Annotated in this window: 55 protein-coding genes, 3 tRNA genes and 1 pseudogene (2 of these 59 running past the window's edge); 34 read left to right on the top strand and 25 right to left on the bottom strand. The window is 56.0% G+C overall.

Features of this window, described 5'->3' with window-relative positions; translation table 11 throughout:
* Both J8G15_RS10445 and mutY read left to right on the top strand, forming a co-directional pair.
* Positions 1-1,089: the 3' portion of a dynamin family protein gene (locus J8G15_RS10445; RefSeq protein WP_210547397.1), read on the top strand. Its footprint begins 873 nt before the window's first position; the window shows 1,089 of its 1,962 coding nt (coding positions 874-1,962); its start codon lies beyond the left edge, outside the window; the stop codon is at positions 1,087-1,089.
* Entirely contained in the window at positions 1,086-2,135 is a 1,050-nt protein-coding gene (gene mutY / locus J8G15_RS10440) for an A/G-specific adenine glycosylase (protein ID WP_210547396.1), read from the top strand. The genes J8G15_RS10445 and mutY overlap by 4 nt, the downstream gene beginning before the upstream one ends.
* Here the strand turns inward: mutY and rapZ are convergent.
* From rapZ to J8G15_RS10425, 3 genes are read right to left on the bottom strand one after another with little or no spacing between them, the layout of a single operon-like run.
* Positions 2,122-3,036, bottom strand: a complete 915-nt coding sequence (rapZ, locus tag J8G15_RS10435; RefSeq protein ID WP_210547395.1) for an RNase adapter RapZ — start codon at positions 3,034-3,036, stop codon at positions 2,122-2,124. The two genes, mutY and rapZ, sit on opposite strands and share 14 nt — an antisense overlap.
* A gap of 4 nt (positions 3,037-3,040) precedes the next feature.
* The gene (gene recN, locus J8G15_RS10430; protein ID WP_210547394.1) at positions 3,041-4,690 is read right to left on the bottom strand and encodes a DNA repair protein RecN; all 1,650 of its coding nucleotides are present in this window, start codon (positions 4,688-4,690) and stop codon (positions 3,041-3,043) included.
* Positions 4,687-5,589 carry an NAD kinase gene (locus tag J8G15_RS10425; RefSeq protein WP_210547542.1) on the bottom strand — a complete coding sequence of 301 codons (903 nt, stop codon included), beginning with the start codon at positions 5,587-5,589 and terminating at the stop codon, positions 4,687-4,689. The genes recN and J8G15_RS10425 overlap by 4 nt, the downstream gene beginning before the upstream one ends.
* Before the next feature lie 28 nt (positions 5,590-5,617).
* Here J8G15_RS10425 and hrcA point away from each other — a divergent pair, with 28 nt between their 5' ends.
* The 4 genes from hrcA to greB all read left to right on the top strand — a co-directional run bounded on the left by hrcA (position 5,618) and on the right by greB (position 7,528).
* The gene (gene hrcA / locus J8G15_RS10420; RefSeq protein WP_210547393.1) at positions 5,618-6,622 is read left to right on the top strand and encodes a heat-inducible transcriptional repressor HrcA; all 1,005 of its coding nucleotides are present in this window, start codon (positions 5,618-5,620) and stop codon (positions 6,620-6,622) included.
* Between the two features lie 23 nt (positions 6,623-6,645).
* Positions 6,646-6,722 (top strand) — tRNA-Ile (locus tag J8G15_RS10415).
* 26 nt (positions 6,723-6,748) lie between these two features.
* Positions 6,749-6,825: transfer RNA gene (locus J8G15_RS10410), tRNA-Arg, on the top strand.
* A gap of 151 nt (positions 6,826-6,976) precedes the next feature.
* Entirely contained in the window at positions 6,977-7,528 is a 552-nt protein-coding gene (gene greB / locus J8G15_RS10405; RefSeq protein WP_210547392.1) for a transcription elongation factor GreB, read from the top strand.
* A gap of 14 nt (positions 7,529-7,542) precedes the next feature.
* Here the strand turns inward: greB and J8G15_RS10400 are convergent, their stop codons facing one another.
* From J8G15_RS10400 to J8G15_RS10385, 4 genes are all read right to left on the bottom strand, one after another.
* A complete protein-coding gene (locus J8G15_RS10400) occupies positions 7,543-9,819 on the bottom strand; it encodes a bifunctional (p)ppGpp synthetase/guanosine-3',5'-bis(diphosphate) 3'-pyrophosphohydrolase (protein ID WP_210547391.1) in 2,277 nt (758 codons plus the stop codon).
* Positions 9,820-9,905: 86 nt separating this feature from the next.
* The gene (rpoZ, locus tag J8G15_RS10395) at positions 9,906-10,109 is read right to left on the bottom strand and encodes a DNA-directed RNA polymerase subunit omega (protein WP_210547390.1); all 204 of its coding nucleotides are present in this window, start codon (positions 10,107-10,109) and stop codon (positions 9,906-9,908) included.
* A 29-nt stretch (positions 10,110-10,138) separates the two neighbouring features.
* Positions 10,139-10,759, bottom strand: a complete 621-nt coding sequence (gene gmk / locus J8G15_RS10390) for a guanylate kinase (RefSeq protein WP_210547389.1) — start codon at positions 10,757-10,759, stop codon at positions 10,139-10,141.
* A gap of 33 nt (positions 10,760-10,792) precedes the next feature.
* Positions 10,793-11,710 carry a YicC/YloC family endoribonuclease gene (locus tag J8G15_RS10385; protein ID WP_210547388.1) on the bottom strand — a complete coding sequence of 306 codons (918 nt, stop codon included), beginning with the start codon at positions 11,708-11,710 and terminating at the stop codon, positions 10,793-10,795.
* A 77-nt stretch (positions 11,711-11,787) separates the two neighbouring features.
* On the opposite strand from J8G15_RS10385, the gene J8G15_RS10380 reads away from it, so the two are divergent.
* The 6 genes from J8G15_RS10380 to J8G15_RS10355 all read left to right on the top strand — a co-directional run bounded on the left by J8G15_RS10380 (position 11,788) and on the right by J8G15_RS10355 (position 17,122).
* Entirely contained in the window at positions 11,788-12,795 is a 1,008-nt protein-coding gene (locus J8G15_RS10380) for a serine/threonine-protein kinase (RefSeq protein ID WP_210547387.1), read from the top strand.
* Positions 12,792-13,706: a PP2C family serine/threonine-protein phosphatase gene (locus J8G15_RS10375; RefSeq protein WP_210547386.1), complete on the top strand. Its 915-nt coding sequence runs from the start codon at positions 12,792-12,794 to the stop codon at positions 13,704-13,706. The genes J8G15_RS10380 and J8G15_RS10375 overlap by 4 nt, the downstream gene beginning before the upstream one ends.
* A 38-nt stretch (positions 13,707-13,744) precedes the next feature.
* The gene (gene rph, locus J8G15_RS10370; protein WP_304621861.1) at positions 13,745-14,476 is read left to right on the top strand and encodes a ribonuclease PH; all 732 of its coding nucleotides are present in this window, start codon (positions 13,745-13,747) and stop codon (positions 14,474-14,476) included.
* A 39-nt stretch (positions 14,477-14,515) separates the two neighbouring features.
* Entirely contained in the window at positions 14,516-15,121 is a 606-nt protein-coding gene (gene rdgB / locus J8G15_RS10365) for an RdgB/HAM1 family non-canonical purine NTP pyrophosphatase (RefSeq protein WP_210547385.1), read from the top strand.
* A gap of 11 nt (positions 15,122-15,132) precedes the next feature.
* A complete protein-coding gene (gene hemW, locus J8G15_RS10360) occupies positions 15,133-16,377 on the top strand; it encodes a radical SAM family heme chaperone HemW (RefSeq protein ID WP_210547384.1) in 1,245 nt (414 codons plus the stop codon).
* 61 nt (positions 16,378-16,438) lie between these two features.
* Positions 16,439-17,122 carry an HPP family protein gene (locus J8G15_RS10355; protein WP_210547383.1) on the top strand — a complete coding sequence of 228 codons (684 nt, stop codon included), beginning with the start codon at positions 16,439-16,441 and terminating at the stop codon, positions 17,120-17,122.
* Here J8G15_RS10355 and J8G15_RS10350 read toward each other — a convergent pair.
* Positions 17,119-17,364 (bottom strand): hypothetical protein, encoded by a 246-nt coding sequence (locus J8G15_RS10350; RefSeq protein ID WP_210547382.1) that lies wholly within the window; start codon positions 17,362-17,364, stop codon positions 17,119-17,121. The two genes, J8G15_RS10355 and J8G15_RS10350, sit on opposite strands and share 4 nt — an antisense overlap.
* Before the next feature lie 406 nt (positions 17,365-17,770).
* Between J8G15_RS10350 and J8G15_RS10345 the strand changes: the two genes are divergently transcribed.
* Positions 17,771-19,069, top strand: coding sequence for an integrase arm-type DNA-binding domain-containing protein (locus J8G15_RS10345; RefSeq protein ID WP_240538520.1), 1,299 nt, complete (start codon positions 17,771-17,773; stop codon positions 19,067-19,069).
* 286 nt (positions 19,070-19,355) lie between these two features.
* Positions 19,356-21,791 carry a tetratricopeptide repeat protein gene (locus tag J8G15_RS10340; protein WP_210547380.1) on the top strand — a complete coding sequence of 812 codons (2,436 nt, stop codon included), beginning with the start codon at positions 19,356-19,358 and terminating at the stop codon, positions 21,789-21,791.
* 172 nt (positions 21,792-21,963) lie between these two features.
* Here J8G15_RS10340 and J8G15_RS10335 read toward each other — a convergent pair whose 3' ends face one another.
* The 3 genes from J8G15_RS10335 to J8G15_RS10325 all read right to left on the bottom strand — a co-directional run bounded on the left by J8G15_RS10335 (position 21,964) and on the right by J8G15_RS10325 (position 25,268).
* Positions 21,964-22,581, bottom strand: coding sequence for a recombinase family protein (locus tag J8G15_RS10335; RefSeq protein ID WP_210547379.1), 618 nt, complete (start codon positions 22,579-22,581; stop codon positions 21,964-21,966).
* A gap of 550 nt (positions 22,582-23,131) precedes the next feature.
* Entirely contained in the window at positions 23,132-24,169 is a 1,038-nt protein-coding gene (locus J8G15_RS10330; protein ID WP_210547378.1) for a hypothetical protein, read from the bottom strand.
* Positions 24,170-24,266: 97 nt separating this feature from the next.
* Positions 24,267-25,268, bottom strand: coding sequence for a DNA cytosine methyltransferase (locus J8G15_RS10325; protein WP_210547377.1), 1,002 nt, complete (start codon positions 25,266-25,268; stop codon positions 24,267-24,269).
* A gap of 616 nt (positions 25,269-25,884) precedes the next feature.
* Between J8G15_RS10325 and J8G15_RS10320 the strand changes: the two genes are divergently transcribed.
* From J8G15_RS10320 to J8G15_RS10310, 3 genes are all read left to right on the top strand, one after another.
* Complete coding sequence (locus tag J8G15_RS10320) at positions 25,885-26,619, top strand: hypothetical protein (RefSeq protein ID WP_210547376.1); 735 nt, start codon at positions 25,885-25,887, stop codon at positions 26,617-26,619.
* A gap of 171 nt (positions 26,620-26,790) precedes the next feature.
* Entirely contained in the window at positions 26,791-27,189 is a 399-nt protein-coding gene (locus J8G15_RS10315; protein WP_210547375.1) for a type I restriction endonuclease subunit M, read from the top strand.
* The gene (locus J8G15_RS10310; protein ID WP_240538519.1) at positions 27,190-27,933 is read left to right on the top strand and encodes a hypothetical protein; all 744 of its coding nucleotides are present in this window, start codon (positions 27,190-27,192) and stop codon (positions 27,931-27,933) included.
* 234 nt (positions 27,934-28,167) lie between these two features.
* Here the strand turns inward: J8G15_RS10310 and J8G15_RS10305 are convergent, their stop codons facing one another.
* From J8G15_RS10305 to J8G15_RS10295, 3 genes are all read right to left on the bottom strand, one after another.
* Positions 28,168-28,896 (bottom strand): hypothetical protein, encoded by a 729-nt coding sequence (locus J8G15_RS10305; RefSeq protein ID WP_210547374.1) that lies wholly within the window; start codon positions 28,894-28,896, stop codon positions 28,168-28,170.
* A 459-nt stretch (positions 28,897-29,355) separates the two neighbouring features.
* Positions 29,356-30,708, bottom strand: a complete 1,353-nt coding sequence (locus tag J8G15_RS10300; RefSeq protein ID WP_210547373.1) for a hypothetical protein — start codon at positions 30,706-30,708, stop codon at positions 29,356-29,358.
* A complete protein-coding gene (locus J8G15_RS10295; protein ID WP_210547372.1) occupies positions 30,665-30,991 on the bottom strand; it encodes a hypothetical protein in 327 nt (108 codons plus the stop codon). The genes J8G15_RS10300 and J8G15_RS10295 overlap by 44 nt, the downstream gene beginning before the upstream one ends.
* Positions 30,992-31,186: 195 nt before the next feature.
* On the opposite strand from J8G15_RS10295, the gene J8G15_RS10290 reads away from it, so the two are divergent.
* Complete coding sequence (locus J8G15_RS10290) at positions 31,187-32,113, top strand: hypothetical protein (RefSeq protein WP_210547371.1); 927 nt, start codon at positions 31,187-31,189, stop codon at positions 32,111-32,113.
* 36 nt (positions 32,114-32,149) lie between these two features.
* On the opposite strand, the gene J8G15_RS10285 is transcribed toward J8G15_RS10290, so the two are convergent.
* From J8G15_RS10285 to J8G15_RS10275, 3 genes are all read right to left on the bottom strand, one after another.
* A complete protein-coding gene (locus J8G15_RS10285; protein WP_210547370.1) occupies positions 32,150-32,860 on the bottom strand; it encodes an AlpA family transcriptional regulator in 711 nt (236 codons plus the stop codon).
* Positions 32,861-33,055: 195 nt separating this feature from the next.
* Positions 33,056-33,145, bottom strand: a tRNA-Ser gene (locus J8G15_RS10280).
* Positions 33,146-33,220: 75 nt separating this feature from the next.
* Entirely contained in the window at positions 33,221-34,825 is a 1,605-nt protein-coding gene (locus J8G15_RS10275; RefSeq protein ID WP_210547369.1) for a Na/Pi cotransporter family protein, read from the bottom strand.
* A 153-nt stretch (positions 34,826-34,978) separates the two neighbouring features.
* On the opposite strand from J8G15_RS10275, the gene J8G15_RS10270 reads away from it, so the two are divergent.
* The 5 genes from J8G15_RS10270 to J8G15_RS21555 all read left to right on the top strand — a co-directional run bounded on the left by J8G15_RS10270 (position 34,979) and on the right by J8G15_RS21555 (position 37,343).
* The gene (locus J8G15_RS10270) at positions 34,979-35,764 is read left to right on the top strand and encodes an NYN domain-containing protein (protein ID WP_240538518.1); all 786 of its coding nucleotides are present in this window, start codon (positions 34,979-34,981) and stop codon (positions 35,762-35,764) included.
* Between the two features lie 31 nt (positions 35,765-35,795).
* Positions 35,796-36,077, top strand: a complete 282-nt coding sequence (locus J8G15_RS10265) for a VF530 family DNA-binding protein (RefSeq protein WP_210547367.1) — start codon at positions 35,796-35,798, stop codon at positions 36,075-36,077.
* Between the two features lie 183 nt (positions 36,078-36,260).
* Positions 36,261-36,431: a hypothetical protein gene (locus J8G15_RS21565; RefSeq protein WP_240538517.1), complete on the top strand. Its 171-nt coding sequence runs from the start codon at positions 36,261-36,263 to the stop codon at positions 36,429-36,431.
* A gap of 261 nt (positions 36,432-36,692) precedes the next feature.
* Positions 36,693-36,875, top strand: a complete 183-nt coding sequence (locus tag J8G15_RS21560) for a hypothetical protein (RefSeq protein ID WP_240538516.1) — start codon at positions 36,693-36,695, stop codon at positions 36,873-36,875.
* Positions 36,876-36,932: 57 nt separating this feature from the next.
* Positions 36,933-37,343: a hypothetical protein gene (locus J8G15_RS21555; RefSeq protein ID WP_240538515.1), complete on the top strand. Its 411-nt coding sequence runs from the start codon at positions 36,933-36,935 to the stop codon at positions 37,341-37,343.
* A 16-nt stretch (positions 37,344-37,359) separates the two neighbouring features.
* Here the strand turns inward: J8G15_RS21555 and J8G15_RS10255 are convergent, their stop codons facing one another.
* Positions 37,360-38,325 (bottom strand): SGNH/GDSL hydrolase family protein, encoded by a 966-nt coding sequence (locus tag J8G15_RS10255; RefSeq protein ID WP_210547539.1) that lies wholly within the window; start codon positions 38,323-38,325, stop codon positions 37,360-37,362.
* 317 nt (positions 38,326-38,642) lie between these two features.
* Here J8G15_RS10255 and J8G15_RS10250 point away from each other — a divergent pair.
* Positions 38,643-39,224: pseudogene (locus tag J8G15_RS10250) on the top strand (LemA family protein).
* A gap of 29 nt (positions 39,225-39,253) precedes the next feature.
* Positions 39,254-40,333 (top strand): M48 family metalloprotease, encoded by a 1,080-nt coding sequence (locus J8G15_RS10245; RefSeq protein WP_210547366.1) that lies wholly within the window; start codon positions 39,254-39,256, stop codon positions 40,331-40,333.
* On the opposite strand, the gene J8G15_RS10240 is transcribed toward J8G15_RS10245, so the two are convergent.
* Both J8G15_RS10240 and J8G15_RS10235 read right to left on the bottom strand, forming a co-directional pair.
* A complete protein-coding gene (locus J8G15_RS10240; protein ID WP_210547365.1) occupies positions 40,264-41,229 on the bottom strand; it encodes a sulfurtransferase in 966 nt (321 codons plus the stop codon). The two genes, J8G15_RS10245 and J8G15_RS10240, sit on opposite strands and share 70 nt — an antisense overlap.
* A gap of 193 nt (positions 41,230-41,422) precedes the next feature.
* Entirely contained in the window at positions 41,423-42,433 is a 1,011-nt protein-coding gene (locus J8G15_RS10235) for a metal-dependent hydrolase (protein ID WP_210547364.1), read from the bottom strand.
* A gap of 223 nt (positions 42,434-42,656) precedes the next feature.
* Here J8G15_RS10235 and J8G15_RS21870 point away from each other — a divergent pair, with 223 nt between their 5' ends.
* The gene (locus tag J8G15_RS21870) at positions 42,657-43,466 is read left to right on the top strand and encodes a TRAP transporter large permease subunit (RefSeq protein WP_210547363.1); all 810 of its coding nucleotides are present in this window, start codon (positions 42,657-42,659) and stop codon (positions 43,464-43,466) included.
* Positions 43,463-45,238 carry a TRAP transporter permease gene (locus J8G15_RS10225; RefSeq protein ID WP_370627546.1) on the top strand — a complete coding sequence of 592 codons (1,776 nt, stop codon included), beginning with the start codon at positions 43,463-43,465 and terminating at the stop codon, positions 45,236-45,238. The genes J8G15_RS21870 and J8G15_RS10225 overlap by 4 nt, the downstream gene beginning before the upstream one ends.
* 167 nt (positions 45,239-45,405) lie before the next feature.
* On the opposite strand, the gene hppD is transcribed toward J8G15_RS10225, so the two are convergent.
* Positions 45,406-46,482: a 4-hydroxyphenylpyruvate dioxygenase gene (gene hppD, locus J8G15_RS10220; RefSeq protein WP_210547361.1), complete on the bottom strand. Its 1,077-nt coding sequence runs from the start codon at positions 46,480-46,482 to the stop codon at positions 45,406-45,408.
* 270 nt (positions 46,483-46,752) lie between these two features.
* Between hppD and J8G15_RS10215 the strand changes: the two genes are divergently transcribed.
* Both J8G15_RS10215 and J8G15_RS10210 read left to right on the top strand, forming a co-directional pair.
* A complete protein-coding gene (locus J8G15_RS10215) occupies positions 46,753-48,225 on the top strand; it encodes an RNB domain-containing ribonuclease (RefSeq protein ID WP_210547360.1) in 1,473 nt (490 codons plus the stop codon).
* A 151-nt stretch (positions 48,226-48,376) separates the two neighbouring features.
* Complete coding sequence (locus J8G15_RS10210) at positions 48,377-49,180, top strand: class I SAM-dependent methyltransferase (protein WP_210547359.1); 804 nt, start codon at positions 48,377-48,379, stop codon at positions 49,178-49,180.
* Between the two features lie 33 nt (positions 49,181-49,213).
* Here the strand turns inward: J8G15_RS10210 and J8G15_RS10205 are convergent, their stop codons facing one another.
* On the bottom strand, positions 49,214-49,435 hold the full coding sequence (locus J8G15_RS10205) for a hypothetical protein (RefSeq protein ID WP_210547358.1): 222 nt from the start codon (positions 49,433-49,435) through the stop codon (positions 49,214-49,216).
* Positions 49,436-49,447: 12 nt separating this feature from the next.
* Positions 49,448-49,597, bottom strand: coding sequence for a lmo0937 family membrane protein (locus J8G15_RS10200; RefSeq protein ID WP_210547357.1), 150 nt, complete (start codon positions 49,595-49,597; stop codon positions 49,448-49,450).
* Positions 49,598-49,774: 177 nt separating this feature from the next.
* On the opposite strand from J8G15_RS10200, the gene J8G15_RS10195 reads away from it, so the two are divergent.
* The gene (locus tag J8G15_RS10195) at positions 49,775-49,981 is read left to right on the top strand and encodes a CsbD family protein (RefSeq protein ID WP_210547356.1); all 207 of its coding nucleotides are present in this window, start codon (positions 49,775-49,777) and stop codon (positions 49,979-49,981) included.
* 70 nt (positions 49,982-50,051) lie between these two features.
* Here J8G15_RS10195 and J8G15_RS10190 read toward each other — a convergent pair whose 3' ends face one another.
* Positions 50,052-50,273 carry a glycine zipper 2TM domain-containing protein gene (locus tag J8G15_RS10190; protein WP_210547355.1) on the bottom strand — a complete coding sequence of 74 codons (222 nt, stop codon included), beginning with the start codon at positions 50,271-50,273 and terminating at the stop codon, positions 50,052-50,054.
* Positions 50,274-50,633: 360 nt separating this feature from the next.
* On the opposite strand from J8G15_RS10190, the gene J8G15_RS22115 reads away from it, so the two are divergent.
* The 3 genes from J8G15_RS22115 to J8G15_RS10175 all read left to right on the top strand — a co-directional run bounded on the left by J8G15_RS22115 (position 50,634) and on the right by J8G15_RS10175 (position 55,415).
* Positions 50,634-53,768, top strand: coding sequence for a PAS domain S-box protein (locus tag J8G15_RS22115; protein ID WP_210547354.1), 3,135 nt, complete (start codon positions 50,634-50,636; stop codon positions 53,766-53,768).
* Positions 53,769-53,857: 89 nt separating this feature from the next.
* Positions 53,858-54,664: a response regulator gene (locus tag J8G15_RS10180; RefSeq protein ID WP_210547353.1), complete on the top strand. Its 807-nt coding sequence runs from the start codon at positions 53,858-53,860 to the stop codon at positions 54,662-54,664.
* Between the two features lie 16 nt (positions 54,665-54,680).
* Entirely contained in the window at positions 54,681-55,415 is a 735-nt protein-coding gene (locus tag J8G15_RS10175; protein ID WP_210547352.1) for a Crp/Fnr family transcriptional regulator, read from the top strand.
* Between the two features lie 130 nt (positions 55,416-55,545).
* On the opposite strand, the gene J8G15_RS10170 is transcribed toward J8G15_RS10175, so the two are convergent.
* Complete coding sequence (locus J8G15_RS10170) at positions 55,546-55,860, bottom strand: BON domain-containing protein (protein WP_210547351.1); 315 nt, start codon at positions 55,858-55,860, stop codon at positions 55,546-55,548.
* 270 nt (positions 55,861-56,130) lie between these two features.
* Here J8G15_RS10170 and J8G15_RS10165 point away from each other — a divergent pair, with 270 nt between their 5' ends.
* A protein-coding gene (locus J8G15_RS10165; RefSeq protein ID WP_210547350.1) for a PilZ domain-containing protein crosses the window boundary here: on the top strand, positions 56,131-56,262 show its start. The gene runs 255 nt beyond the window's last position; the window shows 132 of its 387 coding nt (coding positions 1-132); its start codon is at positions 56,131-56,133; its stop codon lies beyond the right edge, outside the window.

The raw sequence follows: 56,262 nt of genomic DNA, 5'->3' as shown, positions 1-56,262 counted from the left end.
ATTGACCGACAGCAAAGTGCAACTGCTGAGATTCTTGGCATTCACAAAGCGCAAGTTATTCCAGTTTCGGCGCACAAAGGGTTGTTGGCAAAAGTAACCAACGACACTGACTTGCTCAAACGAAGTGCACTTTCCGAACTGGAAGAGGCCTTGAGCCAAGGGGTATTAGGTCAGCGGCGAAAGATTTTGGGTGCCGCCGTGTCCACGGCCTTGGTGGAACTTCGGTCCGAGGCCGCACGAATGGTTCATATCCGACGGCGTGACCTGTCCGAGCAAACGGCGGAACTAAGAGAGCTTCAAAGCAAAAACTCGCCGGTCATCAAAAACATGCGCTCGCGTATCTCCCAAGAACAAACAGAGTTTGATTTGGGCGGGGTGAAAATTCATGCCGTGCGTTCGGTTCATTTGAAGCTGTTGCGCGAAGTTTTCAAGCTGATGGGACCCGTTTCTCTCAAAGTTGAAATGAGCCAACTCACGGCAACCCTGCAGAAAAAAGGTATCAAGTTTGGGGTGAAGCGAGCCTATGGCGAGACATTTGATCAGCTGCGAGGGAGTTTGACGCGCGTGCAGGCTGTAAGTGCCGAAATCCAAACGATGTTGGCCGCCACATTTCGTCAGTTGAATTCAGAGTACGGGTTTTCTTTGCTGGCTCCGGCGATGCCGGAGATGAAGCGCTACCTTCATGCACTGGATCAGGTCGAACAAAGTCATTTGAAGTTTCTCAGTGTCACCAACGCGTTTCGATTGGCACAGCCTGAGTTTTCCGCTCGTTTGGTACGCGCGCTGTCGACGAGAATTCGAGTGGTTCACGAAGCGATTCTGGGGGATATCGAGTTGTGGAGCAAATCCGCTACCGCGCAACTCGACGCGCAACTGCGAGAGCGCCGCCGCAACTTCAGTCGGCGCCTCGAGGCAATTGATCGCATTCAGCAAGCTTCAGGTGGGCTCAATGAACGGATTGCGGAAATTGAGGCGCAGGGTACAGCGTTGCATCAGTTGGAGTCCAAACTCGGGGAGTTGACCGGATACGTCGTCAATGCCCTTGATTTGGCTGAGGCAGACAGTTCACGAGTGTCGGTGCCTGTTTGACCCAGCAGCACAGTCAGTTGGGCTTCGCCATACGGGTTGTGGCATGGCAAAAAGAGTTCGGGCGCAACGATCTGCCTTGGCAAAATACGCGGGACCCCTATCGGGTCTGGCTGTCAGAAATCATGCTTCAGCAAACCCAAGTAGTCACTGTTCTGGGTTATTTCTCGCGTTTCTTGGCCCGATTTCCGAATGTATCTGCTCTGGCGGCAGCGTCACAGGACGATGTTTTGGCCTTATGGAGCGGGCTTGGCTATTACAGCCGCGCTCGAAACTTGCACCAATGTGCAATTGATGTTGAAACGATTCATGGCGGGACCTTTCCCCTGTCAACGGATGAGTTGGAATCGCTGCCCGGGATTGGCCGCTCAACCGCCGCGGCAATTGCCTCGCTGTGCTACGGGCATCGCGTGGCGATTTTGGATGGAAACGTTAAACGGGTTCTAACCCGGATGCTTGGCTTTTCTCATGACTTGGCGCGTTCCGCCAACGAGAAATTGCTTTGGAGCGAGGCAACGTCGCTGCTGCCAAAGACTGATCTTTTTGCTGCGATGCCGCGCTACACCCAAGGCGTGATGGATTTGGGTGCGACTGTTTGCACAACAAAGAACCCGAAGTGCAGCGAGTGCCCCGTCGCTCCTCTGTGTGCGGCCGAGAAAACAGGAGAGCCCGAAAGGTATCCCGTCAAGACGCGCAAAATTAAACGCAGCGCTCAATCAATATGGATTTTGCTTGCCATGAAAAGTGATGGCGCTGTGCTTTTGAGTAAACGCCCAACACCAGGTGTATGGGCGGGACTGTACTGTGCACCTCTGTACGCGGATCGGGCTTCACTGGAAGCGGCTGTGCCCCAAGAGGTGCGTGCCGAGTTGATCGATGGCCCTGTATTTACCCACGTTTTGACCCACAAAGATCTCTATTTGCACCCTGTGTCGCTGGTCACTTCAACTGACTTGGTAGAGATTGCCGAAGGAGGGTGGTTTGGGCCTGATGAATGGCCTCGCCTAGGCTTGCCAGCTCCCATTCGTCGACTCCTCACAACCGTTTGATCGGCTCCCCTGTGAGGGCGTCGAGTTCACGGTGGCGTTTGAGAGTTGCCCATTTGCCTTCGTACAAGACGACGAGGCGCTCAACCAAAAAAACAGAGCGATGCTGGCCACCTGTGCAGCCAATGGCCACGGTGACATAACTTCGATGGTCGTTGGCGAGTGCGTCCAGCCAGTGATTCAGGAAGGTTTGAATGTGATCCAGCATTTGCAGCACCGGCGGCTGAGCATTCAAATACTCTGCGACTGGCGCATCAATCCCTGTGAGATGACGAAGTTCCGGCTCGTAATGGGGATTGGGAAGCATGCGGACGTCAAAGAGGTAGTCAGCATCGCCAGGGGCGCCGTGCTTGAACGCAAATGACTTGAAGATCAGCGTCAATTGACCCGCTGGGGAATTGACAAAGGACTTGATGTCTCGTTGAAGTTGCGCAGGTCGACTGAAGCTGGTGTCAATCAAGTGGGAGTTTTCTCGAATTTCAGAGAGAAGTTCACGCTCTAGTTCGATGGCATCCACAAGGACACGACGCATATCTGGTGAAGATGGGTCCTGCGCCATATGAGACAGAGGATGTTTTCGACGGGTCTCTGAATACCGTCTGACCAACGTCCCCGTCGTTGCATCCAAGAATACAAGTTTGACTGATATACCCTGTTTTCTCAGTGCTGCCAGTTGTTCGGGCAGGATGGGCAGGGACGTGGCGGTCCGGACATCCATCGCAATGGCGACGCGGCTGGTTTTTTGCTCTCTCTCCAGTTCAATCAGCGAAAGAAGCAATTCAGGCGGGAGATTGTCAACACAGAAGTAACCTGCGTCCTCCAGGGCGTTGAGAGCGACTGACTTTCCGGACCCAGACATGCCGGTGATCAATACAATTTCTAGCTGCTGTTCGATTTGGGGCATGGCGTTACGGTCTCAATTGCAGCATTTCTCTTGCATGGGCTTGAGAGGTGCCAGACAGTCGCTCACCTCCCAGCATGCGTGCAACCTCGGCAACACGAACTTCACCTGTGACCTCAGAGACAAAACTCAGGGTCGACTCGCCCTGCAGGCGTTTGGATACCAGCCAATGGTGATCTGCGCATGCTGCAACCTGCGGAAGATGCGTAACGGCCAATACTTGTCGATCAACTCCCAACTGCTTCATCAGGCGACCTACAGTCTCTGCGACGGCGCCGCCAATGCCGGCATCAACTTCATCAAAAATAAGAGTTTGGGCGGTGCCGAGTTGGCTGGTTGTCACGGCAATTGCTAGCGCGATTCGCGACAACTCTCCCCCTGACGCGACCTTGTTCACGGGTTTTGGCGTACTACCGGCGTGACCTGCGACAAGAAAACTGACTTCATCAAGCCCACTTGCCATCGGTTGTGCAGTGTTTTGCAATTTGACCTCAAACTGCCCGCCTTGCATGCCTAAGTCTTGCATGGCATTGCTCACGGCGCGAGCGAGTCGTGGCGCCGCTTTGTGGCGGGCCTTGGAAACCCGGTTAGCCTCAGTGACAAAAGCGGAGCTTGCAGTCGATTCAGCCTTTTGAAGAACAGAAAGATTGGTGGCTTCATCCAGATCTTGAAGGGCTTTTGACCAAGACAATTGAAGGTCTGGAAGTTCTGCTGGCGCCCGCTTATAGCGCCTTGCCAATGAAACCCAGAGCGCAATTCGTTCGTCCAGGGCGCTCAGTCGATCCGGGTCCAAGTCAACATTTCGCAAATAACCACGCAGTGAGTGAACGGTGTCCTCAACCTGTGCCAGTGCTGACTCCAAGAGGGATGCAAGATCTTTGTAAATTGGCTCCAGATGTTCTTGCTGCTGAAGTTGTTGGTGGGCGAGGTGCAGGCGTTGAAGTGCGCTGCTGTCGTCGTCGTCCAGCGCTTGGCTGGCTGATTGAGCCGCGTCAATCAGCGTTTGCGCATTGGAAAGTCGAGCGTGCTCAGTGTTCAGGGATTCCCACTCCTGTGGCTGAGGTGCCAGCTTGCTGAGCTCGCCAATCTGCCACATCAGCCGCTCTCGCTCAATTTGCATAGAGTCCTGAGCCGCAGTAGCTTGTGAAAGCTGTCCTTGGGCGAGGCGCCATTTGTGCCACAAATTAACAAGATCCGATGTGGTTATCTGCCCGTATGCGTCCAAGAGCGCGCGAATTGACTCCGGCTCAGTCAGGCTTTGCCAGGCGTGTTGACCATGAATGTCCAGCAACTGTTGGCCAATTTCACGTAACTGGGTCGCTGTCGCTGGGCTGCCATTAATCCATGCCCGACTTTTGCCTTGACTGTCGACGGTGCGGCGCAGCAGCAATACGCCGGCGGACTCAAAGCCAAATTGTGCAAGCCATGTCACCGTGGTCGAATTGACGTCGAACTCAGCGCTTACATCGGCTCGGTTAGTGCCCTCGCGAATGACGCCGATATCCGCCCTGCCACCGGTGACCAGTTGCAGTGCATCGATGAGGATCGATTTTCCAGCGCCCGTTTCCCCGGTCAGCACCGTGAATCCGGTATCCAGGTCCAGATCAAGTTCGTTAACAATGACGAAATCACGCAGAACAATACGTCGCAAGCTCACGGTGCAGTCACTCCTTCATTCCAATGCAGTTTTTGACGCAAGGTGTCAAAGTACGACCAACCCTTCGGGTGAAGAAAGCGAACAGAATGCTCCGACCGCTTGATCACAATACGGTCACCTTGCATCAATGATGCGATGGACTGCATGTCAAAGCTTGCGCCAGCATCACGACCAGCTACCATTTCTATCGCAATTTCTGTGGCATTTGAAATAACGATAGGGCGATTCGACAGCGTGTGCGGCGCTATGGGGGCAAGCACCCAACCAGGGATGGACGGGTGTAGCAACGGGCCGCCGGCTGATAGTGAGTAAGCCGTGGATCCCGTCGGCGTGGCGATGATGAGTCCGTCCGCTCGCTGATTGGCAACAAAATGGCCATCCACCTCAACGCGCAACTCAACCATGCCCGATGTGGCGCCACGATTGATTACAACGTCATTCATCGCCAGTGCGTCAAAAACACTGTGTCCATCTCGGACGACCTTGCCATGAATCAAGCTTCGATGCTCTTCCTCAAACTCTCCCTGAAGCATGGGACCTAGAGTCGCTGCAAAGCCATCAAACCGAATATCTGTGATGAACCCAAGGCGTCCTTGATTCACCCCAATGAGGGGGACGCCAAAACAGGCCAGCTGGCGTCCAATGGCCAACATCGTGCCGTCGCCACCCACAACCAGACCCAAATCACATTGGGTGCCAATGGTCGCCACACTCATTGTGGGGTAACCAGAGATGCCCATATTGCGGGCGGTGTCGTGTTCGAACACGACCTCGCAGCCTTTGGAATGCAGGAAGTGTGCAATATCTTCCAGTGCTTGGCGAGACGAAGCCCCGGTAGCACCAGACGATAACGTTTGGTATTTGCCGATTAGGGCAACTTGCCTGAAATTCGAGTTCATCATCAAATTACATCACTAAAATGACTTCATGCTGGATGACCGTGCCAAGTTGTTGTTGAAAGCGCTGGTTGAGCGCTATATTGCCGATGGCCAGCCGGTGGGATCACGCACGCTGTCCAAGGCGTCTGGCTTGGAGTTGTCCCCAGCCACCATCCGCAATGTCATGTCCGACCTTGAGGAGCTCGGGCTAATCGTCAGCCCCCATACGTCAGCGGGGCGCATTCCAACTGCACGTGGATATCGGTTATTCGTCGATACGATGTTAACGGTCAAGCAAGGTCAATACGGACTGCACAGCTTGGCGCCCGATCAGCCGCAAAAAGTGTTGTCAAACGCGGCCAACTTGCTATCAAGTCTCTCCCAGTTTGTGGGGGTGGTTGTCGCCCCTCGGCGCTCGTCGGTTTTTCGGCATATTGAGTTCTTAAGGCTGTCCGAGCGTCGAATGCTGGTCATCATCGTGTCCCCGGAGGGTGATGTTCAAAACCGAGTCATTTTTACGGCGGTCGATTATTCGCAGTCTCAGTTGGTAGAGGCCGCCAACTATTTGAATACCAACTATGTTGGGCTCGCCATCGAGCAGGTGCGGGAGCGATTGAAGAATGAAGTTGAGTCGCTTCGCTCGGAAATTGCCAGCTTGATGCAGGCTGCCGTTGCGGTGAGTTCAGAAGCTATTTCGGATACCCAAGACGACGTTGTGATCTCGGGTGAGAGGAATTTGTTGTCGGTGACAGATTTTTCTCATGACATGGGGCATCTTCGGCGTGCGTTTGAGCTTTTTGAGCAAAAAGCTCAATTGATGCGATTGCTGGAAGTGGCGGGCCAAGCGGAAGGCGTTCGTATTTTCATTGGAGGCGAGAGTCAGGTCGTTCCATTTGAAGATCTGTCCATTGTCAGTTCACCTTACGAAGTTGATGGCCGAGTCGTGGGCACGCTGGGCGTGATTGGGCCAACCCGCATGGCGTATGACCGAATGATTCAAATTGTGGACATCACCTCAAAATTGGTTAGCAATGCGCTGAGCCACCACAAATAGGCCATTACAATCAAACCTCGGTTGGGGCGTTAGCTCAGTTGGTTAGAGCAGAGGACTCATAATCCTTTGGTCGAGTGTTCAAGTCACTCACGCCCTACCAAATTCAGTGTTATAATTTATTTCTAGGCGGCTGTAGCTCAGTTGGATAGAGTACTTGGCTACGAACCAAGGGGTCGTGGGTTCAATTCCTGCCAGCCGCACCAAAAAGACAAGGGTCTGCATTGAAAAATGCAGACCCTTTTTCTTTTGTCCTTCCTGGATTGATCTCAGCGACGAGCAACTGCTTTCATTTGCGCTTCTGGGAGCAAAAAAAATGGTTTGTGCCGTTTCTTGAACTCCAAAGACAATACGAGAATGAATAAATCATTCACAAAGGAGCGCGACGGCGACGAAGACGATGAGCTGCGCCTACCTGCCATTCCCGCTGGCGCCAAAAATTACATCACGCCAACAGGCCACGCCCGTATTCGGGTGGAGTTGCTTGACCTCATCGACAACCAGCGCCCCCGTGTGGTGGAGGCTGTCTACTGGGCTGCCAGCAATGGAGATCGCTCAGAAAATGGTGACTATATCTACGGGAAAAAGCGACTGCGTGAAATTGACCGGCGAATTCGATTCCTGACCAAACGCCTGGAGGTCATGGAGGTGATCAACCCGGCACTTCATTACGGGGCTGAGCAAATATTTTTTGGTGCCACAGTGACCTACCTTCAGGGTGATGAACTCGAGCGGACTGTTACCATTTTGGGGATTGATGAAGCTGATAGTGCTCAAGGACAGGTCAGTTGGGTCTCCCCAATTGCCAGAACGCTGTTGAAAAATCGGCAAGGTGACGTGCTTCAACTTGTCACCCCTGTTGGCGTTGTTGAAATCGAGGTCGTCAGCGTTGACTACCCCTCTTCCTGAGATTCAGTCACCAGCTAGGTAATTTTCGCCCGTTGTGCCTTGAGGACTGAGGGTGTGCGCCTGAGGTTGCGAAGCGCCACCTCCAACTGGGCCAGATTGTGAACAGAGATTACAAAGCGCAAGTCAGAAGCTTCATGGGTTGACTCGTCTTCCATGGTGATGTGCGTGATGTCTGCCTCGGATGCGGCGACTGCGGCGGCGACTCGGGCCAACACGCCTTTGCCGTTGATCACCGTGACTCTCACGCCTGTCTCGAATGCACGCATCGGCTCATCTGACCACTCCACGCCGATGAACCTTTCACTGTCTTTGTGAAGCAGTTTTCTTGCGACACTGCAGTCATGGGCGTGCACCATCAGACCTTCTCCACGACCCAGATAGCCGACGATGCTGTCCCCGGGAATCGGCCGACAGCAGCGCGCAAACTGAACCGATGCACTTTCACTTCCATCGAGCACAACGCTGCCTTGGGAAATTGAGTCGTGTGCTGTAAAGCGTTCGCGACTTAGCAACAGGGCATCTGGGCGCTCTCCGTTGTCGGCCAGCAAGGTTAGTAGTCGTTTGGCGACGATGCCTGCGATTCGTTTTCCCAGCCCAATATCCGTTAATAGCTCGGCACGAGTCTTGTTGCCGCTAAACCGGAGAAGCCGGTCCCAAATCCCTGCATATTCTGGAGACTCGTCCGGCAACTTTTTGATGCCTTCGGCACGAAGCGCCTGAGATAGCATTTTTTCGCCCAGCGCCTCCGATTCAGCCTGCGCCAAAGTCTTCAGGTGATGTCGAATTTTGGAGCGAGCCCTGGCAGTGCGAACAAAGCTGAGCCAAGTAGGATTGGGTGTGGATACCGGGGCTGTGTCAATTTCAATCACATCGCCATTGCGCAGTTCGGTACGCAGTGGAACTTGCTCCCCATTGATCCGAGCCCCCAGTGTTCGATCGCCAACATCGCTGTGAATCGCATAAGCGAAATCAACAACAGTGGCACCCCTGGGCAGAGCCAGAACCTGACTCTTTGGCGTCAGGACGTAGACGGCGTCAGGGAACAGGTCGACTTTGACGTGGTCCCAAAATTCGGCGGCATCACGGGTTTCGTGTTGAATATCGAGCAGCGACTGAAGCCACTTAGACCCCAACCGCTCTGCACTAGAGGCATCTTGTGGGTTGTTGACTTTGTACAGCCAATGAGCCGCCACACCAGACTCGGCAACGATATGCATCGCCTCGGTCCGCATCTGGAACTCAACATTGACACCAGAAGGTCCAACCAGCGTGGTGTGAAGAGATTGATAGCCATTGAGCTTGCCGAGGGCGATATGGTCCTTGAATTTTCCGGGGACGGGCTTGTACATTTGATGCAACAAGCCCAGTGCGGTGTAGCAGTCAATGATTTCTGGAACGATGACTCGGAATCCATAAATATCGGTCACTTGGGCAAAGCTCAAGTTTTTTTCGTCCATCTTGGTGTAGATAGAGTGCAGGGTTTTTTCGCGACCTGCAATTTTTACCGACATTCCAAAAGTCGTAAACGCGGCTTCAAGTTCTGCTTGCACCTTGTGGATCAGGTCCCGGCGCCGACTACGGGCTTTGGCTACGGCTTTGGAGAGGATGGCGTGTCGCCACGGGCGAAGATGGCAGAAAGCCAAATCCTGCAATTCTCGATAGGTTTGATTCAGGCCCAGTCTGTGTGCAATCGGAGCGTAAATATCAAGTGTTTCCGAGGCAATCCGCCCCCATTTGGCTCGGGGCGATGCCGAGAGGGTGCGCATATTGTGGGTACGATCAGCCAGTTTGATCAAAATCACCCGCACGTCGCGGGCCATGGCCAACAGCATTTTGCGAAACGACTCTGCCTGATTCTCTTCGCGCGTGTTGAAGTGAAGTTTGTCCAGCTTCGTCAAACCATCCACCAATTCAGCCACGGGAGATCCAAAATGCTCGATCAACTCAGCTTTGGTGATACTGCAGTCCTCCATGGCGTCGTGCAGTAGTGCGGCCATGAGCGCTTGCGCATCGAGTTTCCATTCGGCGCATTGCACGGCCACCGCAATGGGGTGGGTGATGTAGGGTTCGCCACTGTTCCTAAGTTGCCCTAGGTGGGCCTCGTCAGCAAAACGATAGGCAAGTCGAACTTGCTCTAAATCCACGGGAGACAGGTAGTCAAGGAGGGCTGTCAAGCCCGCAAAACTTGCGGCTTCTGCATTCGCTGCGGCCGGGTTTGGCGTCACGACAGAGTGCCGAACTGCTCCACCTGATGCGGGTTCGGCGGATTGGTGTTGAAGTGCTTTGCCCATGGTTCGAATATAGCGTGATGATCCGGTTTTGCTGTTTGCCAATAAAAAAAGCACCTCGGAAGGTGCTCTTTTTACAGTTGGGACTGTTAGAGGGGGACTTTTTTCAGCATTTCCAATCCAACCTTGCCAGCGGCAATTTCTCGCAGCGCAGTCACAGCTGGTTTGTTTTTGCTCTCGACCTTGGCGGTGTGCCCTTGGCTGAGCATGCGTGCCCGGTAAGTGGCGGCAAGTACCAGTTGAAAGCGGTTGGGAATCTGCTGAAGGCAGTCTTCTACAGTAATACGAGCCATGAAAGTCTCCAAAAAAACCAGGGGCGCACTCAGGGGATGTGCAATGCGGTGAATGTCTCTGCTCTGGCGCGGCGCTGCGCAGAGAATTTAAGCCGTTGAGAATGAACGATTGCTTTTAAGTCAAAAAGCGCACGGTCAAATAACTCGTTGATTATAACGAAGTCAAATTTACTGACTTGAGCAACCTCAATGGCTGCGTTTTTCATACGCAATTCAATCACTGCGCCTGCATCTTCGCCGCGGCGTTCCAGCCGAGAGCGCAACTCATCCCAGCTTGGCGGGAGAATGAACACGCTGATGGCATTGGCAAAGATGTGTTTGATCTGCACTGCGCCTTGAAAGTCAATTTCAAGTATTACATCAGCGCCCTGTTCCATGCGATCTTGGATCGCCTTTTTCGAAGTGCCGTATCGGTGGCTGTGAACGTTTGCCCATTCCGCGAAGGCATCAGCCTTGACCATGGCGTCGAATTCCTGCTCCGACACAAAGAAGTAATCTCGTCCGTGTTTCTCTTGACCGCGCGGCGCGCGGGTCGTGTGGGAAACGGAGAGCTGTATGTGCGAGTCGAGTTCAAGCAATGCCTTGACCAAGCTTGATTTGCCAGCGCCACTAGGGGCTGCGACGACGAATAGGTTTCCGGGATAGTCCATTTGAGGAAAAGTGCAGTGGTTGTCGAGAACCCCTTATTCTATGTTTTGCACCTGTTCCCTCATTTGCTCGATCAAAACCTTCATATCGACTGAAATATGCGTCAATTCAAGCGCGGCAGACTTGGAGCCCATGGTGTTGGCCTCACGGTGCAGTTCCTGAATCAGGAAATCAAGGCGTTTCCCGATTTCGCCGCCTTTTGTGATCAGCCGTTCCAGTTCATCCAAGTGAGAGTCGATGCGCGTGATCTCCTCTGCCACATCAATGCGAATGGCAAATGCAGTGGCTTCTGCCAGTGCGCGGTCTCGCGCGGCTTCCGGCAATGTCGCACCGTTGGTCAGTGCCATGGCCTCTTGCCAGCGGTCCAGAAACCGTTGCCGTTGCTGTGCCACCAGTTGAGGAATCAGGGGTACTGACTTCGCCGCAAGAGCGCGAAGTTGAGAGATTCGGTCCATGAGCATCACCGCCAGCCTCGAACCCTCGCGTTCTCGTGCGGAAATAAGTGCGTCAACCGCTGTTTGGGCAAGTGGAAGAATATGCTCTTCCCAGCCCTTTGAGCCTGCGGACTCATTCGACGACAGGCGCAGTACGTCCGCGACGCTCAAAGGCCCGGCTTCTGGAAGCCAGACTCTGACAGAGTCTTGGAGTGCGTTGAGGCGTTGGAGCAAGCGGGAAGATGGGTCAGACACCACGCTCTGACCGCCGCTCTCAATGGCGGCCCGCACCTCCACTTTTCCCCGTTTGAGTTGGCGCACCAACTGCTCGCGAAGCGCTGGCTCGTGCTGTCGAAGTTCTTCAGGCAGTTTGAAGGAAAGGTCCAAAAACCGGCTGTTGACGGACCGGATTTCCAAACCCAGCCGACTGGTTGCGCTGGCTTTGGCATCGGTGTCGGAACCCGAACTGGCTGTGCTGTGCTGTGCACTGGCATAGCCAGTCATGCTGTAAACTGGCATCGCTACTCTTTGATCAATGGAATGAGCTTGAGAATAACCGGGTTCAAGCAATATAGGTCTATGTGCAACCGAAAAATATGTCCAAGGTCAAACCTGCCTCGCTTCCCCCAGATACCTCTCTTGGGGGGTACCGTGTATTGAGAAAAGTGGCCGCCGGCGGGTTCGGCGTTGTTTATTTGGCGGTGGATGCCGAAGGGCAGCAGGTAGCAATCAAAGAGTACTTGCCATCCTCGTTGGCCAGTCGGGCACCTGGTGAGCTTTGTCCTCAGGTTCAACCTGAGAAGCTTTCCCTGTATCGCCTGGGGCTCAAGAGTTTCTTTGAAGAAGGCCGTTCACTGGCCCAGATCTCGCACCCCTCGGTGGTCAGCGTGATGAACTTTTTCAGAGAAAACGAAACCGTTTACATGGTGATGAACTATTTGGAGGGCGCTTCGCTTCAGGACTTCATCATTACTGCGCGCGACCTCAAGCAGGCCAAAGTTTTCAGGGAGTCGACCATTCTTTCCCTGTTTGACGAAATCTTGAGAGGGCTGCGAATTGTTCATCAGCACAAGATGCTGCATCTGGACATCAAGCCCGCCAATATTTTCATCACAGACGACAATAAATCAGTTCTGATTGACTTTGGCGCGGCGCGTGAAGTGCTGAGTAAAGAAGGTAATTTCATCCGCCCGATGTACACCCCTGGCTTTGCGGCGCCCGAAATGTACCGGCGAGACGCGTCCATGGGTCCTTGGACTGACATCTACGCAATTGGTGCGTGCATTTACGCCTGTATGCAGGGTTTCCCGCCGAACGAGGCGCCGCAGCGACTTGAAAACGACCGAATTGCGGTTGCCTTGGCCCGGTTGCGGGGGACTTATTCAGACAATTTAATCGAGGTGGTCGAGTGGTGCATGTCCATTGATCCTCTGTCACGCCCTCAATCGGTTTTTTCGCTGCAGAAAGAGTTGGGTCGAGAAGGCGAGCGTCGCTACACCAAACTCAGCGTCGCTGAAAAAATGCGCTTGCAGTTTGACACCATCGTGTCTGACACCCGAAAGAACGTTCAGAAAGCCACTGGCTTGGGAGGAAAGGATAAATGAAGTTCTCGGTGTTCCAAGTCAGCCGCAAAGGCGGTCGGCAAAAAAACGAGGATCGCATGGGTTATTGCTACACGCGATCTTCGGCCATCTTTTTGTTGGCTGATGGTATGGGCGGGCATCCGCAAGGTGAGGTCGCAGCCCAGCTGGCCATTCAAACCATTTCCAGCCTGTTTCAACGGGAGGCACAACCGGTCGTCGAAGATGTGGCCGCGTTTCTGGACTCCGCCGCACTAACGGCACACCGTCAAATACTGCGGTATGCCGTCGAGAAGGGGATGTCTGACATGCCCCGTACGACAGTGGTGGTTGCATTGGTTCAAGAAGGCACGGTCACCTGGATGCATTGTGGTGATTCCCGCCTGTACCACGTACGTCAGGACGAGTTGATGAGTCGTACGCGGGACCATTCATACCGCGAGCAACAACATATGGCACCGCCCATGCTCAAGATGAGCAACAGCGTCAATCGCAATGTGCTGTTCACCTGCCTTGGATCTCCTGCCAGTCCAGTGATCGAAATCGCGGGCCCCTTTGTTCTGCAGCAAGGTGACAAGGTGATGCTGTGTTCCGACGGGCTGTGGGACGGACTCAGCGAGGATGACATCGTTTATCACTTGGGACACAAAGCGGTGGGCGAGTCGGTCCCCGACTTGGTTGAGAAGGCCCTGCGCGTGGGCGGGGCGACCAGCGACAACGTGACTGCGATTGCGTTTGAATGGGAGACACCCGACGACGCGGCCTTGACGGATGACCGTGTGTCAACTGACAGTATCAGCAATGGTGTTTTTGCTTCCACGGTCCAATTAGGCTACCCAGATTCGGACATGGATGACCTGGACGATGCCGCGATTGAGCGCTCTATTTCCGAAATCAACGAGGCAATTCGTCGTTCTGCCGCCAAAAGAGGTTGACGCCTCGGCTGGGGCCTGTTTTTGACTGAAATCTATCCATGACTGAATTTTTGAGAGCGGACTCGCGGGCTACCGATGCCCTGCGCAAAGTAACCATCACCCGCCGCTACACCATGCATGCCGAGGGATCCGTGCTAATTGAGTTCGGTCAAACGAAGGTGCTGTGTACCGCGTCAGTGGCGGAGAAAGTGCCCAGTCATAAAAAGGGCAGCGGTGAGGGATGGGTCACGGCGGAATACGGCATGTTGCCGCGAGCCACACACACTCGCAATGACCGGGAGGCCGCGCGTGGCAAGCAAAGTGGACGCACACAAGAGATTCAGCGCCTCATTGGCCGCTCCTTGCGCGCTGTATTTGACTTAACCTTGCTTGGCGAGCGAACGATCCATCTGGACTGCGATGTGATACAGGCCGACGGTGGCACCCGAACCGCAGCCATCACTGGCGCTTTTGTGGCGGCGCAAGACGCGGTGACCGGCTTGCTGGCACAAGGAAAACTGACGGCGAACCCAATCAGGGACCATGTCGCAGCCATCTCGGTGGGCATTGTTCAGGGCACGCCCCTGCTTGACCTGGCCTACACCGAAGACTCTGAATGCGACACCGACATGAACGTGGTCATGACTGGGGCAGGGCATTTCATTGAAGTCCAGGGTACAGCCGAAGGACTTGCCTTCACGCGCGCTGAAATGGACGCGCTGCTGATGTTGGCTGAAAAGGGCATTGGGGAGCTGGTGAGTTTGCAGAAAACGTCGCTATTCAATGTATAGCTGTCTACGCTTTCCCAATATGCGCAAAGAGGGTATTTGATGAAAATTGTTCTGGCCTCCAATAATCAGGGCAAGCTGGCTGAACTGCACGCCATGTTGGCGCCTCTGGGCCTGGAGTTGATCTCTCAAGGGGTGCTCAATATTTCGGAGGCGGCGGAGCCCTTCAAAACCTTTGTGGAGAACGCGCTCGCCAAGGCGCGCCATGCGGCGCAAGCCAGCGGCATGCCAGCGCTTGCCGATGATGCCGGCTTGTGTGTGGATGCGTTTGGAGGTTTGCCAGGCGTCGACACGGCTTATTACGCGACCCAATTTGGTTTGGAGAAAAGTGACAGCAATAGCGTACGCGCCTTGCTGGAGCAAATGAAGGATATCGACAATCGGCGCGCCGCCTTGGTGAGTACGCTGGTGGCCGTGCGCTCTGCGCAAGACCCCGAGCCGCTGATCGCTGTCGGCCGAGTGGTGGGGGAAATTACGCGGGAACCCAGAGGGGAGAATGGCTTCGGCTTTGACCCCGTCATGTACATCCCCGCTTTTGACAAAACCTTTGCTCAATTGCCCATTGAGGTCAAAAATGCCAACAGTCACCGGGGGCAGGCCGCGCGCGCCATGGTGACCTTGATGCGTGATCGCTGGCTGTCGACCTGAGCGGGCAGCGCATGATTCCCATCATTCCATCGACGGACGCTGAAGTCGCTCAAGCCTCAGTACAACGGGATGTGCAGCACTACATGCGGCCAGGCACCCTGCAGTTGGCGGCCTTGCCGCCGCTAGCGCTTTACATCCATCTGCCTTGGTGTATCAAGAAGTGCCCCTATTGCGACTTCAATTCCCATGAAATGCGAGCAGCAGAGCTGCCCGAACAACGTTATATCGACGCCGTGATGGCCGACCTGGAAGCTGCGCTGCCGTTGGTCTGGGGGCGCACCGTTCACAGTATCTTCATTGGTGGTGGCACGCCCAGTCTGTTTTCACCGGATGCGATTGATAGGCTGCTGGGTGGAGTCCGCGCCCGACTTCGGCTGGAGCCAGATTGCGAAATTACGCTGGAGGCGAATCCAGGCACATTCGAGAAAGATCGCTTCAAGGCCTTTCGAGGTGCTGGCGTTACCCGCTTGTCTGTGGGAGTGCAAAGTTTCAATGACGACAATTTGAAGGCGCTGGGTCGAGTGCATGACCGGGCCCAAGCCTTGGCAGCGGTGGAGGAGGCTGCGCAGGCGTTTGACACGTTCAATTTGGACATCATGTATGCGCTGCCCGGCCAGTCGATGGACGACCTCAAGCAGGACATGGCCACGGCACTGGCGCTGTCGCCCCCCCACATTTCGATTTACCACCTCACGATCGAGCCCAATACGTATTTCGCCAAATTTCCTCCGGTTATTCCAGAGGAAGACACCGCCTACGACATGCTGGACCTCATCACGGACATGACGGGCGCGGCCGGTTTGCACCGCTATGAAGTGTCCGCCTATGCCCGCGATGGTCACCGCTGCCTTCACAACCTCAACTATTGGCAGTTTGGCGACTACCTTGGTTTGGGCGCTGGCGCCCACAGCAAGCTGAGTTTTGCGCATCGGGTGGTCCGGCAAGTGCGCTTTCGCGAGCCCCGCCTCTACATGGAGAAGGCGCTCGCGGGAAACTGTCTTGCCCAGGACGAAGAGATCAGCCGCGCCGATTTGCCATTTGAGTACATGCTGAACGCTTTGCGCTTGAAAGACGGGTTCGGTTTGCAGCAATTTTCAGAGCGCACTGGCCTGGCCATTACCGCCATTCAAAAAGGTCTGGAAGAGGCCGAGCGCAAAGGTCTGATTGAGCGTGACTTTGCCCGCGTCAAGCCCAGCTTGCGTGGGTTCGACTTTCTGAACGACCTGCAATCCTTGTTCCTGCCGCCTTCCTTATAGGGCGATTAGGGTATTTGGTGGCCCACCGCTATAGTCTTTAGATTAAACGGAGGTGCGAATCATGTACTTTGTCTACGGCATTGGTGGTCGTGTCTTCAGAGGCTCAATCGAACAATTGCGACAAATAGGCGGCGTCAATGCCATTACGCGTGCGCGTGCCATTCAAGCGACCGGACGGGAAGGCAGTGATCCGCAATCCGGGGCTGCAGACCCCGCATTCGCCCTCAATGTGCCGTCAGCGTCGGTCGATCAAAACCATCGAAGCGCGCTGGCTGCTTATGCAGAAACCCAAAAGGTAGAGCATCTCCCTCAACCTCTGCGTCGAGTGGACGAGCTAATGACTCGGGCGGTGACCACCTTGGCGGATTCTGCAACCGTGTTGGAGGCATGGCACACGTTGGCAGAAAAAAAGCTGGGTCAAGCGCCTGTTGTCAACGATGCCGGCACATTGGTCGGATTGTTGTCGCGTGCAGACTTGATGCAGCCGGAGCGGCTGCCTGACCCCGACAGCCACGCACTGGTTTGGCAAGCGCTGCTGGCTCAAAATGTGAAAGACTTAATGTGGACTCCGGTGCCCGGTGTCGCGCCGGGTGAGGATATCCGGCGCGTGGCAAGTGTCTTGCTGGACACCGGTTTACCCGGACTCCCCGTGGTGGATGAAGACGGCTTGGTGCAAGGCTTTATTTCAAGATCTGACATCTTGCGCGCTGTGGTCACGCCGCCACCGCTGGATCTCTGGGGTTAGCCGGGCGGTTTTCGTTTGTCTCCCAAAGGCTCCAGATCAGCGGGGATTGTTTCGTCAAAAGCGTCTGGCGCTGATTTCGGCTTGCTTTTAGGTGCTGCCAAATCTTCAAACAGGCCCCACGCCGTGTCTGTGTCCAGTTCAGTTGCTTCAGCGACCGGAATAGGGTCTCCCGCTGAATAGGGATGACTCGTGCGCTGTTTGTCCGCCGTTGGGGGTTTTTTCTGAGGGTCCGATTGGCTCATGATTGCCTGCCTCCATCTAAATTTTGGTTTCTTTGACTGCGATTGGGTACAAAAATGCGATTGTTCACATTGTTGTTCGTTTGCGCGTCGTTCCTAGTCAGTATCCTCTTTTTGAGAATTGCTTGTAAACGTAGGTGCAACGGATGCCCCGCCAGGCCTGTCATGCCGGGTAAACAAAAAGCCCCAAGCAATTGACTTGCCTGGGGCTGCTGTTTGGCGGAAGCGGTGACCGCAGAAAGTGCAGTCGCAGAATCTCGCAATTGCTCTCAGTTCATAGCAAGTGCTTATCGGCATTGGAGAAAATGCCCTCCACTCACTCCAAGTTTGCTTCATCTCATCTAGCCTGCTACAGTTCTATTTCAATTTTGAATGTGGATTGAAATGTTGATAGAACTGAGAGCCTTTGATGGACGATGCAGCCAAAAACAATAAATCAAAAACCCAAAAAAGCCGCGCCCGTAATAGGTTTACGGCGGTCGCAGTGCGCAATCTCAACGAGGTTGGTTATCATCATGATGGCGGAGGACTCTATTTGCAGGTTAGCCCCACCAAAACAAAATCTTGGGTGCTTCGGTACACATTGAATAAGTCTGTCCGATACATGGGCTTGGGCTCTGCTGCTGACTGGACTTTGGCCGAGGCCCGAGAACGTGCCCACAAGTACCGTCAATTGCTAACCGATGGAATAGACCCTCAGACCTTCCGCGAACAAGAACGCTTGCATAGGACTGCCCAAGAAACAGAAGCATCGCGACTGCGGCGCACGTTTGCCGAATGTGCAAAGGAGTACCACGATGCCAATGCAGACGATTGGAAAAACACCAAGCACAAAGACCAGTGGATTAACACCCTGACCACCTACGCTTTTCCAGTCTTTGGAAAAGTCCCCATGAGCCAATTGACCCGTGACCAGATTCGCCAAGCCCTGCTGCCTATTTGGAAATCCAAAGCGGAAACTGCTTCACGTGTGTTGCAGCGTATCCGCACCACCATTAACTACGGTGCAGCAATGGGGTATTGCAATGGTCTTGATAGTGAACAGTGGGTTCAGTTGAAAGAAACCCTACCCAACAATAGCAAGCAGTTGGCAGGGGAGAATCATCCATCTTGTCCGGATGGTCAAGTCGGAGCAGTGCTCCACGCAGTCATGCGCGGTACATCGTCTGATGCCGTGAAGTTGGCTTTTGCCTTCATTGTCCTAACCGCTGCTCGCTCAGGCGAAGTTCGTTTCGCCATGTGGGAGGAGATTGATCTTGAGACTCGCATGTGGACGATTCCCAAAGAGCGAATGAAGTCAGAGCGCAAGCACACGGTTCCATTGTCAAAAGCTGCCCTGTCGATTCTCACCCGCGCAAAAGAGTTGCGCCCTGAACTGTTCACCGAAAAAACCAAGCCGACTGGTCTGATTTTCACTAACTTGAATGGCGGCGCTCTTAGCGACATGACATTCACGCAGGTACTACGCCGTATGAAGGTCGATCACACCATGCATGGCTTTAGAGCCAGTTTTCGCACATGGGGGGCATCGACTACCAACTACGAGCATGAAATGTTGGAGTTTGCACTGGCGCACGTTGTTGGCGACAAAACGGTGCGGGCCTACCTTCGATCAGATATGGTTGAGAAGCGCCATCACTTGATGCAGGACTGGGCCGACTACATCAAGTCAAAGGAGGGTGCAACGCTGGTGCTAAGGCCCGAATGATTATTTCGACTGACAATTACAAGCGGCAATAAATTGCTTCCACAGACTAGACTCGAACCCCAAAAGGCTTGCGATACGTTAAGCATTGACCAACGGGGTGACGCCAGGCTGCGTGGCTTCCAGCTACCAAAAATTATCTTGGCCATCCTCATCGCCGTTGGGGACATTGAGTATTGGAACTTGTGGGAATGAAGAGCTGCGGCGTGAGCATTTTTGAAGTTTTCGATGGTATCGTCATGCGAAATAAACGTTCACTTCGGACGGGGGAAGTAAGGCAAATAAGAAAATGCAGAAGATACTTGAGAGCAGGATAAAAGCGGCCGAGCAACTAAAAGATGCAACGCATGTACGTGTAGCGGTCCTTAGTTTGTTCAGAATTGGACTCCAACATGCTTGTGTTTCTCTTGGCGAGTGGATCGCGGCTGCGCTACACGATGATCCGAGCAAGCTTGCTTCATACACAGCGATAGACCTTAAAGAGTTCAGCACTCCATCAGATGGTGGACTTGTGGCTTTGCTGTCACAACTGCTAGTTTCGGCAGAGAACATCGGATGGCGTCATGTTGGCAAGGTGTATTGGGAACAATTCGAGTACCGAAGCGAACTGAAGCAGCTAACTGGAATTTCTAAGGGGAACATTGAAACGGTACTTGCGTCTTTCGTGCGCATGCGAAATGACAGCGGTGAGGGCCACGGAATATCTGGCGCCTACAGCCCAGAAACAGATGTTGCGGTTTTACGTGCTTTGATCGAGAGAACATCTGGGTTCTTGCCTACGGCCGGAAAGGATGGTCAAACGTTGCTTCTACCGGCGTTGGGAGATTCGCCTGCCACTGCGGTTACCACTCTGAAGCTTTTTGACGGTGACCCTATTTGCTACAGGCGTTTACGACGAACATCTGCTGGGCGTTTGCAAGTCGATGCACAGGTACAGCGGACACTGCTTAGTCGCGTCGATGTGAGCTACGAAATCAACAACGTCTTAATGGAATTGCCCAGACCGGCGACACCTGAGTACCGCATCGCTGAACCAGTTTGGACTGACCATTGGAGACCTTTTGTTTTTGTTCCGGATCGTCTTGCCTCAGAAGACGTTTTCACGGGACGCGTGGGAGAAATGAGTGCTCTTGCCGAATGGGTCGATGACCCTGATTCTAGGAAGTGCATGGTTCACGGTGATGGCGGTGTTGGAAAGACGACTCTTGTAGTTGAATTTCTTCATCGCTTTTTGGAGGGGAGAACGGGTGTTGCATGGCGTCCTGAGTTAATCACCTTCTACACCACTAAGAAAACTCGTTGGGGATTGAATGGGCTCGAACATATTTCAGCACAAGATATTGGTGTGGCAGATGTAGCCTTAGACATTGCCAGAATGCTGACTACACCGAACCTTGATAGAAGCTGGTTCGACAAAAGTCCTAAGGATGTAATCCAGAAGCTTGGATCACTTCTTGCCGAGATGAAGATTAGCCGGGACGCGCATCTGATAGTTTTGGATAACACTGAGACCATGGCGCGCAGTGACGCCGACGTACAGTCATTGGCACAGCAAATTAATGAATTGTCACGCCGAGTAGGGCGAGTAATCCTAACTTCCCGACGAAGAGAGCAAATCGAAGCACTACCGATACAGACAGAAAATTGGACCGAAGAGGAGGGAGCCGAATTCCTAAAAAAGCGTGGGCACGCACTTAACTGTACTTCTATAGCTCAAGCTGGAGTTTCAACCCTCAAGCGGTATTCGCGTACGTTAGTGAATAAACCAATTGCTCTGGAAGTCTTTGTGCAGGCAGCGTCTGCGCCAGGCATTGGACTAGACAATGCTCTCCAACGCGTTCAGCGTATGCAGCGCCAAGACTTGGGTCAATTTTTGTACGACGACGCGTGGGCCCGACTTTCTCCGGGTCTACGTCGACTGCTGCTACTAATGAGTAGGGTTGGTGACGCACACGATCAGTATTTGCTTCAGCTTTGTTGCCAACGGGCTGACGTGACGGTTGCTGCTGCAAGTGATGCGATCGAGGAGAGTCGAGGGATCGCTACGATAAACCGCTTTGAGGGAGTGCTTCAGATTACCTTTAATCCGGAGTTTTTTCAATACTGCGCCGAGCGGACAGAACTGGTAGAGGGGAAGCGTACACCGACGGATGAAGATGTACTTTGGGTTCGACGGCGCTATGCAGAATTTGTCGCAAGTGCAAGTTCTCAAGTTTACGATCGAAACATCAGGGCCTTTCGTGTGCTTTCGGCGCGAGCAGCATGGAATGCATTTACTGAAGAGCGTGCAGAGGTGCTAGATTATTACGAGATCGCTGCCATGGAAGATCCCGACAATGGGTGGTTCTTTGAGCGATATGCGCATACGTTGATGAAGTTGAGGAAATTTGATCTTGCGCTTGAAAAAGCCAAAAAGGCAGAACTGCTGCGTCCAGAGGACCAAGAAGTTCAGTTCACCAAGGGCATGATCGAAGCCCGGAGTGGTCTGGTCGGCGATAGCCTCGCGAGTCTGGCGAACGCTGAGAGGCTCGGCAAACCAAAACATCTGTGTGACTTGCAAAGAGCTTATGCATACGTACATGCATCGCCAAAACAATCTCGCGAGGCAGAGACATGCCTCAGCCATGCCCTCCGCAATGCGCCGAAAGACAAGTTTCTTAGTCGTTTTGTTTCTGAGGCTACCGCTCTTCAGCGGCGTCATTTTCCTAATTCCGGTCAATTTTGATTGGGTTTACACGAAACATCACACGCTGCGCCAGCGGTCACGATCGGTTGGAATGAGCGATCACAATCTCCGGACTACGCACTTACCAGCAGCAGGGATCAAGCCGGTGGCGAATTCGCACGCATAAGCTTGAAACCCACAAGTGCGTTTGAGATGTACCGTCAGTTTTTATTCATTGGGAGAGCGGTTCGGATTTCTTCAAGTACACATAGACGCTGGCCCGAGAGATTCCAAGCGTTTCTGCAATCTCAACTTTTGACAATCCTTCTGCCTCCATCTTTTTCAACCTTGCGATTTCGGCTTTATCCAGTACTTTCTTTCTACCTTTGTAAACATTCTTGGCCTTGGCGATGGCGATGCCCTCGCGTTGGCGTTCTTTAATCAGTGCTCGCTCAAACTGTCCCACAGCGCCAAGCAATTGCAGCATCAGTGTTGAATACGCCGTCTGGTGTGCATCGGTGCCAGTTGCTGGAGGATCAAACCTCAAGTTTTCCTTCACAAACGTCACGCTGATGCCCTTAGCAGTCAGCCGCTCAACCACGTCTTGCAAATCCCTTAAGCTGCGAGACAGTCGGTCCATGCTATGGACATAGATTTGGTCTCCTTCGCGCACAAATTCGAGCATGGCTTGCAATTGTGGACGGTCTGTATTTTTGCCGCTGGCCTTGTCGGTGAAAGTCTTGTCTAGCGCCACGCCGTCAAGTTGACGAGCATCGTTCTGATCTGCACTGCTGACGCGAACGTAGCCGATGTGCTTGCCGTCGCCGCTATTTGTCTTCTTGGCAATCATTCCGTACTCCAATCAAATTGTGGTTCTAATGTGTCTATTTGAGATTTTAGAGTCTTTCTGGAATGTGTCAATTAAATCAAATATATATCCTAAATAGACACATTTTCAACCGGTCAAAAATGTCTATTTGGCGTGTACTTCAAATAGACGATTGGAATTTCAATTGCTGACTCGCATAATTTGGACGGCCACAAAAGACTGAGTGCCACCCTACTCAAATGAGACACAGCCGCTGGGCTATAGCGATGATTTCGTATTACTGCTTAAATAATCGGCGTAGACGCGAACAGCATTAATTAGGCTCAAATAGGCATAGGGCATTGTGGGTGTTGCCCCCAGTTTTTTTTGCCGAATTTCATCGCAAATCATTTCAGTTCCTTCGCTGCAGCCAACGTTCAGCTGAGATAATTCAATTGATAGGAGGACCTCAACGGTCCGACATCGCCTGAGGAGATCGGTGACGACTTTTGGAGAGTATGGCTTGAGTGTCTTGCTGCTCTTGCGGACGTTGGTAAGGTATGCCCGAAACTCGGAGGCGTTCTGCATGGTGTCAGTTTGCGATGTGCGGCCTATTGACTCGCTGGTTTTGGTAATCTTTGAACAAGCTGGTTGATGGCGTCCATTTTTTTGCAAATCCATCGGCCTTTTCCAGCCATTTCGCGATCCGGTCAACAGGTGGGACGGACTCGCCCCAGTATTCAATAAACAGGGCATCTTCCAATTCATTGGCGGCGATGAGCATTTCTGATTCGATCAGCTTCAGCGCCCGCTCTGTGTAAATGCCTCCATTGTCGTCATTGGTGGGGTTGGAAACGCTACCTGCGGTGAACATGTCTCGTGTATTGTGGCTAAGGACGCCCCTGTAAGTTAGTAGATATAACGGCACGTCGTCATATTTGTCGATGGCGCTTCCCACGATTTGGGGACAGAGAAGAGCTGCCTCCGCGCGGAGTCGCGTTTTTCTGTCCTTGGTCAAACGAGTGTAGAGACTTGCTTGCAAAGGCAGCGTATGGGTTGGCACCTCGGAATCTTCGAGCCACCAAAGCCGTTCACCCTTTTTCAAGCGCCCGCGTGCGTATTCGCGGATGTGAGGCATCTTCTGATCCATAGGGAGTCGCCGGAAGTCGTCATACGCGATGTTCATTTGTTGAAATAGTGGCAAAGTCCCGCCGGTAGGCGGCAGCTCAACTTCAAATCTTGGGACATGTGATGTGCGGACATGCACTATGCAATCCTCGTAGCGGCTCCATCTAACCTCTAGCGTGCCGCCCATCTTGCCGAAAATCACATATACCTGGTCGACACTCGGGATTCGGTTTGACTCCAGCACACTATTGGCGATGCTCAGCCATGTGTCATTTGTTGTAAATTTGACCTCAATGCCAAATTTTCCGACCGCTATATCGGGGAATGCCTGTGCAGGTGGATTTGGATCGATTTGAATTGCTGGGTCTGTGACGACCTCTGAAGTCAGAGACCGTACTCGTCGCTCAAAGTCCTTAGGGGTAAGAAAACCAGAGCGCTGTGCCTCAGCCGATAAGCGTAAGCAAACAACATCAAGAATCGCCTCAAATTCATTATCCGTCATACCAATTCTCAGGCCAAAGTGAAATAGCCTGAAAGGTTAGCATGCGCAGCAGTTAAGAGGGGGGAACAGTACGCCAAGCCGGGGGCGTAATCGACCTTTATTTGATAAAACAGCGCTCGACGGCTTTGGCAATATGCCAAGCTAAAACTGGAGGGACTGCGTTGCCGACTTGCCGTTCCGTTTCGCGTAGCTTTGCATCAAAGATGTAACTGTCAGGGAACGATTGAAAGCGAGCAGCCTCCCTCATTGATATGCGTCGGGGAAGATCGTAATGGAATTGAATGTTGCCGTGGCATTCTGAGCGGATCGTATAGCCCGGACGGTCGGCAATCATGCGGCGGCTACCCTGTTCAGCACTCTTTTTCGCGCGACTCCAAACGTGGTTGAACGTTTCACTTTCTGGCATCTCTGCTAGGTCGCCAATGGCGATTTGGGCCGTAATATGAGTGTTTTTGTCGTGGGTGGCCTTTGGCGGTTGAAATTGTGGAATGGTAGGCAGTGTTCCTACAATTATCACTCGCTCGCGCGACTGAGGGACACCATAGTCAGCCGCGTTGTACAGTTGAAATGTTACGTTGTAACCAAGCGCCCTAAAGTCTGTAAGCACTCGTTCCAGCGAGCTGGCATTGTGCTTCATCAACAGCCCCTTTACGTTTTCTGCAACGAACACTTTGGGCTTGGTTCTAGACACGACCTCAACCATCGCTCGATAGAGCCCGCTTCTCTTGCCGTCCACCCCAGCGCCTTTGCCGTTAATTGAAATGTCTTGGCAGGGAAAGCCCCCAATAACAAGATCGGCCGCCTTCGGAACCGCATTCATGAGTTCCCAGATATCCCCATGATGGATATGTTTGCCGATATTGTTTGCGTATGAGCGGCAGGCCGCAGCGTTAAAGTCATTGGCCCAAACGATCTCGAAAGGGTTCTGTGCGTAGCGTTTTCCGAGAAGATCAAATCCACCCACAAAGCCTAAATCCATTCCCCCACACCCGGAAAACAATGAAACCACCTTGATTTTTTTGTTGGCCTTGGCCCTTGTCGAAGAGCGCTTCATTGAAGATGAATCGTTGGACATGGTTTGGTCGGTGATATCAAGCATATTGTGGGGTTCTCAAGGAGTGAATCAGCTAGCAACGCACAACGATTCAGTGTCGCGCACAATGGGTCAATACTGTGAATGAAACCAGTATTTTAGTCTTCCTTCAGCGCTAGTGATCAATTCGGTGAGGCGTGCCTTTCCTCATCACCATCGTCTGATGCGCGGGTAAGCAAGTCATTTCGCGATGCGTTTCCTGCCCATTTTGGAGAAGTTCCGATGGTAGTCATCCTTTTACAAATATTCGCGTCATCTGGCGAGTACTTGGGTTTGGCCAACAAATTGCCCATGCAGCAGCTCTTTGATCGATCAATTGATCGATCAAAGAGCCATCAATGCAGAGAGTGTCATCAAGATGACTTTTGTTAAATATTGATTAACTTTCGTTAAAAAAACTTATATTATTGTAATAATCATCTAAATATCGGTAATATGATGCTATCGTTCTGTCCATGGCCGATGGTTGGTTGACTCAACCATACAAGCTGCTAAACCGAGCCCGAGGCTTTTTCGTTTTCTGGGGCGCCGTCCGGTGTTTCTGGGTAAAAAAGCAGCCTCACCCTAATTGACCTGTTGACCTGCCTGACCGCGCAGGCGGCTGGTGGTCTGGAAAGACTACATGAGCCCAACCCCACCCGGCAGCGTCGATCTCGACGGCAGCTTCAATGCGAGTCAGTCAGTTGCGCCCTATGGCGTCCCGTCCCAACCGGCCAACCAAGCGTTCGCCAACGGTATGGAAGCGGTCTTGATGAAGACGCTAGGGATGAATCTGAGCAGCATCACGACCAGTGACAACTTCCCCTGGCCTGCCATCCAGATCAGGGACTACTTTGCGGATCATTTTGGCGAGCAAGCTGAACAGCCTGTCACACCGAACGTGCCTGCGTTCCTGTTGCTGCCTGAGCAAAGAGTGTCACCACAGCTCATTCCTGCCGCCTTCCTCTACCGACTGAGTTCATTGGAGCTGTTGGCCCATGATCAAGCGTGTACGGTAGTGCGCAATCTGGATTGGCTCACCTCGTCCTTTCACCTCAGTCGTGCTGAGCGCAAAGCGTTGCTGTGGACCTACGTGGTGAATGGCCAGAAGCCATCCGTTGTTGAGGGCGTGCTGTCCGAGATTCAGTTTGCCAACGCAGAGCAAGCCTATGCGGCGCTATCGCTGCTGCTGGATGAACCGGAGTCAGACGTAGCGAGCTGCTTTGGCCCACCCTGCCGCCTTCGTGGACTGCGGCTCATTGAGTCGCACCCGTGGCGGTATCCGCTGACTCTGGACAGCTTCTTTCAAAGCACTGTCAACCTGAGTGCCTGCCTGCCGATCAGCTTGAGTCGTTGGCAAGACATCTGGATTCCGTGACGGTCATCAAGCCGTCCAAGCCCGCTGCGCGATAGACCTTAAACGCGAATCGCTGGCACCGCCGACTCACGGCGACGTGCCCCCCTGAATTTTTAACCGCGTGTTTTGGTATCCGACCACTGTTTTTCGGAGATCGACTCACGCCCCTACGTTTCACAAAAGGAGAAGACCATGAGCAATGAAACCACCACCAATGCCGACGACTCGCGTTCACAAACGCCAGTCACCATCATCACCAACTCGGCAAAGTTCTCTCTAGGCCAAGTCGTTGCCACACCAGGCGCACTGGCTCTGCTTCAGACGACTGGACGCAGTGCAGCCTGTCTGCTGGCCCGACATCTGCATGGAGATTGGGGCGACATCTGCCGGGATGACGCTGCCATGAACGAACAAGCCATCACTGACGGATCACGAATCATGAGCGTCTACAGACTGGTGGACGTTGAAAGACACAAGGCCACGCCAAAACAACGACGCTCCGATCTGCCAACAGTCTGGATCATCACTGACGGAACCAATGGCGCTGGCCAGCGCGAAGCAACGACTTTCCTCTTGCCCGAGGACTATTGAATGGCCGCGTCGAAATCAAAAGCTGAAACGGTGACGTACCGGTGGCAGAGATACCACGCATCGCTTCGGACCGGGCGCTACTTGACTGTGCAATCCAAGCGGAAAGAGCTGGTCCCGGCGTTCTACGGCCAAATGGGTTTTTTTGACCATGCCTGCGGCTTGTGTCTCTTTTCAGCGGTGCTGGTCATGTTCGATTTGGCCAAAGCCAGCGCTCTACAGGACATGCCACGGCGCAAGTACGGTGTAGCCGCTGAAGTCTGGGCCGCTTTTCAGCACACGTACTTCAGCGGCGTTCATGCCAATGAGTTTGTGGAGCTGGTGGAGTCATTGAACTTACCGCTGAGCCTGACCCTACGGCAAGACAATGACGGTGGACTGGATAAGTGGACCATTGACAACTTGCTACGCGGCGAGCTGGTGGCCGTGACATTCGCCAGCGTCAAGAACAGGCTCACCAAGCACTGGGCGCTTTGTGTCGGCTGTGAAGGCATGACCATTGGTCGTGAATCGCAGACTGACACGATTCTGCTGCTGGACCCCAGCGCATCGGAGCCGAGCTTTCAAGCTGCCAATGCTCGACTCTGTGTGCCACAGACCGGACCATACAGTCGCAGTGGAAAGACCGTGGACGCACTCTGCCAGTCGAAGGACTCGAAGCCAATTGATTGGCTGTATGAGAGTCCGGACTGGGATTCAGAGCCAATGCGACTGACAGCGGCTGTGAGATTTCGATTGGTGGATTGACGGCTAGGCGTCGTCAATACTCTGATCAAAGACTCCTCAATTTGAACAATTACCCAGATGCAACCTTCACCCTTGGTGTACGTGCTCAACTGGGTGAGTCCAACCTCGAAAAGAAGATCTAAATACAAAAAATTTAAGACCCATTAACCCGGCAAGTTTTTGGCACAAGAAGAGTATCTGGTCGGATGTATATAAGCAAAATATTATATTAATATTATTGCAGATTAAATGGCGCTAATTAATTATCGCCTTTAAAACATGAAACTCAGCCAGCTCCTTTAAGGTAAAAGAACCATTGCCTTTAAGTGTGGTTTCTAGGTGGGAATTTTTATCAAACCAACTATCGCCAAGAGGATAAAAAGTCTTAATGTAATCAGTGCCAGTCTCGATCACAACCTTTGCTCTTCGATTTCTGAAATCCGACAGCATTACTTCATATATATCAGAACTTAATTTTGAAATTTTTTGTACGCGGATGGTCTTGCGAGGCTCGTAATAGAATATATCCCGTTCTGCGTTCCTCGTCTTTCCGCCGCCGGGGGCATTATACCAATACTCTTTAGTTGTTTTCTCCTCATTTGCTATTCCATAGCGTATCGCCAGTGCCTCATTTGCATGCTTTCCGATTTCATATGTATATGGGCTATCTTGACGGTCAGAATCCCTATGCGCCATATTTAATTCTCGACGGACAGTTTCCCGCTTAAATTCGTCAAATTCTGCAGCGCGAACTTTTGCTTGCTCTTCAGCTTTCTCGCTTTGGAGTCGTGTCTCCTCTGCTGACTTTTTTGCCAAGTATTTTTCTTTTGCAGCAGGATTGACCGCGTGATAGAGCCATCGAGCGATGAGAAATGTGAGCCCTAATGCGATGAGCACTGCCGCGACGATGAAAACCAACTTAATAGCCACGACTAGTGCTGTGGCAACTAGAAGGAATGGAGCCAATTTAATTAAATTCCACACGGAATTTCACCTCTTTTAAATTTATATTTCGTAGAGGCCCGAATGGTACCTTTGTCCAATAGATTCGCATGTTGACATACCGTTGGCGGTGCACGCACGACATCAGCCTTAATCCGTTGAAGTTACCATACTAGGGAGCAAATTGGATCGAATTGGATCGAATTGGTTACTCCACTTGGACGGAAAACAGCGTCTGCCCAATCGACTCAACAAAACAGTCAGCTGTCTGAAGTAGTGTTCAGTGGCTTGTAACAGCAGTCACTGGAAGCCGTTGGAATTATTGTGTTAGTGGTTGCTAACATGCTGATTTGATTGACTGTGGAATACAGTCAAGCAAATCAGCGTTTCCGCTCCATCCAAAAGCAGTTCAAAACGGCCGGATTCGGTGTTTTTGTGGCTTTTGGCGGTCGCGGTAATACTGGTGTGGCTTCGATGCGTAAAAACGCAGCAAATCGCCGACTAAACGGTTGCGGTTTTAATTTCAAGTACCGACAGAAAGAGCCACGCCGGCGACTGCCGTAAGACATCAAGCAAGCTGGCATTGAAATCTTCTGGCCGCCACCAATCGGCGACCATGCGGCGCAGGGTCTTTTCATGGCTTTCGATTAACGCTTTAGTTGCCTGCCTGTCGGCGGCATTGGCAAGCGACCAGCTTCGGGCACCGTTGAACCCACGCAGGCGCACACAATCAATGTAGTGGATGAACTCGGGTGACATTCGGATGCCAGAACGCCGTTTGACTTCCCATACTTTATAGCCGCCGAAAATATCGGTCTGCTTGCTCAACTCGGAAAGGCCAACAGGCCGTTTGAACAGGCGGCGGCTTTCAATGCGAAGACCCTTTGCGGTGGCATCAAGTGCGATCTCTGCATCCTCACGCAACGACCGCCGGCGGCTAGTTACTTCACCCACATTGGCCTTGTAGTTGTCGCTTGCGACTTGATCGTAGGCCACGCCGTGGTGCTGGGACTCGACGCCGCCCATGTAGATGGACTTGATGGTGCCGCCGTTCGCGGTCGTCAAGCCAAACCGGGTTCCGACCTTTACCCCATCCAAATCAATGATTAGGTCGTCAATGCGTTGTTCAAAGTCGGCGCAGATATCAACACGGTGGAACAACATAGTGCGGGCAATAGCCGTCGCGTTCAGGCCAAGCAGTTCTTTCCAGACCCGTCGCATTAACCGGGCGTCGATCACGCTCATATGACTGGGGTTGGGGTTGAACACCAACTTCAGTTGAGCTTTGATGTTTGCCTGGGTCGGGGTCATCTGTAGCATTGCATAGGCCCCGCTTTCAAAAGGCAGTTTGAACACGTTTTGGTAGTGCCTTTGTTTACTGGTGCTTTTGACCAGAGTCTTATCCCGTACCATTTCCAAGGCCCGCTCTACCGCCGCGCCAAGTTCTTGAGAACTCATGTAGGCGTTTAGTTCGACCTTGTCGCAGTTCATCTGATACGGCTTGGTTGTGCCCATGATCTGTTGTGCAGGCATGACACGCTGCTTAACCTTGATGGTCGATGGCTTGCCTGCTTTCGCTTCAGTAAGGCGTGCAGCCTTGTCGGCGCACAGTCCATCATGGTTCAGCTTGTGACGCGACTGGCCTGCGTTGCGGACTGGAGTGACCTTGATGCTCTTGCCTTTGATGGTGCCATCGTGCTTTGAGCTACTGGTCTTGCCTGCTGCTTCATCAGCCTCATTCTGGTCATCAAGGTAATCATCAATATCAAAGTTGTTACTGGTAAGAGTCTTACCACTACGTGTAGTGTTCTTATTGGTGTGTTTTGCCGAGGGCTTCTTCATCATAATTTCCATTGAATAGGGCCGTTGATGCGCTGTATAGCGGTATGGATGGCATTAGCGGCCGGGGTTTTATGTCGGGTGTTTTTGCGCAACCGTGGTTGGCGCTTTGGTGCTGCCAACGATCATTTACAGCATGACGTTCGTGAAAATGGCTTAGACGTAATGTCAGCGGTACTGTTTTGACGTAGCTCGGGACGGCCACCAAACCGTCGTTGGCGCTTTCCGGAAAAGTGATGCCGCCAAGGCCAAAGCCACGGGGTAGGGCCAAAATTAACTGCGCCCAAATTTGGAGCATCTGCCTTCGTATCGCAGTCACCTCGTTTCGTCTTCATCTGGAAAGCCATTCAGTAATTCCTCGGTTGAGTGCGAGAGCGGCTGTTCAAAGTGGACGGCCTCGCTCTTGCGTGATTCATTTACAGCAGGCAAAATATCTAAATGAATAGAGGTATGAGTAAAGGTATCAATAGAGGAATTGAGAAGTGATTTTTTTGTGAAAATTTACTGGAATAGAAGCTGGAATTTGGTCGAAGCGGTGACGAGGCTCGCGCTTGATTCGACGTTTTTTGACGCGGTAGGAAACCACGAATCTTGGTTGCACGTTGTGGTCAAAGACCAATTGGAGGGGCGCTTCGGACGGCTGAATGAGCGCGAAGACATGAAGCCTGTGGCAGAGGTTTTGCCCAAAATATGTAGTCTTTTGATGACTCAGATGGCTGCTGTTGGCCTCGATAAAGAAGCGAACCTACCGCCTGTCGTTTGGATTCGGCTGATGCGCGAGGGGGGTATAAAGCCAGTCGATCAAGCGCTTCGGCAATTTGACGGTTGGCAGGCGAGGATCAAAGAGGATGGAAAGGCCATTCTCTATTTGCGCTTGAATGAAATAACGGCAAAGTATGTAGGGCCGAGCCGAGAGCGTGAAGGCTTGGGTCTCGTGCGAGGGTTCAGCATCGAAGAACTGCTTGCGGAGGAAAAGCAACAACAGCCTTATTGGCCGTACAGCCATGAATGGAAGTGCGCGTATCGGCGATTAAAGAGGGCTGGTAAGCAATCCCCGGCCAAAATGCTCACCCGCATCACCGATGTCAGTACTCAAGTTCAATTGGAAAATTTTAAGCCCAGGGCATCGCCAAGAAAACGCTGTAAGCGAAGCCTCCAAACACTGGTGCGCGCATGTGGATCACGCTTGGTTGCTGCATTGGAAGATTGCCTTACCTCAGAGTTGGCTGCGAAGAAAAGTGCGATTCAGGCGGGGGGGCGAAATCGGAGGAAATACGACAGTCAACTATCCCTCGACGAGCTAGTGAGGGTATTGAAGAAGAAATACGGCTCGAAACTGACTTACGCCGACAGCACCCTCAAAAGTGCGTTGCCGCGCTTTGTATCTTGCCCGCGTGGCAGGCCCGGTGGTTTGGCATGAAATTACAAATTCTTGTAGTGGCGCATTGATCCGAGGTCAGGTTGCCGGCCTCCATGTACCTGCCTTGAATGCGTCAAGATCAGACATCAGCCAGAACGCGCCTTTGCCTCGCTGAATGGCTTGCGGAAACTGGCCCTCAGCTTTCTTCCGGTACAGGTTGGACTCTGACTCGCCGAGGTAATGTGCGGCAAACGCCATGCGGACGGCTGGGTCGATGGAGCTGGCCCGTTGTGCATTCACGCGCTGAAACTCTCTATTCAATCGCGCAAGTTTGGCTTCTTTTTTTACATCACCGAGAGGTTGGTGCGAGTCTTTGGATTGAGGCGGTAGCTGTGCCGTTGAGGGGGCTTCGTGCTTGGACAGCGGCTTGTTCTGGACGTCGAGCATCTGGGATGGGCGTTGAACAAACGTGTGAACCCTTTTTATCTCAACGCCTTGAACGGGTTTCACTGTCTTTTCAACGATACCTATGATGCGAAAGATTTCGCCCGTCAGGGAGCGGGCAAGGAAACTCTTGTCCTGCGGGCCGCGTTCAAAGCCAGGACTGGTGTTTACTTTCACGAGAAGCGTTTTGGCCTTCTCCGCGATTGGGCTGACGCGCGCGTAAACAGCACCTCTAACGAGCAAGGTTTGGCCGCTTCTTTGCAGTCTGATAAGGCCAGACTCATTCAGTCCTGTGTAGTCGTATACCCGCGCCTTTGATGGAACGGGGATGGCCGCAGGTTTATCTAGGGATTGAATGCTCATATGCGGTTTATACAGTCAATTTCTAGGGAGGAAAACGATCAGTGTGGGTTCTGAAGTGCATAACGCTCTAAATTGGTCCCAGTTGCTCCTAGCCAATCGCAGAATCAAATGTGGATTGAGATGTGAGTAGGAAACAAAAAAGCCACCTTGCGGTGGCTTTTTGTACTTATAAATCAATGACTTATAGATTTTTTATGGCGGAAGCGGTGAGATTCGAACTCACGGATGTCGCAAAACATCGCCGGTTTTCAAGACCGGTGCATTCAACCGCTCTGCCACGCTTCCAAGCCAATCATTCTAACTGCCTCGCGAAGGTCTTGTGCTTGTGGGATGTGCAAATTCTTTGACCCCGGCCCTGCATCACGGCTCGGAAGGCGAATCCGGGGCGGGCCAACGCCGGCGGGCTTTGGTGGCTTGTTGCGCAGCGCGGCGAAGGGCGCTGTAGCGGCGCAGGGCTTCTTCCATATCAGACAGGCGGGTGCCGCCCACGGCGCCGGCGGCCAGCAGGCTGGCTTTCAGGGTTTCGTAAGCGGTTTCCATTTCGCTGGCGGCGGCGTCCAGGGCCGCTGTTTCTGGGTCATAAGCTTGTGGGTCGCACAGGGCCAGCAAGGCTTCGGTCTGGACCAAGAACGCGGCATGGGCGGTCTGTGCGAGCCTTTCTTTGGGCGCGATATGGCCCAGTGGTGCGGCGGCTTTGGCTTGTTCTGCGGTGGTTTCGTGGTAACGCAGCACCCTGAGTACCTGCGCCAAACGCTCGCTGGCGCGCTGGGGCATGGCCGAGCGGTTCATGCGCTCCACAAAGGTGGCAATAGCGGCGTCCAGTTGGGTGACGATGGCATGGTCGCGCGCCAGATCGATCTGACTTGCGCCGTGGAGCGCCGCGCTCACCATGCGAATGGCCACGTGGCCGACGCGGGCCACCTCGCGTACCAGGGCCTCGACGGCCAGGGCCGGCACGGGCAGTACGTTGTCGTCCAGATGCTGAACCTGCGCTTCGTCGTCTTCGCGCCGTTTGAAACGGGCCTGAAGCCAGCGTGTCAGGTGGCTGGCCAATGGCCACATCAGCAGCACGCCCAGAATGTTGAAGATCGAGTGGAACAGCGCCAGTTTGGCAGCCGGGTCATGGGGGAGCCCCAATGCTTCGCTGCCCGCGCCCAATGCACCAATTAGCCAAGGTAGCAGTGCCAGCGCCACCAATGCTGTGATCAGGTTGAACATCACCTGTGCCGCCGCTGCCCGGCGTGCATTGGGGGTGGCACCAATGGCGGCCAGCATAGCGGTCACCGTGGTGCCAATATTGGCCCCGATGACCACGGCTGCGGCCCCCTGGGTTGTGAGTAGGCCACCTTGCGCGGCGGTGAGTGCAATGGCCATGGAGGCGCTGGAGGACTGCATCAGCACCGTCATTAACGCCCCGATTGCGACTTGGGCCAGCACAGCCAGTGGGCCCTCACCTTGCGGCAGTTCAATTTGCCCCGCCAGCCCGGTGAACGATGACTGGAGCATGGCAATGCCCAGAAACAACAGTCCAAAACCGGCCAGGGCGGTACCAATAGCGCCGCGGCGCTGGCCCTCCCCGGTGAGGCGAAGCATGACGCCCACACCAATCAGAGGCAAGGCCAGTGCTTCAATCTTGAATTTCAGCCCAATCAGCGCAATGATCCAGCCCGTCATCGTGGTGCCCACGTTGGCGCCGAATAGCACCCATAACGCGGGACCCAGTGACAGCAGGCCGGCATTGACAAAACCAATGGCCGCCACGGTGACGGCACTGGACGACTGCACCAACGCCGTCACCATCACGCCTGAGCCCAGGGCATGCCAACGGGTACGTGTGGCGCCGGCCAGGATGCGCTCGAGGGCCGGGCCGGCGGCCAACTTCAGGCCGTCGGTCATCATCGACATGCCGAGCAGGAACAGGCCCAAGCCGCCTACCAGATTGGTGGAAAGCGCCCACAAGCTCATCGCGGGTTCCTCGGCAGGAAGTGGGGCGAGGCAAAGGGCGGCAGGGTCAGCATGAGATCAAGGAGGGGGCGTGTGGGTTTGAATGCAACAATTACAGCACGGAGCGTCGGCGCCGCAAGACAGGGGTCGTGCGTGACGGCGCAGGAGCCCAATGTGAATTCACAACCCAAACATCAACTGCCTTCGGTCGCCCTTTATTGGGATTTTGAGAACTTGCACGCCAGTCTGTCCGAGGCCCGTCTGGGTGAAGGCAGCTACGGCAAACCGGATGGCCGCTTCAAGCTGCAGGAACCTGTGGTTGACGTGGCGGCAGTGGTGGAGTTTGCGTTGGCCTTGGGGCCACTGGCCATCAACCGGGCCTATTGCAACTGGCAGTTTTTTGGTCGCTACCGCGATGCACTGCTGCAAGGCGCAGTGGAACTGGTGCAACTCTTTCCTCCGGGCGCCGCGGCCAAGAACGGGGCCGACATACGGCTCTGTCTGGACGCCATGCAGGACATTGAGCGCTTTGAGCACGTTGGTTCGGTGGTGATTGTGGGCGGCGACAGTGATTTCATGCCAGTGGCGCAAAAGGTCAAGGCGGCAGGGCGTCGACTGATTGGCATTGGTGACCGCAAATCGACCAACCGGCATTGGGCCAAAAGCTGCGATGAGTTCATTTACTACGACCGTCTGGTGGACCCGATGGCAATGCCAGCCGAGCCCGATCATTCCCCTGCGGCCCTGGTGCCCCGCGCCATTCGGCTGTTGGCTCGAAACACCGGCGAGCCTTGGGTGGCGCGTGCGGCGGTGTGGCAGATGGTTCAGCGCATGGACGCTACGCTGGACCTGCAGGAGCAGGGTTTTGACAGCTTTTCGGACCTTCTGACCCGCCTCAACGCGTCGGTAGAGCAGGGAGCTGGCGCGTGGGAAAACCACTTGCGTCTGCGCCAGCCCTAAGTGAGCGTGCACAAGCTGCGAAAATCACCCCATGGAATCGTCTGAAACACCCCCCGCATCCCCTTCCAAGCCGCCCACTCAGGCGCACAACCCGCTGCACGGCCTGACGCTGGAGGCCATCGTCACGGCCTTGGCCGACTTTTACGGCTGGGACGAGTTGGGCCAGCGCATTCCCGTGCGCTGCTTTGTGCTGGACCCCAGCGTCAAGTCCAGCCTCAAGTTTTTGCGCAAAACCCCTTGGGCGCGCGAAAAAGTCGAAGGCCTCTACCTGTTTATGTTGCGAGAACAGCGGCGAGGTGACCAGTCTCGTTAACCGGTGATATTTACAAGTCTTTTCGCTCTCTACCCACAGTCAGGTATGCAGGCGTAGCTATTGATGTAATAGCAATTACCAGTACTTATTGCTGCAACGCAGCATATTTGACGGCGCAAATTGGGGATAACCCCATACTGAACTGAACCCGTCTGGCGTCTTCTGCGCCGAAAAGGAGTTCAGATGACTGACAGTTCTCTGCGTGCCGGCCAAGCGCTGGCCCCGTCCCCGTCCGTTACCAATGTGTTCAGGCGCTTGCGCCGCTCGCCCTTGCGTCGTCTGAATCTCGCCTTGCAGGGCGGCGCACGGTGCCTTCACCTGGGGTGTGCTGGATGCCTTGCTGGATCAGCCTGATCTTTCCGTTGAAGGTTTGAGTGGCAGTAGCGCGGGCGCCATGAACGCCGTGGTGTTTGCTGACGGCTGGATGAAGGGCGGCGCCCAAGGCGCACGTGAGGGCTTGACCCGGTTCTGGACCGACGTGGGGCAGCAAATGCCCTGGGGCTTGATGACCCAAGGCGAGGGCCACACCATCAGCCTGTCGCCGGCCAGCAAGCTGATGGCGAACTGGGCTGGGTATTTTCACCCTCACAACTCAATCCGCTGGAACTCAACCCCTTGCGTGATCTGCTCAATCGGCAAGTGGACTTTGCGGGCTTGCGGTCCCACAGTCCGTTCAAACTGTTTGTGGGCACCACCCAGGCCAACACCGGCAAGCTGCGCCTGTTTCGGGAGTCTGAGTTGACGGTGGAAGTTTTGCTGGCTTCGGCCTGCCTGCCCCGCATTCACCACGCGGTGTAAATTGATGGCGAGGCCTACTGGGACGGTGGTTACTTGGCCAACCCGGCCGTCTTTCCATTGTTTTATCAATGCGACTCGCGCGACGTGCTGCTGGTGTTGCTCAACCCGCTGGAGCACTCCAGTACGCCTCGCAGCATGGAAGACATTGAAACGCGTATTGGAGAGCTGTCCTTCAGCGCCAACTTCATGCGGGAGATGCGCATGTTTGCACGTGCTGCCGATTTCGCCGGGCCCAGCTGGTTTACACGGGGTCGACTTGAGCGTCGTCTACTGGCCATGCGTTTTCACATGATTGACTCCCACCAGGTCGAAAGCCTTCAGCGCTCAGAAACCAAGCTGATTGCCTACGCGCCGTTCTTGGAGTTGCTGCGCGCTCAAGGGCGAGAGCGAGGAGCGCAGTGGGTCAATGCCCACTGGGACAACGTGGGCCGCCGGCCCACGGTCGATGTCAAGCGCCTGTTTGGTTAAGCGCCTGGACGTTGGCTTAGCTGGTCTGACGACGGCGCACCGCCACCAGCGCGATCACAGCCAATCCAAAGAGCGCGAGCGAGCCCGGCTCAGGCACTCCCAACACCACCAATGCGGACCGCGCGAAGAGTGAGTGAACCAGGGCAGAGGGATGGAGTTCATCTGAAAATGCGGACTGCGCGCAGCTGGCGCCCTCCGAGCCCAAAAAGCCTGCGCAAGGCTTATTCGTATTGGTGACGCCATACAAGGAGGGGTTCAAGCGCACGTCAGTCGCAATGCCTGCCATGTCTAGCAAGTTCATATGCACACCCAGCGAGCTTCCGTACCCCATCAATGAGCCAAAAAAGCTATTGAATGCAGCGGAGGCGTCAGAGGATTCGGCCTGCAATCCCAGCCTGATGGCTTCCGGGGTGAAACCGAGGTCGGGCAGGTTGGCGATCAGCATGTTTTTCACACCCTTATTTGCCAGATAGGTAACCGTGGTCGCCAAGTTGTTGAACGCCGAGGCCGCTGCAGTCATTCGCGTGAGGGAATCACCCCCAATTACCGAGCGGGCATCGCGCATATCGTTGCCACCGCCAACCACCACATACAGTGCATTGGGGTCAGCAGGACCAGTGTGAGTGGCACCCCAAATTCCTAACGCTTGCGCCAGAACGCCAGGGGGAGAAAGGTCGACACCTGTCCGCGCACCCGCGTAGGCGTAGTTGTTCCCGCCTAATAGATAAGGCGTGGCGGCTCCGGGCAGGCCCAATCCAGAAGCGAGCCCTTCCACCCAAACGGGTCCATCGGAATATCGTCCGCCGCTATAGGGGCCATTGGCAAGCTCTGGGTAAAAGCCGCTTGATGCAAGCGACAGGTTGCCCGTGTCCGACAAGCTGTCACCAAAGACAATCATGCTGCTGTAGGGCCCAGCCATGGCGCCCAACGGCACGCTTAGAACGAGGGGAAGAAGGAGGGCACGCAAAAATTTAAATGTCATGTTGTCTCTCGGGTCGTTGTTTGTTGTTGATGTGGTGCCACTGACGGACCGGTTAGTGGCACCACAACCGCGAAATGCAATTTTCGAGCCATAAAAAAAATCCTATAACAATCAAGAACTTGCGATGGACCAAGCAACATAAATAGGAAAACTGCCGGTAAGTTGTAAATAAATTCGACACTTGTTTCAAAGTGTTTTCTCCCGTTCTACGTGATGTCGCAGGGCGATGGACCTGTGGTTCAAACCGGTTGAAGGAGGGTGTTTCCGCCTCCCCCGACTATGATTCCCGCTCACATACAGAGAGGTGACACATATTCATGATCGGGTTCCTCGTGCTGTCAGGCGTCGTCGTCATTTGGGGCGTGGCCATTTACAACCGGCTGGTGGCCTTGCGCAACCGCATTGCCAATGCGTTCGGGCAGATTGATGTGCAACTCAAACGACGATATGACCTGGTGCCCAACCTGGTGGAGGTGGCGCGGGCTTAGTTAAAGCATGAGTCCGCCACGCTGGAGGCGGTGATTCAGGCGCGCGGTCAGGCTCAGTCTGCCGCCGTCTCGGCGCGCGCGAAACCCGGCGACGCGGCCAGTATTGGCGCACTGTCGGTGGCTGAAGGCGTGTTGGGCGGCAGTCTGGGACGCTTGATGATGGTGGCTGAAAACTATCCTGACTTGAAAGCCGACGCCACCATGCAGTCGCTTTCCGAAGAACTCACCAGCACCGAAAACCGCCTCGGCTTTGCGCGCCAGGCCTTCAATGACCAGGTGCTGGATTTCAACAACGCGGTGCAGGCCTTCCCTGATTTGATCGTGGCTTGGTTGACTGGTTTTGCGCCGGCAGCCGTGCTGGAGGCCACCCGCAGTGATGAAGAGCGCGCCGCGCCTAAAGTGAGTTTCTGATCGGCTTGGCCGGAACCTGACCCCGATCCATGCGTTTTTTCGACCATCAGGATGCCGCCCGCAGTGAGACGCGGCGTCTGCTGCTGGCGTTCTCGCTGGCGGTGCTGTTGCTGGTTATGGCCGTGCATGGCGCGCTGGTGGTCGCGTGGTGGTTGATGGCGGCCTTTTTGACCTGGGCGCTGCACTGGACGCCCGGGTTTCCCATTGGCTTTCTGGCGGTGAACGTGGGCGTGACCTTGTTGCTGGTGTTGGGCGGCTGGTGGGTGGAGACCTCGCAGTTGCGTGCTGGCGGCGTGAAACTGGCCAAGCGCATTGGCGCCCGCGAGGCGCGGCCCTCGGTGTCATTTGCCGAGCAGCGCTTTTGCAATGTGCTGGATGAACTGTGCATTGCCGGCACCGTGGCCCGCCCGGCCCCCATGGTGGTGACCCGTACCGACGCCATCAACGCCTTTGCGGCGGGCTGGGACGAATCCGACGCCGTGATTGCTGTCACCCAAGGCGCGCTGGACCTGCTGAACCGCGAAGAGTTACAGGGCATGGTGGCCCATGAATTGAGCCACTTGCGTGAGGGTGACACCCGCTTGAAGATGCAGCTCGCCGGCATGGTCTATGGGCTGGAACTGGTGTACAACTTTGGCGACACGGTGCGTGAGCGCGGTGGACTGGGGGTGTTGTTTGGCTCGGCCATCATGGTCGCGGGGTTTGCGGGCTGGGTCGCCGGGCGGGTGCTGAAGGCGGCCGTGTCCCGCCAGCGCGAATACCTGGCTGACGCCCGCGCCGTGCAGTGGACCCGCAGCCGCGACGGCTTGGGCGGGGTATTGCGCAAGGTCATGACCCAGCGCCGCGATGCAGACGCCGCCCCGCACCGCTTCATGGGCATTGCGCACCCGTCTGTGCAGCACATGCTGTTGGTGGACGTGCCGGATGAGCGTGCGTTGGCCCACTGGATGGACAGCCACCCGACGCTGGAACAGCGGGTGAAGCGCCTGTACGGCCGGCGCATGAGTCCTTTACCTTTGACGCCAGATGAGGCCGCCAATCAGCCCGACAAACCTGATGAGATTCGCCCGGTTCGGCAGGCCACCGAAGGCCCGTTCACGCTAGTCTGATCCGGGTTGGGCGGGTAGACGCTGCTCCATTCAAACCAGCCGCCGTCAAACACGGCAATCTGCTCCCAGCCCATCACCCAAGCATAGAAGAACGCCAAAGAGGCGCGCCACCCGGTGCCGCAGGAAAACACGGTGGGCCGGTGGCTCTCAATGCCATGTTCGCGCCACATCGCGGTGATCTCATGGGCCGCCTTCATCGTGCCGTCGCTCTTCAGAAAGTCGCTCATGCTGTTCACATCGCCGTCCACACCGGCGCGGCCCCAGCGGGCGCCGGGAATGTCGCCGGGGCTGGCAATGTAGGGGTAGCCCGAAGTCTGGCCGCTGAACTCGGCCCAGGTGCGAATGCTGACCAGCGTGGCGGTGCTGTCTTGGGACAGGGATTTGGCTTTTGCCAGATCAACCAGCCACTGTGGGTTCGCCGAGCAGGCTCGGCCAAAGTGGGGTGCACGCAGGTAGTGATGGGCATCGCCGCTGGCCACGGGTAAGCCTGCGCGCAACCAGGCCGTGAGGCCGCCATCCAGTAGTCGCACGTCTTGCACACCAGCCACCATCATCAAATGCGCGGCGCGTGCCGCAGCAGGGCCGGGGCGGCCGTACAGCACCACCGTGATGTCCTGCGCAATGCCGCAGGCCAGCAGGTAGTTCACCAACAGGGTGTCGTCGACCTTGTTCCAGAAGGGAATCGTCTCCAGGCATTCGGTGTCCAGGTAGCCCGCGCCGGGAATGTGACTGGCTTGAAACGCAGTGGGTGCACCGCAACCCACCTCAAACAAGCGCCAGTGAGAGACGGGCGGCGCGGGAACCGCCTGGCGCTGCTGCAAGCGAGCCAGCCAGATTGGAGTGACCAGATACTGCCCACGGGGCAAGTCGTCGCGAAAAAAGTCAGGGGAATTCAAGGCAGGTTGGGGCGCGAAAGAGAGGTGATCATTTTAAGGTCGCCCCTCTGCTTGGTTGGAGTTTTCGAAGCCTTTTAGGCCTCTAGCGCCCGTCGATCCTGCGGAAGTTGCTATCAATTTTAAAGTAAATAAAATACCCCCACCGAGGCCATCATCCGATGGGCCGCAGTCCTTCTGTCGTGGCGGTTGACGGTCAGCGTGGGGGGGGCAAAGGGTCACCCAGCATGCGCCGCCACAACCAGGGCAGACCCCGCGCCAGATCGATCCGCGCGCTTTGCTGCACCGGTCGCTCCAAAATCTGCAAGGGGCTGTGCCGCTCGGCCACGACGAAGCGGAAGGCGTAAGCCGGCTCTTGACCCATGCGCAGATCGCTAATGAGCAACTGCGTACCGGCCTGCTCCAACTTGTAGAAGCCATGGCTGAAGGCGGCGATGCGACGCACACTGTCCAGGTTCTGCAGTTCGCCCGCCAGCGACTGGCCCCGGTCGAAGGGATCAAAATGCACGGTCGGCTCGGCATCCAACAAGGAATAGAAGCCTTCGTGGTAATGCGCCCCGGACATCGCCACGACACGCCACAACAAGGTGTTAAGCGGGGCCGGCGTGACCAGCAACTGCTCGGCCACAATGCCTTGGCGCGCCAGCGACTCGCGTGCAATGCGCTCGACATGCTGCTGTGCCACCACGCCCCAGGCCAGGTAGGCGGTGCTCAGCAACAGACCCAGAGCGTTGGCATGCAGGCCCCCCGCACGACCGCGTGCCGCCAGTGCCCAACCCGCTCCCACAAGCAGCGGCAGCGTGTACAAGGGGTCGATGATGAATATACTGCCCACGCCAAAGGGATGTTCGGAGAACGGCAACGCGAGCTGCGTGCCATACACCGTCATCGTGTCGAGCAGCGGGTGGGTCACCAGCGCCAGCCACAGGGCCAACCACCAGCGCTGCCAGATGGCCCACTGCCCATGCAGGCGCGCCACGAGCGCGGCCAATGGCAGCGAAAACAGCGTCAGCCAGAACAGCGAATGGGTCTCGGCGCGGTGTAGCACCATATTGCGCACCGGGTCGCCATGGTCAATGAAGACGTCGAGGTCGGGCAAGGTGCCGGCCACTGCACCCCATAGCGCCGCCTTCCAGATCGCGGTGCGCCGGCCCATCGTCGCGACGCCGACCGCAGCGCCAAGCGCAAGTTGTGAGAGTGAATCCATGTCTCAATTGTCCCGTCCTTCCAATTTCCTGAGGTTGCTTCAGGCTTTTGTCGCGCCGGCCCCACGGGGAGGGCGGTCGCTATGGCTCGAATAGCGGGGTTGACCGGGCAGCGCTTGACCCTGCGGCGATCCCGCTGGGATACTGGCTACAGAAACCATCGGACGCTTGGCTTCAGCAACAGATCATCGGCCCCACTGTGCCGTGCAAAGGCTTGATAGGCACATGAGTGAATCCCGCGAAGATGGCACCGCGCCGACGCTTGGTGCGCGCATAGAAACCACCCAGATCGCCATGGGCCTGCGCCGGCCCCAGGGGCAAATGGCGACCTGGCTGGTGCTGATCGGTCTGACCTGGTCGGCCTTTCAGCTGTGGATCGCCTCGCCCTTGCCGGAAATGCTCGGGCTGTTCATGAACCAGGCCCGCATCCGGTCGCTGCATCTGGGCTTCGCCGTGCTGCTGGCGTTCCTGGCCTATCCGGCCTCCAGTCGCGCCTCTGAGGATCGCGTCCCGCTACTGGATCTTGTGCTGGCGGTGCTGGCCGCCTTCAGTGCGGGTTTTCTGGCACTGTTCTATACCTCCGTCAGCGCCCACACAGGCGCTGCGACGGTGTTCGAAATCGGCTCGGCAGGGCTTGGCATGTTGTTGCTGCTCGAAGCCACTCGCCGGGTGCTCGGTCTGCCGATGGTCGGGCTGGCACTGGTCCTGCTGGCCTATGTCTTTTTGGGCGAACACATGCCGGACCTGATTGCGCACAAGGGCGCCTCCTTCGGCAAGGCCATGAGCCACCTGTGGCTGAGCACCGAAGGGGTGTCCGGCGTGGCGCTTGGGGTCTCGGCGGGTCTGATCTTCCTTTTTGTTCTGTTCGGCGCCTTGCTTGAGACCGCAGGCGCCGGTAGCTATTTCATCCGCTGTGCCGTGGCCCTGCTTGGACACTTGCGCGGCGGCCCGGCCAAGGCGGCGGTGGTGGCGTTGGCCGTCACCGGCATGATCTCCGGCTCGTCCATCACCAACGTGGTGACCACCGGCCGCTGACCATTCCGCTGATCAAGCGCGTCGGCTACCCGGCCGAGAAGGCCGCCGCCATCGAGGTCGCGGCCTCCGTCAACGGCCAGGTGATGCCGCCAGTCATGGGGGCGGCGGCGTTCCTGATGGTGGAGTATGTCGGCGTGTCCTACATTGAGGTGCTCAAGCATGCGCTGATCTCGGCCATGGTTTCTTACCTCGGCCTGCTTTACATCGTGCACCTGGAGGCGGTCAAGGCGGATATGCGCGGTCTGCCACGGCGCCACATTCCCCGCTGGCAGCAGTCGGTCAGCAATTTCTCGCTGGGCTTTGTCGGCATCGCCTCGGTGCTGGCGCTGGTGTCCATTCTGGCTGCGGTGACGCACTTGCTCGTGCCACGGCAGTCGTTCGCCGTCATGGCCGCTCTTTTGCTGCTCGCCTACCTGCTTCTGCTGCGCGCCAGCGCCCCCTTTGCCGACGTGCTGGACACGGCCGACGTAGCCATTGCCCGCATACCGGAGATTGGGCCGACCCTGCGGTCGGGCCTGTATTTCGTGCTGCCGGTCGGCGCCTTGATTTGGAACCTGGTGATCGAACAACTCTCGCCGATACGTGCCGCCTTCTGGGCTACCTTGTTCCTGGCTTTTATTGTGCTCACCCAGCGCCCGCTGCGCGCCTGGTTTCGCGGCGAGCCGAACAAGGTTGCATCGGCCTGGCAGGGTGCGCAGGATCTGGTCGACGGACTGGTCGCCGGGGCGCGCAACATGGTCACGGTCGCCATCGCCACCGCAACCGCCGGCATCATCGTGGGCACCATCACGCTGACCGGCATCGGGCTGGTGATGACCGACCTGGTCACCGCCTTGTCCGGTGGCAACATCGTGGCCATGCTCTCGCTGGTGGCCCTGATCTGCCTGGTGTTGGGAACGGGTCTGCCCACCACGGCCAGCTACATCGTGGTGTCGTCGCTGATGGCGCCGGTGATTGTTGGCATCGGCGCCCAAAACGGCTTGCTCGTGCCCTTGATCGCGGCCCATCTGTTCGTGTTCTATTTCGGATTGATGGCCGACATCACGCCACCGATTGGCCTCGCCTCTTATGCGGCCGCCAGCATCGCGCACGCCAATCCGTTTCGCACTGGACTGGTTGCGTTTCGCTACTCGATGCGTATGGTCCTGTTGCCCTTCATGTTCGTGCTGAACCCGCAACTACTGTTGATCGGCGTCAGTGGGATCGGGCACACCCTGCTCACGCTGGCCAGTGCGACGCTGGCGGGCTTTGCCTTCATCTCGGTCAATCAAGCGTGGCTGATCGTGCGTAGCACCACCCTCGAACGCCTGGTGATGTTGCTGTCAGTGTTCATGCTGTTTTACCCGGGACTGTTCATGGACCCCTTGTGCGCTCCGTACCGAAAACTGCAGGGTGACGCGGTTGTGGCCGCCATCGCGCAGGCGCCAGACGGCGCGCAGATGCACGTGTTTCTGCGCGGCATCACCCTGGAGGGCCGCTCAGTCAAGCTGGGCGTGGTGTTGCCGCTGGGCCCACAAGCGGCGGACGCCACGCAGCGCCTGCTCGACAGCGGCGTGCACATGGAACGCACTGATACAGGCTTCACTGTCAGCGAGGTCAACTTCGGCAGTCGCGCTGCGAAACAGGGTGTTGAAGCGGGTTTTCAGATTGAGGCGGTCGAAGTGCCCAGTGACAACCCGGCCAGGGAATGGATGTTCTTGCCGGCATTGGCGCTGATCGGCTGGGTTGTGCTGCGCCAGCGAAAGCGCCGCGACGCCGCGATGCCGGCGTGACCCCCTAGGGGCCGCGGGGCAGGTCGCCGCGGCCAAAACCCTTGAGAACCTAAAAGTCATCCAAAGGGCCGCCTCGCCCGGGTTTGAAAACTTTTAGGTCTTTTGGGGCGCTAGCCCCCGCTGCACATGCGGAAGCAGCTATTGTTTTTGAAGCGTTTGTGTAGCTTTTAAGGTTGTTCCAACGCGCCGCGCCGAATCTGGTCGCGCTCCAGAGACTCGAACAGCGCCTTGAAGTTGCCTTCGCCAAAGCCATCATCGCCGGCGCGCTGGATGAACTCGAAGAAGACGGGGCCGAGCTGGGTTTCGGAGAAGATTTGCAGCAGCAGGCGCGGTGTGCCGCCTTCGGTGCTGCCATCCATCAGAATGCCGCGAGTTTGCAACTGGGGCACGGGCTGGCCGTGGCCGGGCAGGCGACCTTCCAACATCTCGTAATAGCTCTCGTTGGGCGCGCTCATCAGCGGTACGCCGGCCAGCGCCAGTTTGTCCACGGTCTCGATCAGGTTGTCACAGATCAAGGCGATGTGCTGAATGCCCTCGCCGTTGAACTTCATCAAATACTCTTCGATCTGCCCGCCGCCCTGGCGTGATTCCTCGTTCAGCGGGATGCGAATCTTGCCGTCGGGCGCGGTGAGCGCCTTGGAGGTCAGGCCGGTGTACTCGCCCTGGATGTCAAAGAAACGGATTTCGCGGAAGTTGAACAAACGCTCGTAGAAGTTGGCCCAGAACGCCATGCGCCCGCGGTACACGTTGTGCGTCAGGTGGTCGATGAGTTTCAGGCCATGGCCCACAGGGTGGCGGTCCACCCCCTCAATGAAGTCAAAGTCAATGTCGTAAATCGACTTGCCGTCTTCAAAGCGGTCAATCAGGTACAGCGGTGCGCCGCCAATGCCTTTGATGGCAGGCAGGTTCAGCTCCATGGGGCCGGTTTTGATCTCGATGGGTTGTGCGCCCAATTCCAAAGCGCGCTTGTAAGCGTGTTGGGAATCCTTGACGCGAAACGCCATGCCACAGGCCGAGGGGCCGTGTTCGGCTGAAAAGTAACCCGCCACGCTTTTGGGTTCGCGGTTGACGATGAAGTTGATGTCGCCCTGGCGGTACAGCACCACGTCTTTGGAGCGGTGCTTGGCCACCAAGGTGAAGCCCATGCGCTCAAAAACGGGTTCCAGCACGCCAGCGGTGGGCGAGGCGAACTCGACGAATTCAAAGCCCATCAGGCCCATCGGGTTTTCAAATAAATCAGCCATGGTGTGTCCTCGTTCTTGATGTGTGTCAATGCAGTAAACCCAATCATCCTGCAAGTCGTGCGCAGTTTTATTGCTAAATCAATGCCAATTACGCCGAATAACGCAGTTAAGACGCGACTGCACGAACTTCCCGGCCTGGAGGTCAGTCGCCGGGTGGTAGAGCACAATTTATGATCTTTTATAGCTATTCCCCTTGTGGTGTATTCGGGAGTAGCTACTAAATAAATAGCACTTGGTGCGTCAAACAAGCGCCAGATGTATATTGACCCCATGAACACCAAAAGCCTTCACCACCGCGTTGATCTCGTTCGTATCGCCACCCAGGCCATGACCGAGCGTGGCCTGGAACCTGACTTTTCTGCGGGGGTGGAACGCCAGTTGGCCGGCATCACCGGGCCCAGCGATGAGGCCGGTTCGCACATTCGGGACCTCACCCAATTGCTCTGGTGCTCGATTGACAACGACGACTCCCGCGACCTGGACCAGCTCACCGTGTGCGAAGTCTTGGACAAAGGCGCGGTACGCCTGTGGGTGGCGATTGCTGATGTGGACGCGATGGTCAAAAAAGGCACACCCATTGACGACCACGCGTTGATCAACACCACCTCGGTCTATACCTCGGCCGTCATTTTCCCCATGTTGCCCGAGCGCCTGTCCACCGACCTGACCTCGCTCAACTTCGGTGTGGACCGACTGGCGATGGTCACCGAGATGGTGTTCAATGCCGATGCCTCGCTGGCCGGCTCCACGGTGTACCGCGCCAAAGTCCACAACAAGGCGCAGTTGGCCTACGACGCCGTCAGCGCCTGGATTGATGGGCAGGGTGACTTGCCCGAAGCGGCCAAGGTCGTTGCGGGCATGGAAGCCCAGTTGCGCACCCAGGACGCGCTGGCCCAGCAAATGCGTGCCCGCCGCCGACAAGAAGGCGCGCTGGAATTTGAATCCGTTCAGCCCCGCGCCGTCTTTGATGGTGACAAGGTGGTGGACTTGGTCCAGCAAGTGCAAAACCGCGCCCGCCAGTTGATTGAAGAGGTGATGATTGCCACCAACGGCTGCACCGCCCGCTACCTGGCAGCGCAAGGCGGTGTCTCGCTGCGCCGGGTGGTTCGCTCCCCTGAGCGCTGGTTGCGCATAGTGTCGGTGGCACGAGAGCTGGGCGAGACCCTGCCGCACCAGCCGGACTCCAAGGCCTTGGAAGATTTTTTGGCCAAACGCCGGCGCATTGACCCCGAGCGCTTTCCTGACCTGTCGCTGGTCATTGTTAAATTGATGGGGTCGGGCGAATACGTGGTCGAGTCCGCTGGTCAATTGCCCGTGGGCCATTTTGGCCTGGCCGTGCAGGACTACACCCACTCCACCGCGCCCAATCGGCGCTTCCCCGACCTGATCACTTCGCGCCTGCTGAAGGCTGCGTTGGCGGATGAGGCGTCGCCTTACACCCCCACCGAACTGGGCGTGCTGGCCACCCACTGCACCCACCAGGAAGACGCCGCCCGCAAGGTGGAGCGGCGCCTGCGCAAGTCTGAAGCCGCGCTGCTGCTGCAATCGCACATTGGTCAGCGCTTTGATGGAATCGTCACCGGCACCGCGGCCGAAGGCGTCTGGATTCGTGTGTTCTCGCCGCCCGCCGAAGGCATGCTGATGGGTGGGCGGGGCGAATTAAAAGTGGGGGCCAAAGTGCGCGTCAAGCTGGAGTCCACGGATGTGGAGCACGGCTTTATCGACTTCTCACCGGCTGATTAAGGCTTTTTCGCGCCATGGCCACCCATTGCCCTGGCGCGGATGGCGGCTCATAATCATTTTTGGCCGACCGCAGCTTGACGCGAATGCCACGCGTCCTTTCAGACCGCTTGATGCGGTCCCGGTCTCCCTCCTATGACTTCAGGAGAAACCAATGACCAACGATCCCTTTGCCGAATTAAAACAGCGTCAGCGTGAAATGTGGGCCTCGTTCGGGCCGACGGCGCTGTTCACCACCCCGGTGGCCGGGCATATGGTCCGCTTTGCCAACATCGCGCCAGGTGAGTCTGTATTGGATGTGGGTACCGGCACCGGTGTGCTGGCCATCACGGCCGCGCGCCGGGGGGGGAGAGTCACCGGGCTCGACCTCACCCCGGCGTTGATCGAGGAAGCACGGGAAAACGCCGCCATCGCACGATTGCCGGAGATCGTCTGGGACCAAGGGGATGTCGAAGCGCTGCCCTACGCCGATGCGTCGTTCGATGTGGTGCTCAGTCAGTTTGGCCACATGTTTGCCCCGCGCCCTGAAGTGGCCATGGCTGAGATGCGGCGCGTACTGAAACCGGGTGGTCGTGTGGCCTTTGCCACCTGGCCGCCCGAGCATTTCGTTGGACGTTTGCTGGCGTTTGTGGGCAGCAAGATGCCGCCACCACCGCCGGGCGCGGCACCACCGGGGCCGTGGGGCAACCCGGCGTTTGTGTCTGAGCGGCTCAGTCGAGGCTTCGAGGCCCCGTTTTTCGAGCGCGGCGTGATGCGGTTTTCCGCGCTCAGCATTCCGCACTTCCGGGTGTTCATGGAGCGTTCCGTCGGCCCGCTGCAAAAGGTGGTCGAACATTTAGCCAGCGACCCCCAGAAACTGGCGCAGTTCCACGCCGACTTTGAAGCGCTGGCCGCGCCCTATCACTTTGACAACGTGATTCACCAGGATTACCTGCTGACGGTGGCGAAGGCCATTTGACCTTTTGCCGCAGGGAGCCGGGCCTTGCCGGGTTCAGGACTTGCGTGAGCCGGCCACCACCAGTACCAAGCCAGCGGCTGCGGCTGCGAGCCCCATCCAGAGCGGGACGTTAACGCGCTCCTTTTCGATCACCTCCAGGTGCAGCGGACCGATGTCAGCCGCATGAGTGGCCTTGGTGTAGCTAAAGCCGCCATAGGCGGCGCCCAGCACGCCCAGCATGATCAAGATGACGCCAACGAGTTTGATGCTGTTCACGGTGTGCCCCAGTTACAGTGTTTTGTTGCCGCTGATTAGGCGCACCAGGAACAGGACCACCGCCACCACCAACAGAATGTGAATAAATCCGCCAATGGTGTACGAGGACACCATGCCTAGGAGCCACAAAATGATGAGCACGATTGCGAGCGTTTGAAGCATGAGAACACCTCTTTGGTAAGTGTTGTTGTAGAGAGTGGCAGTGTGCGACGCGGCGTCTGTTCCGTCGGTGCGCCACCGCACAGACGCTCTGATATCTGGCTCTTAGCATTCACACATGGGTCAACAAACGTCCCATGTGTTTCGTTAATTTCTTTTTCAAATCAAAGGACACATATCGTGAACAAAAATCAAGCCCAGGGCATGGCCAAAGACCTGCTCGGCAAAGTGCAAGAAACCGCCGGAAAAATCATTGGCAACCCGTCGCAGGAAATCAAGGGCGTGGAAAAGCAGATCGCCAGCCAAGCCGAAGAAAAATTGGGCGATGCCAAGGAAATGGTGAAATCGGCCCGTGATGCGGTCAAAGAGGCTGGTAAATCACTGTAATCCTGTTCCCCATCAAAGAAGGGCTGGGTGCCATATGGCACCCAGCCCTTCTTTGATGGGGACGGCTCAGTTACTTCTTCGGCTTGGTGACCTCATGGCCAACCACGCCGCCCACCGCAGCGCCTGCTGCGGTGCCCAGCACGCCGCCACCGAGTAGGGCACCCGCTGCGCCGCCAACTGCAGCACCCGTGGCCGTGCCTTTTTCCTGTTGGGTCATGCCAGCGCATGCGCCCAGAACCGACACCAGCGCCAACGCTGGAACGTAGGCGAACATCCTGTTATTGAATTTCATTATAAATATCTCCGAATAGTGGGGCCAACAACAAACCGTGCAGTGCGGTGACGCCCTGTCACGGATGAAAGTTCATTGTGATGACAAGTCACAAAAAGTTCGGTGCGCTGGCACACAGAACCGGCTGGTATTTTTGTTGCTATCAAAAGGTGATCTAACTGCGCTTGTTGAGTCTGCGCTGGAGGAAACTTTGTCATGTAAAGAACGCTGCGTGCGCCACCGCACAGACGCGGCATGTTTCGCTGGCCTAAAGTGCACGGGCCATAGCAGCCAGGGCCACTTGTCCACGACGTTTCCGATTGCACACCCAATAGGCGTGTACGTGGCGACGCACACGCTCCACCCGAAAGCCACCACTCCTTGAAAACAACCCGTAAAACAATTCTTTGGTTGGGCTCGCTCGTGCTGCTGTTGCTCGTTGGGGTGGCCGTCACCGTCTGGTCGTTCCGACAGATTGAGAGCGCCGCTGAGCACCGCAAAGATTCCCGCGTCGTCATTTCCGCGATGCAAGACCTGATCGCATCGCTGCTGAATGCCGAAACCAGCGAGCGCCGCTATGCACAGACGGGTGACGACACCTACCTGAATCGGTATCTGGCGGTGCGCGACACCCTGCTGCCCAGCTCTCATACCTTGCGCGCGCTGAGCACTGACCGCCCGGTGCAGTCGCACGTCGACACCATCGAACCCCTGCTGCGGGCCAAACTGGCGGAGATGGAAACGCGCATCACCTTGCGTCGCAGTCCGGCGGGTGAGACTGCCCTGCTGAAGACCGATAGTGACGCTGACCCCGGCCTGACCGCCTCGATTCGCCAGGAAGCCCGCGCAGTGGTCAGGGTGGAGAACGATCTCCAGTCGCAGCAAGACATGCAGTTTGATGGCAGGATTCGTTGGCTGTTTCTCCTCATTGTTGGCCTCTCTGCCATGGCCTTGGTGTTGGTCCTTTGGTTCGCCTATGCCAGTATTCGTGCGACGAAAAAAAGACTCGAAAGCCGGGCCGAAGGTGAAACCCAGCACTTGCTTGCGGCTCAAACACTCACAAATTTGCGTTTGCTGGAGGCCAACCGGATTCTGCAAAACAGTGAGCAAAAACTGGCCATCACACTGAGCTCCATTGGCGACGGCGTGATTGCCACCGATGCGGCAGCTTGCGTGACACTGTTGAACCGTGTGGCCGAGGACTTGACCGGCTGGACCCATGCCCAGGCGTTGGGGCGGCCCATCGACGAGGTTTTTTGTATCGTTAACAGGGAGACTCGCAAGGTGGCGAACCTCCCGGTGGCCAATGCCCTGGCGCATGGCACGGTGCAGGGGCTGGCTAGCCACACGGTGTTGATTGCCCGTGATGGGCGCGAGTTCGATATTGCCGACAGTTGCGCACCGATTCGCGATGCGGACACGCAGGTGGTGGGAGCCGTTCTGGTGTTTCGCAATGTGACGGACGAATATGCGGCACAGCAAACAGTGCGCGACAGCGCTGCGCGGGTGCAGACCGTTCTCAACACGGTGAGCGACGGTATCGTGACGCTGCATGCAGACGGCGGGATCATGGAGTCTGCCAATCCGGCCATTGAACACCTGTTTGGCTACAGCGCCGCCGAGCTCAATGGCAAGGGTTTTGGCTTGCTGATACCCGAGTTGGACCAGGAACAACACAATGTCTCACTTGAGCACTACGGCGTGAGTGATGAGGCGAGAACGGTTGGACTGGGTCGCGAGGTGGTGGGCGTTCGAAAAGACGGAAGTCGCTTTCCACTGGAGATTACGGTCAGCGAAATGGTGCTGGGCGCAGAACGTTACTTCACCGGTATCTTGCGCGACATCAGTGCCAGGAAACAAGCCGAAGAAGCACTGCGCAAGGCTGGCGCCTTGCAAAACGCCATTTTCAATAGCGCCAACTTCTCCAGCATCGCAACCGATGCCAAAGGCGTGATCCAGATTTTCAACGTGGGCGCCGAGCGCATGTTGGGCTACGCCGCACTCGATGTGATGGACAAGGTCACACCAGCGGAAATTTCTGACCCCCAGGAGATCATCGCCCGCGCCCAGGCGCTCAGCGCCGAGCTGGGCACCGAGATCGCCCCGGGCTTCGAGGCGCTGGTGTTCAAGGCCGCCCGCGCGATGGAAGATATTTACGAGCTGACCTACATCCGCAAGGACGGCAGCCGTTTCCCGGCCATGGTGTCGGTCACGGCGCTGCGCGGCGACGACCACACCATCATTGGCTACTTGCACATTGGCACCGACAACACCGCCCGCAAGGTGGTTGAGGCCGAGCGTGCCAGGCTGGATCGGGCCCTGCAAGTCAAGAATACGGAACTGGAGGCCGCCCGAACCGCTGCCGACAAAGCCAACCAGGCCAAGTCAGACTTTTTGTCCAGCATGAGCCATGAACTGCGCTCGCCCCTCAATGCCATTTTGGGCTTTGGGCAACTGATTGAGTCCGACCTGCCTGCCCCCACCCTGGCCCAGTCCGCCAGCATTGAGCAAATTCTCAAGGCGGGGTGGTACCTGTTGGAGTTGATCAATGAAATTCTGGATCTGGCGCTGATCGAGTCGGGCCGGCTCTTAATGTCGATGGAGCCCGTTTCACTGCCCGAAGTGCTTCAAGATTGCCAGAGCATGATTGAGCCGCAGGCCAATAACCGCGGGATTCAGATGCGGTTTCCGACCTTCAGCAACCCCTGTTTTGTGGATGCCGACAGCACCCGCGTCAAGCAGGTTCTCGTCAATCTGTTGAGCAACGCCATCAAGTACAACCGCACCGACGGTGCCGTGGATGTGACTTGGCGTATCACCGATCAGGACCGCCTGCACATCAGCGTGCGGGACACAGGGGAGGGTTTATCCGAGCAAAAGTTGTCGCAACTGTTTCAACCATTCAACCGCTTGGGCCAGGAAGACAGTGGCGAAGAGGGCACCGGCATCGGCCTGGTGGTGAGCAAGCGACTGGTGGAGCTGATGGGTGGCACCATCGGCGCTGTGAGTACCGTGGGGGTGGGCAGTGAGTTCTGGTTTGAGCTCAACTTGGCCGCACCTCATTCACTGGTGCTGGACGCCGAGCCGGTCTCTTTGACCCCCATTGCGCTGGGTGGGGACGGTGTGGCCCGGCGAACCTTGTTGTATGTGGAAGACAACAAGGCCAATATGGAGTTGGTCGCGCAACTCATCGCCCGCCGCTCCGACATGCGCCTGCTTGGGGCTGAAGATGGTCTGCGCGGCATGGCACTGGCCCGCGCTCACCTGCCAGATGTGATTTTGATGGACATCAATTTGCCCGGGATCACCGGGTTGCAGGCCTTGGGGCTGTTGCGCGAGGACCCGGCTACCTGCCATATTCCGGTGTTGGCGCTGAGCGCCAATGCGATGCCGCACGACATCGAACGGGGCATGGACGCCGGGTTTTACCGCTACCTGACCAAGCCCATCAAGATCGCTGAGTTCATGCTGGCGCTGGACGAGTGTTTGGCGCTGGCGGCAGACACTTTGGAGTAATCGATTCGACAACCCATTGGCAGATCAGAGCACGCGAACACCCAGACCGCGTCGATGCGCCCTACCTAAAGATACAAGAGGTGATTCCGATGATTGATGCAAGTGAGATATTAAGCGCCAGGATTTTGATCGTGGACGATCAAGAGGCCAACGTGCAGCTCTTGTTGCAGTTGCTGCAAGGCGCCGGGTACACCGGTGTCACCTCGACCATGAAGCCGGAAGAGGTCTGTGACTTGCACCGCCAAAACAACTATGACCTGATCTTGCTCGACCTGCAGATGCCGGTGATGGATGGTTTTCAGGTGATGGAGGGGCTAAAAAACAGCACCACCGATGCTTACCTTCCGGTGATTGTTCTCACGGCACAGCCGGGCCATAAGCTGCGCGCTTTGCAGGCCGGCGCCAAGGACTTTGTCAGCAAACCGTTCGACCTGGTCGAGGTCAAAACGCGCATTCACAACATGCTGGAAGTGCGCCTGTTGTACAAACGATTGGCTGATTTCAACAAAATTCTGGAACAAACCGTGCTGGAGCGCACGGCGGAACTGCGAGAGAGCGAGGCCCGCTACCGCAGCCTGACCGAACTGGCTTCCGACTGGTATTGGGAGCAGGACGAAAACGGCGTGTTTACCAAAGTGTCGGGCCCGGTGCTGGAGATGTTGGGTTTCCAGGCGGAGGGCGCAGTGGCGTCGGCGGATGCCTGGGACGAGACAGAACGCGAGGCCTTGCGTACCACCATCGCCGCGCGGGAACCGTTTTTAGACTTTGCCTTTCATCGGGTCAATGCCGATAGCACCCGGAAGAAGTTCAAGGTCAGTGGCGAGCCCATGTTCAGCGCGAATGGCCGGTTTCTGGGTTACCGCGGCATTGGCGTCGAAGTGCTGGATGCAACTTGAAGCAGGAATTCACGGTATGACCACCCCGCAACTTCACACGCCCCGCCAAAATCATTTGCTGGCGGCACTGCCTGACGCAGACTTCGCCACCTTTTCCAATGAACTGGAACTGGTTCCCATGCCGCTGGGCCACATGCTGTACGAACCCGGTACCCAGTTGCGACACGTCTATTTCCCCACCACGTCCATCGTCTCGCTGCACTACGTCACCGCAACAGGCGCATCGGCCGAAACGGCGGGCGTAGGCAACGAGGGGGTCGTGGGCGTTTCCCTGTTCATGGGCGGGGACACCACACCCAGCTCGGCCGTGGTCCAAACGGCAGGCCATGCCTACCGGCTTGACCGCCATCTGTTGCAGACGGAATTCAACCGGGCAGGTGCGCTACAGCGTTTGTTGTTGCGCTACACCCAGGCCCTGATGACGCAAATGAGCCAATCGGCCGTGTGCAATCGCTACCACTCAGTCGAGCAGCAACTGTGTGGGTGGTTGTTGTTGACCATGGACCGAATGCCAGCACGCGAACTGGTCATGACGCAGGAATTGGTGGCCAGCATGTTAGGGGTACGCCGCGAAAGTGTGACCGAAGCGGCGGGTAGCTTGCAGACGGCGGGCTATATACGCTACCGCCGAGGCCACATTGCCGTACTGGACAGAGCGGGACTAGCGACGCATGCCTGCGAATGCTACGGTGTGGTCAAGAAGGAATTGGGGCGACTGTTGACCGATGTGCAACAGGGCCCGCACTACTGAGTCGGCTGCTTTCGAGTTGACAGCGGCCCGACGGGCATCGGAGCGATGACCCGACGAGCGCTTGGCCATGACCTCGCCGTGCTGGTCAAAAGAGCCTCAAAAACTCACATGAACTTTGAGGCTCTATGGATCAGGGACGAACGGTGACTTCGTTCCGAACCGAAACGACGCCTTTGACGCCACGTGCAATGGTCTCCGCTGTGGCACGCTCTTCAGCGTTCTTGGCAAAGCCGGACAGTATGACGGTGCCATTCAGGGTTTCGACTTTGATTGACAACGCATCCACCTGTTTGTTTTCGATGAAGCGCGACTTGATCAGTGTGGTGATGCCGGTGTCATCGACATAGGCCCCCACGGTTTCCTGGCCGCGTTGAACGGCACAGCCCGTCGCTGTGACCATGACGACGGCGGTAATAACAATGGCAAGTGTGCGACGAATGAACATAGAAATCTCCAGTAGAAAAATGAATGGAACTGACCTGTGGACTATAAAAAAAGGCGCTGTGCCAGTCGGTGCGCTGACGCACATAGCGGATTGAAAGTCGCAGGTTTCGATTGCGTCATAGCCACCCTCTCGCAGAATGGGCTTCCTTGGCAGCAACGTTTTTTGGCCCCCCGCAGCAGATTCATGACGTACGAGTTGCGCTTTCGCCCCATCCGTCATACCCTTGAAGCCACCATATCGCAGCACGCGTGCTGCCTCAAAGGAGCGGCCATGACGGCAAAACCCATTAGCAACCTGCGCCACTACTCCCGCATTCCCTTTGACGCCGAGGTGATGTTGCATCTGGAGGACCGCGTGTTGGCGGTTCATTTGGTGGACATTGCGCTCAAGGGCGCCTTGGTG

Origin of the sequence: Rhodoferax sp. PAMC 29310 (assembly GCF_017948265.1) — a bacterium.
In the GTDB taxonomy this organism is placed as follows: domain Bacteria; phylum Pseudomonadota; class Gammaproteobacteria; order Burkholderiales; family Burkholderiaceae_C; genus Rhodoferax.
This window is presented reverse-complemented; position numbering and strand designations above follow the sequence as displayed.

Excerpts from the sequence above, each read along its gene's own strand:
- J8G15_RS10255 (WP_210547539.1), bottom strand. The coding sequence starts at position 38,325 with ATGACATTTAAATTTTTGCGTGCCCTCCTTCTTCCCCTCGTTCTAAGC.
- rpoZ (WP_210547390.1), bottom strand. The coding sequence starts at position 10,109 with ATGGCTCGTATTACTGTAGAAGACTGCCTTCAGCAGATTCCCAACCGC.
- J8G15_RS10355 (WP_210547383.1), top strand. The coding sequence starts at position 16,439 with ATGTACTTTGTCTACGGCATTGGTGGTCGTGTCTTCAGAGGCTCAATC.
- J8G15_RS10425 (WP_210547542.1), bottom strand. The coding sequence starts at position 5,589 with ATGAACTCGAATTTCAGGCAAGTTGCCCTAATCGGCAAATACCAAACG.
- J8G15_RS10190 (WP_210547355.1), bottom strand. The coding sequence starts at position 50,273 with ATGAAATTCAATAACAGGATGTTCGCCTACGTTCCAGCGTTGGCGCTG.
- J8G15_RS10375 (WP_210547386.1), top strand. The coding sequence starts at position 12,792 with ATGAAGTTCTCGGTGTTCCAAGTCAGCCGCAAAGGCGGTCGGCAAAAA.
- J8G15_RS10295 (WP_210547372.1), bottom strand. The coding sequence starts at position 30,991 with ATGCTCCAAATTTGGGCGCAGTTAATTTTGGCCCTACCCCGTGGCTTT.
- J8G15_RS10330 (WP_210547378.1), bottom strand. The coding sequence starts at position 24,169 with ATGACGGATAATGAATTTGAGGCGATTCTTGATGTTGTTTGCTTACGC.
- J8G15_RS10170 (WP_210547351.1), bottom strand. The coding sequence starts at position 55,860 with ATGTTCATTCGTCGCACACTTGCCATTGTTATTACCGCCGTCGTCATG.
- J8G15_RS21565 (WP_240538517.1), top strand. The coding sequence starts at position 36,261 with ATGACTGACAGTTCTCTGCGTGCCGGCCAAGCGCTGGCCCCGTCCCCG.
- J8G15_RS10335 (WP_210547379.1), bottom strand. The coding sequence starts at position 22,581 with ATGATTGCCAAGAAGACAAATAGCGGCGACGGCAAGCACATCGGCTAC.
- J8G15_RS10265 (WP_210547367.1), top strand. The coding sequence starts at position 35,796 with ATGGAATCGTCTGAAACACCCCCCGCATCCCCTTCCAAGCCGCCCACT.
- J8G15_RS21870 (WP_210547363.1), top strand. The coding sequence starts at position 42,657 with ATGAGTGAATCCCGCGAAGATGGCACCGCGCCGACGCTTGGTGCGCGC.
- hrcA (WP_210547393.1), top strand. The coding sequence starts at position 5,618 with ATGCTGGATGACCGTGCCAAGTTGTTGTTGAAAGCGCTGGTTGAGCGC.
- J8G15_RS10345 (WP_240538520.1), top strand. The coding sequence starts at position 17,771 with ATGGACGATGCAGCCAAAAACAATAAATCAAAAACCCAAAAAAGCCGC.
- J8G15_RS10215 (WP_210547360.1), top strand. The coding sequence starts at position 46,753 with ATGAACACCAAAAGCCTTCACCACCGCGTTGATCTCGTTCGTATCGCC.
- J8G15_RS10350 (WP_210547382.1), bottom strand. The coding sequence starts at position 17,364 with ATGAGCCAATCGGACCCTCAGAAAAAACCCCCAACGGCGGACAAACAG.
- J8G15_RS10245 (WP_210547366.1), top strand. The coding sequence starts at position 39,254 with ATGCGTTTTTTCGACCATCAGGATGCCGCCCGCAGTGAGACGCGGCGT.
- J8G15_RS10400 (WP_210547391.1), bottom strand. The coding sequence starts at position 9,819 with ATGGGCAAAGCACTTCAACACCAATCCGCCGAACCCGCATCAGGTGGA.
- J8G15_RS10235 (WP_210547364.1), bottom strand. The coding sequence starts at position 42,433 with ATGGATTCACTCTCACAACTTGCGCTTGGCGCTGCGGTCGGCGTCGCG.
- J8G15_RS10300 (WP_210547373.1), bottom strand. The coding sequence starts at position 30,708 with ATGGAAATTATGATGAAGAAGCCCTCGGCAAAACACACCAATAAGAAC.
- J8G15_RS10175 (WP_210547352.1), top strand. The coding sequence starts at position 54,681 with ATGACCACCCCGCAACTTCACACGCCCCGCCAAAATCATTTGCTGGCG.
- J8G15_RS10380 (WP_210547387.1), top strand. The coding sequence starts at position 11,788 with ATGTCCAAGGTCAAACCTGCCTCGCTTCCCCCAGATACCTCTCTTGGG.
- gmk (WP_210547389.1), bottom strand. The coding sequence starts at position 10,759 with ATGGACTATCCCGGAAACCTATTCGTCGTCGCAGCCCCTAGTGGCGCT.
- J8G15_RS10340 (WP_210547380.1), top strand. The coding sequence starts at position 19,356 with ATGCAGAAGATACTTGAGAGCAGGATAAAAGCGGCCGAGCAACTAAAA.
- rph (WP_304621861.1), top strand. The coding sequence starts at position 13,745 with ATGACTGAATTTTTGAGAGCGGACTCGCGGGCTACCGATGCCCTGCGC.
- J8G15_RS10325 (WP_210547377.1), bottom strand. The coding sequence starts at position 25,268 with ATGCTTGATATCACCGACCAAACCATGTCCAACGATTCATCTTCAATG.
- rdgB (WP_210547385.1), top strand. The coding sequence starts at position 14,516 with ATGAAAATTGTTCTGGCCTCCAATAATCAGGGCAAGCTGGCTGAACTG.
- J8G15_RS10315 (WP_210547375.1), top strand. The coding sequence starts at position 26,791 with ATGAGCAATGAAACCACCACCAATGCCGACGACTCGCGTTCACAAACG.
- hppD (WP_210547361.1), bottom strand. The coding sequence starts at position 46,482 with ATGGCTGATTTATTTGAAAACCCGATGGGCCTGATGGGCTTTGAATTC.
- rapZ (WP_210547395.1), bottom strand. The coding sequence starts at position 3,036 with ATGCCCCAAATCGAACAGCAGCTAGAAATTGTATTGATCACCGGCATG.
- greB (WP_210547392.1), top strand. The coding sequence starts at position 6,977 with ATGAATAAATCATTCACAAAGGAGCGCGACGGCGACGAAGACGATGAG.
- J8G15_RS10310 (WP_240538519.1), top strand. The coding sequence starts at position 27,190 with ATGGCCGCGTCGAAATCAAAAGCTGAAACGGTGACGTACCGGTGGCAG.
- hemW (WP_210547384.1), top strand. The coding sequence starts at position 15,133 with ATGATTCCCATCATTCCATCGACGGACGCTGAAGTCGCTCAAGCCTCA.
- J8G15_RS10320 (WP_210547376.1), top strand. The coding sequence starts at position 25,885 with ATGAGCCCAACCCCACCCGGCAGCGTCGATCTCGACGGCAGCTTCAAT.
- J8G15_RS10385 (WP_210547388.1), bottom strand. The coding sequence starts at position 11,710 with ATGCCAGTTTACAGCATGACTGGCTATGCCAGTGCACAGCACAGCACA.
- J8G15_RS10285 (WP_210547370.1), bottom strand. The coding sequence starts at position 32,860 with ATGAGCATTCAATCCCTAGATAAACCTGCGGCCATCCCCGTTCCATCA.
- J8G15_RS10200 (WP_210547357.1), bottom strand. The coding sequence starts at position 49,597 with ATGCTTCAAACGCTCGCAATCGTGCTCATCATTTTGTGGCTCCTAGGC.
- J8G15_RS10275 (WP_210547369.1), bottom strand. The coding sequence starts at position 34,825 with ATGAGCTTGTGGGCGCTTTCCACCAATCTGGTAGGCGGCTTGGGCCTG.
- J8G15_RS10210 (WP_210547359.1), top strand. The coding sequence starts at position 48,377 with ATGACCAACGATCCCTTTGCCGAATTAAAACAGCGTCAGCGTGAAATG.
- J8G15_RS10180 (WP_210547353.1), top strand. The coding sequence starts at position 53,858 with ATGATTGATGCAAGTGAGATATTAAGCGCCAGGATTTTGATCGTGGAC.